Origin of the sequence: Paraburkholderia graminis (assembly GCF_003330785.1) — a bacterium.
In the GTDB taxonomy this organism is placed as follows: domain Bacteria; phylum Pseudomonadota; class Gammaproteobacteria; order Burkholderiales; family Burkholderiaceae; genus Paraburkholderia; species Paraburkholderia graminis.
In genome coordinates this window covers 3047598-3104700 of the sequence record NZ_CP024934.1, presented here as the reverse complement: position 1 = coordinate 3104700, position 57103 = coordinate 3047598, and the positions used below count along the sequence as shown (strand labels likewise).

The 57103-nt window shown below is 65.1% G+C and carries 48 protein-coding genes, 1 tRNA gene and 1 riboswitch (2 of these 50 only partly in view); of the genes, 27 read left to right on the top strand and 22 right to left on the bottom strand.

Annotated features, from left to right (window positions below; translation table 11 throughout):
- The 5 genes from CUJ91_RS13780 to pepN all read right to left on the bottom strand — a co-directional run.
- Positions 1 to 53: transfer RNA gene (locus CUJ91_RS13780), tRNA-Thr, on the bottom strand; it reaches 23 nt to the left of the window's first position.
- Between the two features lie 54 nt (positions 54 to 107).
- Positions 108 to 1124, bottom strand: coding sequence for a class 1 fructose-bisphosphatase (locus tag CUJ91_RS13775; protein WP_114156392.1), 1017 nt, complete (start codon positions 1122 to 1124; stop codon positions 108 to 110).
- A 165-nt stretch (positions 1125 to 1289) separates the two neighbouring features.
- Entirely contained in the window at positions 1290 to 1745 is a 456-nt protein-coding gene (locus CUJ91_RS13770; protein ID WP_044021311.1) for a HigA family addiction module antitoxin, read from the bottom strand.
- Positions 1746 to 1761: 16 nt separating this feature from the next.
- Positions 1762 to 2043, bottom strand: coding sequence for a type II toxin-antitoxin system RelE/ParE family toxin (locus tag CUJ91_RS13765; protein ID WP_029967972.1), 282 nt, complete (start codon positions 2041 to 2043; stop codon positions 1762 to 1764).
- 197 nt (positions 2044 to 2240) lie between these two features.
- The gene (gene pepN / locus CUJ91_RS13760; RefSeq protein WP_114156391.1) at positions 2241 to 4946 is read right to left on the bottom strand and encodes an aminopeptidase N; all 2706 of its coding nucleotides are present in this window, start codon (positions 4944 to 4946) and stop codon (positions 2241 to 2243) included.
- Positions 4947 to 5216: 270 nt separating this feature from the next.
- Here pepN and CUJ91_RS13755 point away from each other — a divergent pair, with 270 nt between their 5' ends.
- Complete coding sequence (locus tag CUJ91_RS13755) at positions 5217 to 5915, top strand: DUF4136 domain-containing protein (RefSeq protein ID WP_114156390.1); 699 nt, start codon at positions 5217 to 5219, stop codon at positions 5913 to 5915.
- Positions 5916 to 5990: 75 nt separating this feature from the next.
- Here the strand turns inward: CUJ91_RS13755 and CUJ91_RS13750 are convergent, their stop codons facing one another.
- Positions 5991 to 6563 carry a TMEM165/GDT1 family protein gene (locus CUJ91_RS13750; protein WP_006050192.1) on the bottom strand — a complete coding sequence of 191 codons (573 nt, stop codon included), beginning with the start codon at positions 6561 to 6563 and terminating at the stop codon, positions 5991 to 5993.
- 10 nt (positions 6564 to 6573) lie between these two features.
- Positions 6574 to 6792, bottom strand: a riboswitch (yybP-ykoY riboswitch).
- Between the two features lie 522 nt (positions 6793 to 7314).
- Here CUJ91_RS13750 and CUJ91_RS13745 point away from each other — a divergent pair.
- From CUJ91_RS13745 to CUJ91_RS13660, 18 genes are all read left to right on the top strand, one after another.
- A complete protein-coding gene (locus CUJ91_RS13745; protein ID WP_006050193.1) occupies positions 7315 to 8016 on the top strand; it encodes a beta-ketoacyl synthase chain length factor in 702 nt (233 codons plus the stop codon).
- Positions 8000 to 8794 (top strand): lysophospholipid acyltransferase family protein, encoded by a 795-nt coding sequence (locus tag CUJ91_RS13740; protein ID WP_114156389.1) that lies wholly within the window; start codon positions 8000 to 8002, stop codon positions 8792 to 8794. The genes CUJ91_RS13745 and CUJ91_RS13740 overlap by 17 nt, the downstream gene beginning before the upstream one ends.
- Positions 8769 to 9068: a phosphopantetheine-binding protein gene (locus CUJ91_RS13735; RefSeq protein WP_006050195.1), complete on the top strand. Its 300-nt coding sequence runs from the start codon at positions 8769 to 8771 to the stop codon at positions 9066 to 9068. The genes CUJ91_RS13740 and CUJ91_RS13735 overlap by 26 nt, the downstream gene beginning before the upstream one ends.
- Entirely contained in the window at positions 9065 to 9322 is a 258-nt protein-coding gene (locus CUJ91_RS13730; protein WP_006050196.1) for an acyl carrier protein, read from the top strand. Before CUJ91_RS13735 ends, CUJ91_RS13730 begins: the two co-directional genes overlap by 4 nt.
- Positions 9322 to 9984: a COG4648 family protein gene (locus CUJ91_RS13725; protein WP_053858623.1), complete on the top strand. Its 663-nt coding sequence runs from the start codon at positions 9322 to 9324 to the stop codon at positions 9982 to 9984. The genes CUJ91_RS13730 and CUJ91_RS13725 overlap by 1 nt, the downstream gene beginning before the upstream one ends.
- Positions 9984 to 11690, top strand: coding sequence for an ApeI family dehydratase (locus CUJ91_RS13720; protein ID WP_114156388.1), 1707 nt, complete (start codon positions 9984 to 9986; stop codon positions 11688 to 11690). The genes CUJ91_RS13725 and CUJ91_RS13720 overlap by 1 nt, the downstream gene beginning before the upstream one ends.
- Positions 11690 to 13414, top strand: coding sequence for a glycosyltransferase family 2 protein (locus CUJ91_RS13715; protein ID WP_114156387.1), 1725 nt, complete (start codon positions 11690 to 11692; stop codon positions 13412 to 13414). The genes CUJ91_RS13720 and CUJ91_RS13715 overlap by 1 nt, the downstream gene beginning before the upstream one ends.
- Positions 13401 to 15014, top strand: coding sequence for an HAL/PAL/TAL family ammonia-lyase (locus CUJ91_RS13710; protein ID WP_114156386.1), 1614 nt, complete (start codon positions 13401 to 13403; stop codon positions 15012 to 15014). The genes CUJ91_RS13715 and CUJ91_RS13710 overlap by 14 nt, the downstream gene beginning before the upstream one ends.
- Positions 15011 to 15442: an acyl-CoA thioesterase gene (locus tag CUJ91_RS13705; RefSeq protein ID WP_114156385.1), complete on the top strand. Its 432-nt coding sequence runs from the start codon at positions 15011 to 15013 to the stop codon at positions 15440 to 15442. Before CUJ91_RS13710 ends, CUJ91_RS13705 begins: the two co-directional genes overlap by 4 nt.
- Positions 15430 to 16110: a LolA family protein gene (locus tag CUJ91_RS13700; RefSeq protein ID WP_114156384.1), complete on the top strand. Its 681-nt coding sequence runs from the start codon at positions 15430 to 15432 to the stop codon at positions 16108 to 16110. Before CUJ91_RS13705 ends, CUJ91_RS13700 begins: the two co-directional genes overlap by 13 nt.
- On the top strand, positions 16110 to 18575 hold the full coding sequence (locus tag CUJ91_RS13695) for an MMPL family transporter (RefSeq protein WP_114156383.1): 2466 nt from the start codon (positions 16110 to 16112) through the stop codon (positions 18573 to 18575). The genes CUJ91_RS13700 and CUJ91_RS13695 overlap by 1 nt, the downstream gene beginning before the upstream one ends.
- Positions 18572 to 19768, top strand: coding sequence for a beta-ketoacyl-[acyl-carrier-protein] synthase family protein (locus tag CUJ91_RS13690; RefSeq protein ID WP_114156382.1), 1197 nt, complete (start codon positions 18572 to 18574; stop codon positions 19766 to 19768). Before CUJ91_RS13695 ends, CUJ91_RS13690 begins: the two co-directional genes overlap by 4 nt.
- Positions 19769 to 19773: 5 nt before the next feature.
- Positions 19774 to 20259 (top strand): hotdog family protein, encoded by a 486-nt coding sequence (locus tag CUJ91_RS13685; RefSeq protein ID WP_114156735.1) that lies wholly within the window; start codon positions 19774 to 19776, stop codon positions 20257 to 20259.
- Positions 20256 to 20981, top strand: a complete 726-nt coding sequence (locus CUJ91_RS13680; RefSeq protein ID WP_006050206.1) for a 3-ketoacyl-ACP reductase FabG2 — start codon at positions 20256 to 20258, stop codon at positions 20979 to 20981. The genes CUJ91_RS13685 and CUJ91_RS13680 overlap by 4 nt, the downstream gene beginning before the upstream one ends.
- On the top strand, positions 20981 to 22207 hold the full coding sequence (locus tag CUJ91_RS13675) for a beta-ketoacyl-ACP synthase (protein WP_114156381.1): 1227 nt from the start codon (positions 20981 to 20983) through the stop codon (positions 22205 to 22207). The genes CUJ91_RS13680 and CUJ91_RS13675 overlap by 1 nt, the downstream gene beginning before the upstream one ends.
- The gene (locus CUJ91_RS13670; RefSeq protein ID WP_114156380.1) at positions 22204 to 23457 is read left to right on the top strand and encodes a beta-ketoacyl-[acyl-carrier-protein] synthase family protein; all 1254 of its coding nucleotides are present in this window, start codon (positions 22204 to 22206) and stop codon (positions 23455 to 23457) included. Before CUJ91_RS13675 ends, CUJ91_RS13670 begins: the two co-directional genes overlap by 4 nt.
- A gap of 55 nt (positions 23458 to 23512) precedes the next feature.
- The gene (locus tag CUJ91_RS13665; protein WP_044021313.1) at positions 23513 to 23938 is read left to right on the top strand and encodes a hypothetical protein; all 426 of its coding nucleotides are present in this window, start codon (positions 23513 to 23515) and stop codon (positions 23936 to 23938) included.
- A 72-nt stretch (positions 23939 to 24010) separates the two neighbouring features.
- Positions 24011 to 24454 carry an excinuclease ABC subunit A gene (locus CUJ91_RS13660; protein WP_029967946.1) on the top strand — a complete coding sequence of 148 codons (444 nt, stop codon included), beginning with the start codon at positions 24011 to 24013 and terminating at the stop codon, positions 24452 to 24454.
- Between the two features lie 43 nt (positions 24455 to 24497).
- On the opposite strand, the gene CUJ91_RS13655 is transcribed toward CUJ91_RS13660, so the two are convergent.
- Entirely contained in the window at positions 24498 to 25226 is a 729-nt protein-coding gene (locus CUJ91_RS13655; RefSeq protein ID WP_114156379.1) for a class I SAM-dependent methyltransferase, read from the bottom strand.
- A 120-nt stretch (positions 25227 to 25346) separates the two neighbouring features.
- Here CUJ91_RS13655 and CUJ91_RS13650 point away from each other — a divergent pair, with 120 nt between their 5' ends.
- On the top strand, positions 25347 to 26579 hold the full coding sequence (locus tag CUJ91_RS13650; RefSeq protein ID WP_114156734.1) for an NAD(P)/FAD-dependent oxidoreductase: 1233 nt from the start codon (positions 25347 to 25349) through the stop codon (positions 26577 to 26579).
- Between the two features lie 36 nt (positions 26580 to 26615).
- On the opposite strand, the gene guaD is transcribed toward CUJ91_RS13650, so the two are convergent.
- From guaD to CUJ91_RS13595, 10 genes are all read right to left on the bottom strand, one after another.
- Entirely contained in the window at positions 26616 to 27983 is a 1368-nt protein-coding gene (gene guaD, locus CUJ91_RS13645) for a guanine deaminase (protein ID WP_114156378.1), read from the bottom strand.
- Between the two features lie 102 nt (positions 27984 to 28085).
- On the bottom strand, positions 28086 to 29132 hold the full coding sequence (locus CUJ91_RS13640; protein ID WP_006050214.1) for an adenosine deaminase: 1047 nt from the start codon (positions 29130 to 29132) through the stop codon (positions 28086 to 28088).
- Between the two features lie 48 nt (positions 29133 to 29180).
- Positions 29181 to 30197: a xanthine dehydrogenase accessory protein XdhC gene (gene xdhC, locus CUJ91_RS13635; protein ID WP_053858611.1), complete on the bottom strand. Its 1017-nt coding sequence runs from the start codon at positions 30195 to 30197 to the stop codon at positions 29181 to 29183.
- A 144-nt stretch (positions 30198 to 30341) separates the two neighbouring features.
- A complete protein-coding gene (xdhB, locus tag CUJ91_RS13630; RefSeq protein WP_114156377.1) occupies positions 30342 to 32801 on the bottom strand; it encodes a xanthine dehydrogenase molybdopterin binding subunit in 2460 nt (819 codons plus the stop codon).
- Positions 32801 to 34345 carry a xanthine dehydrogenase small subunit gene (gene xdhA / locus CUJ91_RS13625; RefSeq protein ID WP_208716130.1) on the bottom strand — a complete coding sequence of 515 codons (1545 nt, stop codon included), beginning with the start codon at positions 34343 to 34345 and terminating at the stop codon, positions 32801 to 32803. The genes xdhB and xdhA overlap by 1 nt, the downstream gene beginning before the upstream one ends.
- Positions 34346 to 34852: 507 nt before the next feature.
- Positions 34853 to 35362, bottom strand: coding sequence for a disulfide bond formation protein B (locus CUJ91_RS13615; protein WP_006050218.1), 510 nt, complete (start codon positions 35360 to 35362; stop codon positions 34853 to 34855).
- Between the two features lie 162 nt (positions 35363 to 35524).
- A complete protein-coding gene (locus tag CUJ91_RS13610) occupies positions 35525 to 36904 on the bottom strand; it encodes an amidase (RefSeq protein WP_114156374.1) in 1380 nt (459 codons plus the stop codon).
- An 80-nt stretch (positions 36905 to 36984) separates the two neighbouring features.
- Positions 36985 to 37665 carry a GntR family transcriptional regulator gene (locus CUJ91_RS13605; protein WP_029967938.1) on the bottom strand — a complete coding sequence of 227 codons (681 nt, stop codon included), beginning with the start codon at positions 37663 to 37665 and terminating at the stop codon, positions 36985 to 36987.
- A gap of 78 nt (positions 37666 to 37743) precedes the next feature.
- Entirely contained in the window at positions 37744 to 39105 is a 1362-nt protein-coding gene (locus CUJ91_RS13600; RefSeq protein WP_114156373.1) for an MFS transporter, read from the bottom strand.
- A gap of 7 nt (positions 39106 to 39112) precedes the next feature.
- The gene (locus CUJ91_RS13595) at positions 39113 to 39799 is read right to left on the bottom strand and encodes a DUF2848 domain-containing protein (protein ID WP_107710725.1); all 687 of its coding nucleotides are present in this window, start codon (positions 39797 to 39799) and stop codon (positions 39113 to 39115) included.
- A 181-nt stretch (positions 39800 to 39980) separates the two neighbouring features.
- Here CUJ91_RS13595 and CUJ91_RS13590 point away from each other — a divergent pair, with 181 nt between their 5' ends.
- The 3 genes from CUJ91_RS13590 (at position 39981) to CUJ91_RS13580 (ending at position 44703) form a co-directional block, all read left to right on the top strand.
- A complete protein-coding gene (locus CUJ91_RS13590; protein ID WP_114156372.1) occupies positions 39981 to 41738 on the top strand; it encodes a cation:proton antiporter in 1758 nt (585 codons plus the stop codon).
- Positions 41739 to 41866: 128 nt separating this feature from the next.
- Complete coding sequence (locus CUJ91_RS13585) at positions 41867 to 43516, top strand: gamma-glutamyl-gamma-aminobutyrate hydrolase family protein (protein WP_114156371.1); 1650 nt, start codon at positions 41867 to 41869, stop codon at positions 43514 to 43516.
- 434 nt (positions 43517 to 43950) lie between these two features.
- Entirely contained in the window at positions 43951 to 44703 is a 753-nt protein-coding gene (locus tag CUJ91_RS13580) for a DUF2968 domain-containing protein (protein WP_114156370.1), read from the top strand.
- A gap of 67 nt (positions 44704 to 44770) precedes the next feature.
- On the opposite strand, the gene CUJ91_RS34160 is transcribed toward CUJ91_RS13580, so the two are convergent.
- Both CUJ91_RS34160 and CUJ91_RS13565 read right to left on the bottom strand, forming a co-directional pair.
- Complete coding sequence (locus CUJ91_RS34160) at positions 44771 to 46456, bottom strand: hypothetical protein (protein ID WP_161966577.1); 1686 nt, start codon at positions 46454 to 46456, stop codon at positions 44771 to 44773.
- Between the two features lie 334 nt (positions 46457 to 46790).
- Entirely contained in the window at positions 46791 to 47324 is a 534-nt protein-coding gene (locus tag CUJ91_RS13565) for a GNAT family N-acetyltransferase (protein ID WP_029967924.1), read from the bottom strand.
- A 338-nt stretch (positions 47325 to 47662) separates the two neighbouring features.
- Here CUJ91_RS13565 and tcuC point away from each other — a divergent pair, with 338 nt between their 5' ends.
- Positions 47663 to 48964, top strand: coding sequence for an MFS transporter (gene tcuC, locus CUJ91_RS13560; protein ID WP_114156733.1), 1302 nt, complete (start codon positions 47663 to 47665; stop codon positions 48962 to 48964).
- Between the two features lie 197 nt (positions 48965 to 49161).
- Here the strand turns inward: tcuC and CUJ91_RS13555 are convergent, their stop codons facing one another.
- The gene (locus CUJ91_RS13555) at positions 49162 to 51009 is read right to left on the bottom strand and encodes a tetratricopeptide repeat protein (RefSeq protein ID WP_114156368.1); all 1848 of its coding nucleotides are present in this window, start codon (positions 51007 to 51009) and stop codon (positions 49162 to 49164) included.
- Between the two features lie 125 nt (positions 51010 to 51134).
- Here CUJ91_RS13555 and CUJ91_RS13550 point away from each other — a divergent pair, with 125 nt between their 5' ends.
- The 3 genes from CUJ91_RS13550 to CUJ91_RS13540 all read left to right on the top strand — a co-directional run bounded on the left by CUJ91_RS13550 (position 51135) and on the right by CUJ91_RS13540 (position 54458).
- Complete coding sequence (locus CUJ91_RS13550; protein WP_035569918.1) at positions 51135 to 51494, top strand: ArsR/SmtB family transcription factor; 360 nt, start codon at positions 51135 to 51137, stop codon at positions 51492 to 51494.
- Positions 51491 to 52543 carry a cation diffusion facilitator family transporter gene (locus tag CUJ91_RS13545; RefSeq protein ID WP_114156367.1) on the top strand — a complete coding sequence of 351 codons (1053 nt, stop codon included), beginning with the start codon at positions 51491 to 51493 and terminating at the stop codon, positions 52541 to 52543. The genes CUJ91_RS13550 and CUJ91_RS13545 overlap by 4 nt, the downstream gene beginning before the upstream one ends.
- Positions 52544 to 52730: 187 nt before the next feature.
- A complete protein-coding gene (locus tag CUJ91_RS13540) occupies positions 52731 to 54458 on the top strand; it encodes an FAD-dependent monooxygenase (RefSeq protein WP_006050234.1) in 1728 nt (575 codons plus the stop codon).
- A 32-nt stretch (positions 54459 to 54490) separates the two neighbouring features.
- Here CUJ91_RS13540 and CUJ91_RS13535 read toward each other — a convergent pair whose 3' ends face one another.
- Entirely contained in the window at positions 54491 to 54742 is a 252-nt protein-coding gene (locus CUJ91_RS13535) for a formate dehydrogenase subunit delta (RefSeq protein WP_006050235.1), read from the bottom strand.
- A 7-nt stretch (positions 54743 to 54749) separates the two neighbouring features.
- Positions 54750 to 57103, bottom strand: partial view of a formate dehydrogenase subunit alpha gene (gene fdhF / locus CUJ91_RS13530; protein ID WP_053858598.1) — the 3' portion only. It continues 625 nt past the right edge of the window; 2354 of the gene's 2979 nt are visible here — the last part of the coding sequence; its start codon lies beyond the right edge, outside the window; the stop codon is at positions 54750 to 54752.

Below are 57103 nucleotides of genomic sequence, written 5' to 3'. Positions count from 1 at the left end.
CCCCCGACCTTCGCATTACGAATGCGCTGCTCTACCGTCTGAGCTATTCCGGCATCAGGAGAAGCGAGATTATAGGGACTTCTTTATTGGCTTGGCAAGCCCCTCGGTCAATTTTTTGTTTCGAGATGGTAGCGGGTCACGCGGTCCACTTCGTTCTTCGAGCCGAGGAACACCGCGACGCGCTCATGCAGGCTCTTCGGCTGAATATCGAGAATGCGTTTCTCGCCATTGGTCGCGGCGCCGCCTGCCTGTTCGACGATAAACGCCATCGGGTTCGCTTCGTACATCAGACGCAGCTTGCCCGGCTTGTCCGGCGTGCGCTTGTCGGCCGGGTACATGAAGATGCCGCCGCGGTTCAGGATACGATGCACGTCCGCGACCATCGACGCGATCCAGCGCATATTGAAGTCGCTTTGACGCGGACCTTCCTTGCCTTGCTTCAATTCGCCGATGTACTGCTCGACGGGCGGATACCAGTGCCGCTCGTTCGACGCGTTAATCGCATATTCGCGCGTCTCGACCGGAATGCGCATGTCGCTTTGCGTAAGCACCCATGAACCGAGCTCGCGGTCGAGCGTGAAGCAGTTCACACCGTTGCCGGTGGTCAGTACCAGCACCGTTTGCGGCCCATACACCGCGTAACCCGCGGCGACCTGCTCCGTGCCCGGCTGCAGGAACGACTGCTCGGTAGGCTGCTGGCCGTCCGGGCAGCGCAGCACTGAAAAGATGGTGCCGATCGACACGTTCACGTCGATGTTCGACGAGCCGTCGAGCGGATCGAACACGAGGAGATATTCGCCCTTCGGATAGTTCGCGGGAATAGGGAAGAACTGCTCCATTTCCTCCGATGCCATGCCTGCCAGGTTGCCGCCCCATTCATTCGCTTCGAGCAGGATCTCGTTTGACAGAATATCGAGCTTCTTCTGTACTTCGCCCTGCACGTTCTCGCTGCCCGCGGTGCCGAGCGCATCGCCCAACGCGCCCTTGCTGACGTGATAGCTGATCGCCTTGCATGCCCGCGCGACAACTTCGATCAAAAGGCGCAGATCGGCCGGCAGGTTATTGGTTTCCCGCTGCTGCTCGATCAGGTACTTCGTGAGAGTGGTACGACGTTGCAAGGACATTGCTGTACTCCAGGAGGCTTGAGGAATATCCGGATTTTAACCGCTCGGTGTGTCTGCCCCGTGCTTTTGCTGTGGGCGGAGAGATGAAAAACGCGCGCGACGCGGCCAGTGAGCAGCAACGAGCATAACCGGCGGCCAAAGCACAACCCAAACCACAACCGGCGGTCAGCCTTTGCGCCGGACCTTGCCCGCCGTGGCGCTGCCGCTCACGCTCGCTGCGAGCGCCGCGGCGCGCGCATGTTCCGCGGAAACCTTGGGGAGCTTCGGGCGATCGGCCTTCGGCATGGGTTCGATCTCGCGTTCGATCTGCGCGCCCGCCGCAGCCGTGGCGACGCGCAGGTCGTAGGCGATTTGCAGATTGAGCCAGAACTGCGCGCTCGCGCCGAAGTAGCGCTCGAGCCGCAGCGCGGTGTCAGCCGAGATCGCGCGCTTGCCACGCACCACGTCGTTGATGCGCGGCGCCGGTACGCGCAACGCAAGCGCGAGCGCATTGACGGACATGCCGAGCGGTTCGAGGAATTCGCTGCGCAAAATCTCCCCCGGATGGATTTCCTCGATGCTGTCTCCGGTGTCGATGCCGGAGAAATCGGTGCTGGCCAGATCGGAGCGTTTGATGACCATGTCGGTCTCCCAATAATCAGTGATAGTCGACAATCTCAACATTCAGCGCCTCGCCGTCGATAAAGTGAAAACAGATGCGCCATTGCGCATTGATCCGGATGCTCCACTGCCCGCTGCGCTGCCCCTGCAACGCTTCGAGCCGGTTGCCGGGCGGCGCATGCAAACTATGGACGGTGTCCGCGGCGTCGATCATCAGGAGCTTGCGATACGCGAGCGCCTGGATATGACGCGGCAGCGCATGCACGAACCTGCCCTGAAAAATTCTTGCCGTAGCCTTGTCGCCAAATGTTGTGATCATGGGAATGATATAACGCATCGCGTTAAACGTAAACCGTTAATTGAATGCGTTTACTTTCCGTCAATGCGGCGCTTAAGAACAGTCGGCCAAATGGCTAACGTCGACGTGAACCTGCCACCGGGTCGTCGCAAGGCAAGGGCGAAAAAAAGCCGGCAACGCGTGCCGGCTTTCGGGGTTGAGAACCGCTCAAACGCGCATCATGCGAGCGCCTTCTCGACGATTTCCCGCACGTCGCGCGACTTCACTTGCGACGCCACTTTCTCCAGCGCCGCACGCATGCCTTCGCGCAGCGTCGGCGTGAAGCGGCGCCACAATTCGAGCGAGCGTGCGAGGCGGGCGGCCACTTGCGGATTGATTGCGTCGAGCGCGATCACCTGGTCGGCCCAGAACGCGTAGCCGGAGCCGTCTTGCGCATGGAACTGCGCCGGGTTGGCCGCGCAGAAGCTGAAGATCAGCGAGCGCGCGCGATTCGGATTTTTCAGATTGAAGGCCGGATGCGTCATCAGCTTGCGCACGATTTCGATCACGGGGCGCTGCGCACTGCCGCGCTGCGTGGCCTGCAACGCAAACCACTTGTCGATCACGAGCGGCTCTTTCTCGAAACGCCGGTAGAAGTCGTCGAGCGCATGCTGCGCCTCGGCGCTGCCGCCATTGGCCGCTGCGGCGTTGAGCAGCGCGGACAAGGCCGCGGCGCGGTCGGTCATGTTGTTCGCGGCCTCGTATTGCGCCGACGCGAGCCGCACGGCTTCCGCCGGATCGTCGAGCTCGGTCAGATACGAGAGCGCGAGATTCTTCAGAGCGCGATGTCCGGCCGCGGCCGGCGTGGCTTCGTACGGACCCGCCGTGCGATGCTTCTCGTAAATGCTCAGCCATTCGCCCTTGAGCGCATTCGCGAGACGCTTGCGCACGAACTGCCGCGCCGCATGCACGGCCGCCGGATTCGACTCCGTCATCTGCTCGGCCAGATAGGCCTCCGACGGCAGCATCAGCGCGAGTTCGCGGAACGCCGGCGACAGCGATTCGTCCGTGAGCACGCGTGCGAACGCGGCGACCACCGAGTCGTCGAGTTGCAGTTGCGCGCCGTTCGCCGCCTGTCCGGCGAGCGTCAGCAACTCGCGCGTGGCAAGGCGTTGGCCGGCTTCCCAGCGGTTGAACGGATCGCTGTCGTGCGCGAGCAGGAACGCGAGCTGTTCGGCCGGATAATCGTATTCGACGATCACCGGCGCCGAGAAATTACGCAGCAGCGACGGCAACGGCTCGTCTTCGACATTGACGAACGTGAACGTCTGCTCGGTCTGCGTCAATTCGAGCACGCGCGTGGTCGAGTCGGAAGCGCGCGCTTCGCCTTCGAGTTGCAGCGGCAGATCGTTGCCGTCCTTGCCGATCTGGCCGATGGCGAACGGAATCAGCAGTGGTCCCTTCTGCGTTTCGCGCGCGGCCGGCGCGGCGTCGCCATAACCCTGCGTGAGCGTCACGCTGTAGCGGCGCGCCGCCGCGTCGTAACGGGTGCGCACCGACACGCGCGGCGTGCCCGCCTGGCTGTACCAGCGCTCGAACTGCGCGAGGTCGCGGCCGTTCGCGTCGGCGAGCGCATGACGGAAATCGTCGCACGTCACGGCCTGGCCGTCGTGACGCTTGAAGTACAGGTCCATGCCCTTGCGAAAACCGTCGCGGCCGAACAGCGTCTGATACATCCGCACGACTTCCGAGCCTTTTTCGTAGACGGTCATCGTGTAGAAGTTGTTGATCTCGACGTAGCTTTCCGGGCGCACCGGGTGAGCCATCGGGCCGGCGTCTTCGGCGAACTGCATCTGGCGCAGCACGCGCACGTCTTCGATGCGCTTCGTCGCGCGCGCCGCTTCGTCGCCGCTGCTGGTCAGTCCGGCGGCCATGTCGGCGGAGAATTCCTGATCGCGGAACACGGTCAGCCCTTCCTTCAGGCTCAACTGGAACCAGTCGCGGCAGGTTACGCGGTTGCCGGTCCAGTTATGGAAATACTCGTGGCCGACGACCGCCTCGATGTTCGCGAAGTCCGTGTCGGTCGCCGTTTCCGGGTTCGCCAGCACGTACTTCGTGTTGAAGATATTGAGCCCCTTGTTTTCCATCGCGCCCATGTTGAAGTCGCTCACCGCGACGATCATGAAGCGGTCGAGATCGAGTTCGAGGCCGAAGCGCTGTTCGTCCCAGCGGATGGAATTGATCAGCGAATCCATCGCGTGACGGGTCTTGTCGAGATCATGCGGCTCGACCCACACCTGCAGCAGCTTTTCCTTGCCCGAGCCGGTTTTCACACGCTCTTCGAGCGCAACGAGCTTGCCGGCGACAAGCGCGAACAGATAGCTCGGCTTCCTGAACGGATCTTCCCAGCGCGCGAAATGACGGCCGTCCGGCAGATCGCCTTCCTCGAGCAGATTGCCGTTCGACAGCAGCACCGGATAATCGGCCTTGCTGGCTCGCAGCGTGACCGTGTAGGTCGACATCACGTCCGGCCGGTCGAGGAAATAGGTGATGCGCCGAAAGCCCTCGGCCTCGCACTGCGTGAAGAAGTTTCCGCTCGACACATACAGGCCCGAGAGCGTCGTATTCGCGGCCGGATTGCAGATGCTGGTGAGCGTGAGCTCGAAGCTGTCGGGCACGTTGTCGAGCACCAGCCCGTGCTCGTGCGGATGCGCGTTGGCGAACGGCTGACCGTCGAGCGTCGCGCCGACGAACTCCAGTTGTTCGCCCATCAGTTCGAGATGCGGCGCGCGCGCGGCGTCCGGGTTGCGGCGCACGCGCATCGTGTTCTTCACGACCGTGCGTTCGGGCAGCAGATCGAACTCGAGCGCGACGGTGTCGATCAGAAAAGCGGGCGGCGCATAATCGGCGCGGCGGATCACATTGGGCGTTGCGGTATCGGCCATGGCGTTCTGTAGTGATGGGACTCGAGCGGCCGGCGCACGAAGACACGCGAGCCGGGCTTGTCGAGCCATTGTACAAAGCCTCGGGCAATCGTGCGGCGCGCGCTTTTCAGATAGCCGTTCGGCCGATGCGCGCTCGGACGCCCGCACCGCTCTTGCTCACGCTCAAGCTCCTGCGGCGTGGGAGCGGAAGGGCGCGGAACGGCGCGGCGCGATCGACGGTCATACGTACAATGAAAGACGAACGAACAGAAACGCTTCACGAGGTAGACCATGACAACGAATATCTGGACGCGCCGCGCCATGTTGCTGCTCGCGGCACTGAGCGTGCTGCTGTCCGGCTGCACGACCTACGTGACCACGCAGGTCACCGCGTTCTCCGACTGGAGCGGCAGCGACGCGGCCCGCACCTACGCGTTCACACGCGAGCCCGACCAGCGGAACAATCTCGAGCTGACGACCTATGAGCGCATCGTCGCCAACGAACTCGCCACGCATGCGTTCCGTCAGGTCGACCCTAACGACGCGCGCTATCTCGTCGGGCTCTCGTATGGAATCCGCTCGGACATGGTGACGGTGGCCGAGCCGGTCTACTACAACCCGTGGCCGGCGCCTTACTGGGGCTGGGGCCGTCCGTACGATCCGTGGGGCCCGTGGGGTCCGTTTCCCGCCGGCTACGTGAACCAGAGCTATCCGATCTTCACGCATCTGCTCGGCGTGCGGATCACCGAGCGCGCGACGGGCAAGGAGGTCTACAACGTGACCGCGCGCAACTCGGGCGGCGAGTCGTCGCTGGTGAGAGCCATGCCGTATCTGGCGCGCAGTGCGCTTGCCGACTTCCCGCTCGGCAACGGCGTCGTGCGCACCGTCAAGATTCCGCTCGGCAACAGCGCCGGTGCTTCCAACGAAACGACGGCGCCGGCTGCCGCCGCGTCGCCGGCTGCAGCGTCGGGCGCGAAAGCCGTGCAATGACCGCGACGCAACCGCAAGCGCGATAAAAGCGTGACAAGAGCGCGATCCGGCAAATGCCGGCATCGCGCACCTTCGTCAGAGCCCGCCGCCGAACAGCGCCATCGTTCCGAGAACCACGAACAGCACGGCGGCGATGCCGTGCACGATGCCGGTCGGCAGACGGTGCGCGAAGCGGTCGCCGAGCAGGATCGCCGGGACGTTGGCGATCATCATGCCGAGCGTGGTGCCCGCCACCACGCCGAAGAAGTCGTGAAAGCGCGCGGCGAGCGCAACCGTCGCGATCTGCGTCTTGTCGCCCATTTCCGCGAGGAAGAAGGCCACGACAGTCGCGCCGAACACGCCAAGATGCGTGCGGTTCGTGTTGGCTTCTTCGTCGTCGAGCTTGTCGGGCACGAGAATCCACAAACCCATGCCGATGAATGAAATGGCCAGCGCCCAGCGCATGATGGCCGGCGTGAGCAGCGAGCCGAGCCACGCGCCGAGCGCGCCCGCGCCCGCGTGATTGACGAGCGTCGCGACCAGCACGCCGAGGATGATCGGCATCGGCTTGCGATAACGCGCGGCGAGCACGAGCGACAGCAGCTGCGTCTTGTCGCCGATTTCGGCGAGCGCGACCGCTCCGGTGGAAATGAGGAAAGCGTGGAACACGTGGGTTGGAATCCGCGGGCCGGGAAATGAACGAGCGACGACCCACGACACGCCGGGCCCAATTGCGGCGGGGTGTGGGTCATCGGTCTCGCCAGGCCAGAGGCTGCGGCTGCCATGGCCATGACGGCCAAGTCTGTTGACAGGCGCCCCCGCGAGCGCACGTTGTTGCGAGCCCGGCTAGATGCCGGGCGAACGTGGCGCGGGGCGGCTACTCCCCAATGAGGGACGGATTATAGCAGGCGTCGCCGCGCGGCCGTTCTGCCGGGAGCAGAATTCGCGTGAAATCGGATCGCATGTATTCGACTGCAACAGTCGTCGCAGAAAGTTAATTGAAAGCATTCGCGGGATTCTCTTTGCGAACGCGACCGTCTGACAGTCGAATTCCCAAAAACCTACAGATGTAGGGATATTCCCAGGCCCAGATGGGAAATTTCTGCAAATCGCCATAGCACTCAAATTAGCGTCGTAAACGCGAGACGGATACAGATGGATACGTCTTTTGTGGCTGATTTAATTCAGAATATTCAGTATGATTCCGGCGACTAAGGAAGCCTGAGCCAAACTACACGGCCAATCGTCAATGGCCTAAATAATCGGGCCAAAGTGCCGTTAATTCGCTGAACCCTACAAAAGAAGTCTGGATTGTCCCCCGGCTGGAAATTGCCGGTCCGCGCGGCGCGCATACGCTGTGACGGCTGCGTATTCCGTCAGGCGCTTCAGCCTCTCCTTGCTTCAACGCGCGAACACCGATATGCCCGATCCGCACTGGACCATTCCGGTCGCTCGCTGGTCTAGCTGGCCTGCTGCCACCACCGCCGCACCCGACATCGGTTTTATCGAACCGATCGTGCGGCGGCGTCTCAGCACGCTCTCGAAAGCCGCGCTGAAGGTGGCGCACGATTGCGTCGGGGCCGACGAGGCGCGCGTCGTCTTCGCGTCGCGGCACGGCGAACTGCGCCGCACCACGGAGATTCTGCGCGCCATCAGTTCCGGCGAGCCGGTGTCGCCGACGGCCTTTAGCCTCTCGGTGCTCAATGCGATGACGGGCGTGTTCGGCATCGCGCGCGGCGACCGCTCGGCGGCGAGCGCCATTTCGGCGGGCCCGGAAACGCTCGGTTATGCGCTGCTCGAGGCGTATGCGCAACACGCAACGCAATTGGCGTCACCGGTCCTGCTGGTCTACGCCGACGAACCGGCCGACCCCGCATACGGAACGATCGACGATGAAGTGCAGGGCGGCGCGATCGCGCTGCTCTTGAGTAACGAAACGGCGCTCGGCCATCTGGTCTGTACACAGTCCGCGTCGCCGCGCCTGCACGATTCGGAGCCCGCAGCAACCCGCTTCGCCACGCAAAGCCAGGCGCTGCTGCATTGTCTTGAAACCGGCGAGCCCGCGGCCTGGCAAGGCGCCGGCGTCCTTTGGCAGTGGGAGTGGCATGACCGCGCGGCTTGACTACACGTGGCGATTCTTCGCCACGGGCATGGCTTTCGTCGTGTTCGGCATCTGCGGCGTGCTGTTTTCGGTGCTGGTGTTTCCGCTCGCGTGGCTGTGGCCGCATCGTGCGTCGCGGCAGTTCGCGGTGACGAGCATCATCCACTGGTTTTTCCGCGCGCTCGTCGGCGCGTTGCAGCTGATCGGCGTGATGAAGCTCGAAGTGTCGGGCGGCGAGGCGCTGCGCGCGCGCGGTCCGTCGATCGTGGTGGCCAACCACCCGACCTACCTCGACGTGATGGTGCTGCTTTCGCTCACGCCGCACGCATGCTGCGTCGTGAAAAACGCGCATTGGAGCAACCCGTGTTTCTGGGGCATCGTGCGTTCGGCGGAATACGTGAGCAACGCCGATCCCGCGGAGCTCGTCGAAGCAGGCGCAAGGCAGCTCGCGGCAGGCTATACGATGATCATTTTTCCCGAAGGCACGCGCAGTCCCGCGCGCAACCGGCTGCATGCGTTTTCGCGCGGCTTCGCGCACATGGCGCTGAAGGTGGACGCGCCGATCGTGCCGGTGCTGATGGATTGCGATCCGCCCGCGTTCACGAAACAGATGCGCTGGTACGACGTGCCGGCGCGAGCGTTCCGCATGCGCGTGAACGTGCTGGAGCCGCTCGGCGTCGAGCGGCTCGCGGCAGACGACACAACACCGGCTCTCGCTGCGCGCAGCGTGACGAGCGCCGTCGAAGCACACATTACCCGGCACCTGCTCGATTATGGATTCTTTAAAACTGGAAATTAAGCAGCTTCTGATCGAGGCACTCGATCTGGAAGACCTGAGCCCCGCCGATATCGACGACGACGCACCGTTGTTCGATACCGACGGTATCGGTCTCGATTCGATCGACGCACTGGAAATCGGCATCGTGCTGCGCAAACAATATCAATTGACCATTGCGGCAAACGACGACCGCACGCGCGAGCACTTTCGCTCCATCAGCACGCTGGCCGCGCTGGTGGCAAGTCAGCGCGAAGCGGCGCACGCCGCGAACGAAACCAACAGCAAAGGGGAATGACCGTGTCCGAGGCAGAGATTCTTGAACGCATCCGCGCCATCTTTAAAGAGAACTTCGCAATCGAGCCCGAGCGCGTGACGCCCGACGCGCATCTGTTCGAAGACCTCGATCTGGACAGCATCGACGCGGTCGATCTCGCTATCAAGCTCCAGGAGATGACCGGGCGCCGCATCAAGCCGGAAGAGTTCAAATCGGTGCGCACGGTCGGCGACGTGATCGGCGCGGTCGAATCGCTGCTGGCGGCTCAAGGCTGATGCCGGCAGTGCGTTCGCGCACACGGGCGGCCGATCAGCCCGCCGCAAGCGCTTCGTCCGCGGCTGAACGCCATTGGCTGAAGGCGGTCGTGCAAGTGCTGGTGAAGCTCGCGTATCCCGCGTTGATTCTGTGCGCATGGCGTTGGGACACGCCGCGTTACGTCGGCTGCATGCTGTTTGCGATTCTGTGGCTGCAGCGCTGGGCAGGCAGCGGTCCGGTCGCGACTTCGCTGCGGCGTCTTTCCGCCATCGACTGGACCGTGGTCGGCTTGCTGAGCTGCGCGTCGGCGGCCATCGTGCTCACCAACAGCGAGCTGCTGTTGCGCCTCTATCCGTCGCTCGTCAATCTCGGGCTCCTGATCGCGTTCGGCGCGACGCTCGTGCGCGGTCCGTCGATGATCGAAAAATTCGCGCGCCTCGGCAAACCGGATTTGCCGCCGGGCGCAGTGCGCCACACGCGGCGCGTCACTCAGGTGTGGTGTGTGTTCTTTCTACTGAACGGTGCTTTTTCCGCGTATACCGCGCTCTACTGGAGCCGCGCAAGCTGGTCGCTGTATAACGGCGCGATTGCTTATCTGCTGATCGGTGTGCTGCTGATCGCCGAGGTCGTGTGGCGCTATCTCGTCGTGCTGCCGCGAGCCGCGCGTTCGGAGGCGGCGTGATGATCGCGTTGCACGACCTGTTGTCCGTTCCGCTCGATGCCGCCGCTTCACGCGTTGCCGTTTGCCGCGATCGCACGGCGCTGCTCGATCGCGCCGCGTTTCGCGCGCGCGTCGCGGCGCTCGTTGCGCTGATGCAATCGCAAGCGGCGCAACGCTATGCACTGTGTATCGACGATCCGTTCGATTTCGCGTGCGCGTTGTTCGCGCTCTTCGCGTGCGGCAAGGAGCCGGTGATTCCGGCGAACGCGACGCCCGGCTATCTTGCCGATCTCGCCGACGCGTACGACGTCGTGCTGACCGACGCGACGCTGCAGTTGCATGTGCAAGCCGATGCGCAAGCCGAGGCAGCCGCGTCCGCGCTCGACAAAAACATCGACCCCCAAGCGCCGCTCACGCTCTACACCTCGGGCAGCAGCGGCCGTCCGAAGCCGATCCGCAAAACGCTCGCGCAGTTCAACGCCGAAGTGCACACGCTCGAGAAGCAGTGGGGCGCGCTCGTCGGCGACGCAACCATGCTCGCGAGCGTGCCGCATCACCATATCTACGGTCTGCTGTTTCGCGTGATGTGGCCGCTTGCCGCCGGCCGCGCATTCGATCGCGAGATCAGCATCGAACCGCTGCATCTGCAAACGCAGATCGCGCAATGCGGCGCGGCCGTGATCGTATCGACGCCCGCGCAGTTGTCGCGCTGGCCCGCGCTGCCAGGCTTCGCCGCATTGACGCCCGCGCCGCGCGCGGTTTTTTCGTCGGGCGGTCCGCTCGCGCTCGAAGCCGCGCAGCAATATGCGGCGGCTTACGGCGCCGCGCCGCTCGAAATCTACGGCAGCACGGAAACGGGCGGCATTGCATGGCGTCGTCAGGACGAGACCGATGCATGGCAAGCGACGACCGGCATCGAAGTGCGTTGCGACGAAGACGGTGCGCTCAACGTGCGCTCGCCGCATCTCGACCATAGCGGCTGGCATCGCACCGACGACAAGATCACGTTCGACGCGCAAGGCCGTTTCCGTTTGCAGGGCCGTCTCGATCGCGTGCTGAAGCTCGACGGCAAGCGTGTGTCGCTGCCGGAACTCGAAGCGCGTCTCGCGCTGCATCCGTATGTGATGCAAGCGGCAATTGCGCCGCTCGAAGGCGGCGCGCGTGAGCGCGTCGGCGCGGTCGTCGCGTTGACGGGAGCGGGCAACGACGCGTTGCGCGACGAAGGCCGCGTGGTCCTCGCGCAAAACCTGCGCCGCCATCTCGCCGATTACTTCGACGCGGTCGTGTTGCCGCGCCATTGGCGCTTTCGTCTCGCGTTGCCGTTCGACGCACGCGGCAAGCTGCCGGTGTCCGCGGTTGCTGCGGCGTTCGAGCCGCGCGCCGAAGGTTTCGAGCTGCTTGCCGAAGCGCGCGCCGGCGACACGCTGCACTACGAACTGCGCGTGCCGCCCACGCTGATTCATTTCGCCGGCCATTTTCCCGGACTGCCGATTCTGCCGGGCGTCGTGCAAGTCGATTGGGCGGTGCGTCTGGCCGCCGAACAACTGCCGTGCGCGCACAGCGTCGCGTCCGTCGACCGGTTGAAGTTCATGGCGCCGGTGTCGCCGGGCTCGGTGTTGAAGCTGACGCTCGCGCACGATAGCGCGCGTCAGCGCGTGCAGTTTGCGTACCGCGTGAACGAGCGCGATTGCGCATCGGGCGTGATCGTTTATCGGGAGAGCGCGTGATGAATTTCGCTCCCTGCATCGTGATCCCGATCTACAACCACAAGGACGCGATCGGCGCGACCGTCGCGCATCTCGCGGTGCACGGCTTGCCGATTTTCATCGTCGACGACGGTAGCGACGAAGCCACTCAACAGGTGCTCGCCGAGCTTGCGCAGCAATACGTGCAGCAAGTCTCGCTGCTGCGTCTGCCGGTCAACGGCGGCAAAGGCGCGGCGGTGATGGCGGGCCTGGGCGCCGCGCGCGACGCGAAGTACACGCACGCGTTGCAGATCGACGCGGACGGCCAGCACGACGCCAATGACGTGCCGCGTTTCATCGAAGCCGCGCGCGCCGAACCCGGCGCAGTCATTCTGGGCCGTCCGGTGTATGACGAGAGCGTGCCGAAAGCGCGACTCTACGGCCGTTATCTGACGCATGTGTGGGTGTGGATCGAAACGCTGTCGCTCACCATCCGCGATTCGATGTGCGGCTTTCGCCTCTATCCGCTTGCGCTCGCGTGCGAGTTGATCGACAGCGTGCAGTTACCCACGCGGATGGACTTCGACATCGAGATTCTGGTGCGCCTGTATTGGCGGCGCGCCGCGTTTCGCGCGATTCCCACGCGCGTCACGTATGCGAGCGACGGCGTCTCGCATTTCGACGTGCTGTGGGACAACGTGCGCATCAGCCGCAGTCATACGCGGCTCGTGTGCGGCATGCTGCTGCGTCTGCCGATGCTCGTCGCGCACAAGTTCATGCCGCGCCGCGCCGTGCTCGCGGACGTGCAAAGCGAGGCGAACGCGCAGGACTGGTGGCGTATCGCCGAGCGCGGCAGTCATCTCGGCATGTCGTTGCTCGCGCTTAGTTGCAAACTGTTCGGCCGACGTTTCACCGCGCTATGGCTGCATCCGATCGTCGCGTATTTTCTGCTGACGGGACGTGCCGCGCGCGAGGCCTCGGCCAATTACTTCACGCGTTTGCGTGAGGCCGCGCCGCATGGCGAGACGCCGCGACCCGGCTGGCTGTCCGCGTATCGACACATGCTGGCGTTCGCGCAATCGGGCTTCGACAAGCTCGCCGCGTGGTCCGGCCGCGTCAACAATGCCGACGTCAAGTTCGAAGATCCTTCGGCTTTCGAAGCATTGGTCGCGAGCGGCAAGGGCGCGCTCGTGATCGGCGCGCATCTCGGCAATCTGGAGATGACGCGTGCGCTCGCCGCGCAGGGCGCCTACGCGAAAGTCACGGCCGTCGTCTACACGGAACATGCGCGGCGCTTCAATAGCGTGCTCGCGTCGGCGAACAGCGAGTTCGCGCGTCATCTGCTCGAAGTCGCGGACTTCGGGCCTGAAACGGCGATGCTGATGCAGCAGCGTGTCGACGCCGGCGAACTGCTCGTGATCGTCGGCGACCGCGTGCCCGCGCACGAAGCGGGCCGCACCACCCAGGCGCGCTTTCTCGGCGCCGATGCGCCCTTCGCGCAGGGCCCCTACGTGCTCGCGCATGCGCTCGGCTGTCCCGTGTATCTCTTCTTCTGCCTGAAAGAGCAGGGCGGTTATCGTCTTTACTTCGAGCCGTTCGCGGAGCGCATCGAGTTGCCGCGGCGCGAACGCACGCAGCATCTCGCGGCGTGGGCGCAGCGTTATGCCGCGCGTCTCGAACACTATTGCCGCAAGGCACCTTATCAATGGTTCAACTTCTTCGATTTCTGGGCCAGCCCCAAGCGAGGCGCGAATGGCCGAACATGATCTGATCGACGCGCCGGATGCCGGCGTGCAAGCGGTTTCAAATCGCGGCGGCAACGCGGCTCCGGTGGTGATCGGCGCACGCAAGCTGACTATTGAGGACGTCGTCGCGATCGCGCAGCATCGCGCGCCGGTCGCATTGAATACGGACCCCGAGTGGCGCGCGCGCATTCAACGCGGCGCGGATTTCTTGCGCCGCCATCTCGCGGCGGGCGCGACGGTGTACGGCGTCAACACCGGTTACGGCGACGCCTGCGTGGTCGATGTGCCGATGGAACTCGTCGAAGCGTTGCCGCTGCAACTCACGCGTTATCACGGCTGCGGCATGGGCCGGTATCTCGACGACGGCGAGACGCTTGCCGTCATCGCCGCGCGTCTGAACTCGCTCGCGTATGGTTTTTCGGGCGTGCGCCCCGTGCTGCTCGAACGTCTCGCGGACCTCGTCAATCATCGCGTGTTGCCGCGCATTCCGGCTGAAGGCTCGGTTGGCGCGAGCGGCGATCTCACGCCGCTTTCGTATGTCGCCGCCGCACTCGCGGGCGAACGCGAAGTCATGTTCGAAGGACGCCTGCGCGACGTGCGCGAAGTGTGGAGCGAACTCGGACACACGCCGCTCACGCTCGCGCCCAAAGAGGGCCTCGCGCTGATGAACGGCACGGCGGTGATGACCGGACTCGCGTGCCTCGCGTTCGCGCGCGCCGACCATCTGACGCGGCTCGCCGCGCGCCTGACCGCGCTGTGCACCGTCGCGCTCGACGGCCGCGCCGCGCATTTCGACGCGACGCTCTTCGAAGTGAAGCCGCATGCGGGCCAGGCCGAAGCCGCCGCCTGGATTCGCGCCGATCTCGAAGGACGCGACGATACGCCGGGTCACCGCTTGCAGGACCGCTATTCGATTCGCTGCGCGCCGCACGTGATCGGCGTCGCGCGCGATGCGCTGAGCTGGGTGCGCCGCGACATCGAAAACGAATTGAACAGCGCGAACGACAACCCGCTGATCGACCCCGACAACGAACGTGTTTTGCATGGCGGAAACTTTTACGGCGGCCATATTGCGTTCGCGATGGACTCGCTAAAAGTGGCGGTCGCCAATCTCGCCGACCTGATGGACCGGCAACTGGCACTGCTCGTCGACGTGAACTTCAACAACGGTTTGCCGCGTAACCTGAGCGGCGCCACGCCCGCGCGTGCGGCCATCAATCACGGCTTCAAGGCCGTGCAGATTTCGTCGTCCGCGTGGACGGCCGAGGCGCTGAAGAACACGATGCCCGCCAGCGTGTTTTCGCGTTCGACCGAAGCTCACAATCAGGACAAGGTCAGCATGGGCACGATCGCCGCGCGCGACTGCCTGCGTGTGCTCGAATTGACCGAGCAGGTCGCGGCCGCGCATACGCTTGCCACCGTGCAGGCGGCGCGTTTGCGCCTGCGAATCGACAGCGCGACGCCGGTGCCCGTGCCGTTGCAAACGTTCGTGGAAAACGTCGGCGCACAATCGCCTTTCGTCGACGATGACCGCGCGCTCGAATCCGATCTGCGCGCACTGACCGCGCGCATCGCCGCCTGCGCGTTGCTGCACGACTATCGCGGAGGCTCAGAAGCATGAGCGCGGCCCGCAAGGTATTGAGCGCGAGCGCGGCGGTCGAAGTGCCGTTCCACGACGTCGACGCGATGAACGTGTGCTGGCACGGCCATTATCTGAAGTACTTCGAGATCGGCCGTGCGGCGCTGTTGCGCGCGTTCGATTACGACTACCGCGAAATGCAGGCGTCGGGTTATCTGTGGCCGATTGTCGAAGCGCACTTGAAGTACGTGCGTCCGGCAACCTACGGCCAGAAACTCGACGTGCGCACGCAACTGCTCGAACACGAAAACCGCCTGAAAATAGGCTATGAAATCGTCGATTGCGCGTCGGGCACGCGGCTCACGAAGGGCTACACGATTCAGGTGGCTGTCGATGCCGCGACGCAGGAATTGCAATTCGTGTCGCCGCCCGTCGTCTTCGAAAAACTGGAGCGCGTATGGGCAGCATGAATTGCTACGGGCGACTAAGCAAAGCGCTATGCAACGCGCTATGCGCTCTCGCGCTTTCGGGCGCGTTGAGCGTGGCCGTATCGCCGGCTTCGGCAGCATCCGCGGACGGCAACCCCGCACTCGTCTCGCAGATCGCATCGCACCTTGCCGCGGCCAAGGGCGTGCGCGCGCAGTTCACGCAAACGCAGACGCTCGCCGCGATGAAGCAGCCGCTCGTCAGCACCGGCTCGCTGCTGTTCGTGCGCGAGGGCGGCGTGATCTGGCAGATCGCGACGCCGTACAAAGCCACGTATGTGATTACCGATGCAGGCGTCGCCGAAGTCAACGCCAACGGTCAGCGTGTCACCACGCACAGCGCGCAGGGCACGCGCGGCGTCGCGCAAGTCTCGAAGATGATGCGCGCGATGCTCGGCGGCGATCTGTCCGCGCTGTATTCGCAATTCGACGTAGAGGCCGAAGGCAGCGCCGCGCACTGGCGCATGCAGCTCACGCCGAACCAGCCGCAAATCGCGCAGTCCATCAAAGGCTTGCAGATGAGCGGCGGCGATTATCTGCAGAGCTTGCGCATCGCGCTCGCCAACGGCGATACGACGCAACTCGAGTTCAGTAAAAGCGAGGCGGTGAGCGAACTCGCGCCGACCGAACGCAGCCTGTTCGGGACGCCGTAATGGATTTGCTGCGACACCGGTCCGCGAGACAGACATGGGGCGTGCGCGCCGCGTGGCTCGCGCTCGCGCTCGTCGCGGCGCTGTATTGCGGCTGGCGGTTCGCGGGACCGTCGCCGCTGCAGACCAATTTGCTCGCGCTGTTGCCCGCGACCGAAGCGGACCCCGTCGCGGAAAAAGCCGTCGATATGCTCGCGAGCGCGCTCGGCGACCGCACCGTTTTTCTCGTCACGAGCCACGACGACGCGCACGCGAAAGCGGCGGCGAAACAGCTCGGCGCATCGCTGCGGGCAAGCGGCGCGTTCGCTTCGGTGACGGCGGAATTGCCGCCGTTCGATCTGTCGCAAATCGCGGCGCTGTATATGCCGTATCGCTTCGGCTTGCTGACGCCTGCCGATCGTGCGGCAATTGCCGGCGCGAACGCAGCGGATTCGACGCTGCGCGATGCGCTGGCTCAGCGCATCTACAGTCCGCTGCGCGGCGGGCTCACCACCTCGCTATCGGACGATCCGTTCGGCTGGCTCGAACATTGGCTCGGCAATCTGCCGCTTGCCACGTCGAACCTCGAACTCGAGGACGGGCTGCTCGTCTCGCATCGAGACAATGCGACAAGCGTGCTGATCGTCGCGACGCTGCCCGGCTCGGCCTATGAAACGAAGACGCAGCACGCGGTGCTCGGCGCGTTGGCGCAAGGCGAAAGCGCGCTGAAGCACGCGTTCCCCGACGTGTCGGTGGCGCGCACCGGCGCCGTGTTCTACGCCGAATCGGCGCGCAGCGCATCGGAGCGCGAAGTGCACGCGATCGGCATTGCGTCGCTCGTCGGCATTGCGTTGCTGATGATGTGGGTCTTCCGCTCGCCGCGCCTGCTGCTGCTCGGTTTCGTCTCGACCGCGCTCGGCATTGTCTGCGCGCTTGCGGTCACGTTGCTCGTATTCGGCAAGCTGCATCTGCTGACGCTCGTGTTCGGCGCGAGCCTGATCGGCGAAGCCGTCGATTATTCGATTCAGTATTTCGTCGTCTATCTCGGCGCGGGGCGAGACTGGGATGCGCGGCGCGGCGCACGCGCGGTGCGTCCCGCGTTGAGCGTCGCGCTGGCCACAAGCCTGCTCGGCTACGCGATCCTGACATGGGTGCCGTTTCCCGCGCTCAAGCAGATCGCGTGCTTTGCAATGGCGGGCATCGTGACGGCGTTCGCTTCGGTGATGTGGCTGTTGCCGGCGTTGCTGCCGCACGCGCCGAAGCGCAGCCCGCGGCGTCTGTTCGAACGCGCCGCGCGCCTGCTCGGCGTGTGGCATCGCATGATCGGCGGCAAGCGCGCGTGGTTCGTCGCCGCGCTGCTGCTGATTGCCGCAATTCCTGGCTGGCTGCGCCTCACGAGCGACGACGACATCCATCTGCTGATCCAGCGCGATGCGTCGCTGGTCGCGCAGGAAGACAAGGTGCGCGAAGCGGTCGGCGTGGATAACAGCGCGCAGTTTTTCGTCGTGCGCGGCGAGACGGCGGACGTCGTGTTGCAGCGGGCCGAAGCGCTCGGCGCGAAACTCGACGCGTTGAACGGCACGGCGGACAAGACGGGCGGTTATCAGTCGGTTGCGCAATTCGTGCCGTCCGCGCGTCGGCAGAATGAAGACCGTGCGTTGCTCGCGCAACATCTGTTCAACGACCCGGCCGCATTGCGCGCGACGCTGCTGCAAGCAGGCTTCAAAGACGAAGTCGCCGATGCGTGGATCGCCGCTCAAGCGAAGCCGCAAGCGCTGTTGAGTATCGACTCATGGCTCGCCGCGCCGTGGTCGCAACCGTATCGGCATTTGTGGCTCGGTCAGGTCGACGCGGCGAGCCATGCGTATGCGGCCGTCGTGATTCCGCAAGGCGTGACGCCGCGCAACGAGCCCGCGTTGATCGCCATCGCGCAGGCGCTGCCGGGTGTCGCGTTCGTCGACAAAGCCGCGAGCGTGTCGAAGCTGTTCGGCGCGTATCGCGTGGATAGCGGCTGGTGGCTCGGCGGCGCGCTGACGCTCGTTCTGGTTCTGCTGATCGTGCGTTACGCTGCGCGGCGCGCTGTGTCACCGAATGCAGGCGGCGCAGTCTCTCTGCTTGAGCGCGTGCGCGGCGGCGTCGCGGTGACGTTGCCGGTGCTGCTCGCTGTCGGCGTCACGCTCGCCGCATTCGGTTATGCGCGGGTGCCGCTGAATCTGTTCAACTGGCTTGCGCTGATGCTCGTGCTCGGCGTGGGCGCAAACTACGCGGTGTTTCTGCGCGAAGGATGCCTGCGCGCGGACGCCGATCTCGGCGCGGTGTGGACCGGCGTGCTGTTGTCGGCGGCGACCACGCTGCTGTCGTTCGGCATGCTCGGCATGAGCGCGATGCCCGCGTTGAAGAGCTTCGGCGCGACGCTCGCGCTCGGCATCGCGGTATCGGTGCTGCTTGCGCCGATCGGCATGCCATCGGAAACAAGGAGGGCCGCATGAAAGCGCCATCAGTTTATTTGCACGCGCTCGGCATGATCAACGCGCTCGGCGGCGACCTCGACAGCATCGTGCCGGCGCTCGCGGCTTGCGACGCGCGCGGCATGGCAAGCATGCACACCGGTATCGGCGACGCGTTTGTCGGCAGCGTCGTGACGCCGCTCGAACTCGCGCCGTCCGCGGATCTTGCGCGCTACGACTGCCGTAACAACCGCTTGCTGCTCGCGGCGCTTGCGCAGATCGCGCCTGCCGTCGACGCAGCGCGCGAGCGCTATGGCGCGCATCGAATCGGCGTGGTGCTCGGCACGAGCACGTCGGGCATCGAAGCGGCCGAAGCCGCGTTCGTCTATCAGGCACAAGCGGGCGCGCTGCCGTCGAGCTTCAATTACCGGCAGATGGAGATCGGCACGGCCGCGCCGTTCGCGGCCGCGGCGCTCGGGGTGAAAGGGCCGGCGTATACGATCTCGACCGCCTGCACGTCGAGCGCGAAGGCGTTCGCATCGGCGCGGCGCTTGTTGCAGTTGCAACTATGCGACGCGGTCGTGGTGGGCGGCGTCGATTCGTTATGCGAGCTCACGGTGCAAGGCTTTGCGTCGCTCGAATCGACGAGCAGCGCGCGCAGCAATCCGATGAGCCGCAATCGCTGCGGCATCAATGTCGGCGAAGGCGCAGCCGTGTTCCTGATGAGCCGCGACGAAGCGGCGGTGCGTCTTGCGGGCGTCGGCGAATCGAGCGACGCGCATCACATTTCGTCGCCCGATCCGCAAGGCGTGGGCGGCGAACTCGCGTTGCGCGAGGCGCTGGCCGATGCGGGCATTGCGCCGTCGTCTATCGGCTATGTGAATCTGCACGCCACGGCGACGCGCAAGAACGACGAGATGGAAGCGAGCCTGATGTCGCGCGTCTTTCCCGAAGGTGTCGCGACGAGCGGCACAAAGCCGCTGACCGGTCATCAACTGGGCGCCGCGGGCGCGACGGAGCTTGGCTTCGTGTGGCTCACGCTCGCGCGTCAGGACGTTGCGCTGCCGCGCCATCTGTGGGACGGCGAGGCCGACCCGGCCCTGCCCGCGCTCGACCTCGTGGAAACCGAACGTTTCTTGCCGCGCGAGGCGGCCACGCAGGGAGCCACCCGATACGCGATGAGCAACTCGTTTGCATTCGGCGGCAGCAACGTCAGCCTGATTCTTGCAGGATGAGCGCGATGAACGACACGCGAACTATCGACGAACTGCTGCAGCAACCGATCGAAGCGATCATCCCGCATCGCGGCACCATGCTGCTGATCAACGGCGTGGACGCGTTCAGCGAAGAGACGCTGACCGCGCGCGCGACCGTTCACGCCGACGCATGGTACGCCGACGCGCAAGGCGCGATGCCCGCGTGGATCGGCATCGAACTGATGGCGCAGACCATTGCCGCGCATGTCGCGCTGCTGGCCATGCGCGGCGGCGGCCGTGCGCGGCCCGGCGTGCTGCTCGGTTCACGCAGCTACAAGGCGTTGCAGCCGAGCTTCGCAGGCGGCGCACAACTGCTGGTTCACGCAACGGAACTGCTGCGCAGCGAGGAAGGCCACGGTGCGTACGAATGCACGATTCAAGACGGCGACGTGTGCTGCGCCGAAGCCGTGATCAAGGTGTTTCAGCCAGCCGATTTTCAGTCATTCATTGAGGGGAGTTTCAGTTCATGAGCCGGCGTGTTCTCGTTACCGGCGCAAGCCGCGGCATTGGCCGCGCGATTGCGTACCAGTTGGCCGCCGACGGCTTCGCGGTGTCCGTGCATTGCCGGACCGGACGCACCGAGGCCGAAGCGGTCGCGACGGGCATCGCCGCGCAGGGCGGCACCGCGCGCGTGCTGCAGTTCGACGTGCGCGAGCGCGCGGTATGCCGCGAAGTGCTCGAAGCCGATGTCGCGGCGCATGGCCCGTACTACGGCATCGTATGCAGCGCCGGCGTGACGCGCGACGCCGCGTTTCCCGCGCTCAGCGACGAAGACTGGGACATCGTGATCGAAACCGGCCTCGACTCGTTCTACAACGTCGTGCATCCGTTGACGATGCCGATGGTCCGCGCGCGCAAGGGCGGTCGCATCGTGACGATCGCGTCGGTGTCGGGCGTGATGGGCAATCGCGGCCAGGTGAACTACAGCGCGGCGAAGGCGGGTCTGATCGGCGCGACCAAGGCGCTCGCGGTCGAACTGGCGACGCGCAACATCACTGTCAATTGCGTGGCGCCCGGTCTGATCGAAACCGGCATGCTCGAAGAGATGCAGCTCGAACACGCGCTGAAGACGGTGCCGATGAACCGCGTCGGGCAGCCTGCGGAAGTCGCGTCGGTGGTCAGCTTCCTGATGTCGGATGCGGCCTCGTATGTCACGCGCCAGGTGATCGGCGTCAACGGCGGGATGATCTGATGAAGCGAGTCGTCATTACCGGCATGGGCGGCGTCACCGCGCTCGGCGATAGTTGGGACGCCATCGAAGCGCGCCTGGAAAGCGGCGTGAATGCCGTGCGGCGCATGCCCGAGTGGGACTACTTCGAATCGCTGCATACGCGGCTCGCGTGTCCGTTGCCGGGCTTCGTCGCGCCCGCGCATTATCCGCGCAAGAAAACGCGTTCGATGGGCCCTGTGTCGCTGTATTCGGTGCGCGCAAGCGAACTCGCGCTCGCCGATGCGGGCCTCGCCGACGACGCCAGCATCAAGGACGGCCGCATGGGCGTCGCCTACGGTTCGTCGTCGGGTTCGGTGCAGCCGATCCGCGCGTTCGGCACGATGCTTGAAACCGGCTCGATGGGCGACGTCACATCGAACAGCTACGTGCAGATGATGCCGCACACCACGGCCGTCAACGTGAGCCTGTTCTGGGACCTCAAGGGGCGCATCATTCCGACTTCATGCGCGTGCGCGTCGGGCAGCCAGGCGATCGGCTACGCATATGAAGCGATTCAGACGGGCAAGCAGACGCTGATGCTCGCAGGCGGCGCCGAAGAATTGTCGGGGCCCGCCGTCGCCGTGTTCGACACCTTGTACGCAACGAGCACGCGCAACGACGAGCCGCATCTCACGCCGCGTCCGTTCGATGCCGCACGCGACGGCCTCGTGGTCGGCGAAGGCGCGGCCACGCTCGTGCTGGAGGAATACGAACACGCGGTGGCGCGCGGCGCGCGGATTCACGCCGAGATTGTCGGCTTCGGCTGCAATTCGGACGGCGCACACATGACGCAGCCGACCGCCGAAACGATGGCGCTCGCAATGCAGCTCGCGCTGAACGACGCGCAGCTTCCGCCCGACGCAATCGGGTATGTGAACGCGCACGGCACGTCGACGGATCGCGGCGATATCGCCGAAAGCCACGCGACTGCGCAGACCTTCGGCGAGCGCATGCCGATCAGTTCGCTCAAGAGCTATGTCGGGCATACGCTCGGCGCGTGCGGCGCGCTCGAGGCGTGGTGGACCATCGAGATGATGAAGCGCAACTGGTACGCGCCCACGCTGAACCTGAACAATGTCGATCCGGCTTGCGCGCCGCTCGACTACATCGTTGGCACGGGCCGCGAGATCGACGCCGAACTCGTGATGAGCAACAACTTCGCGTTCGGCGGCATCAATACGTCGCTGATCTTCAGGCGCGTTCGATGAGCGTGAAGCTGCAACGCGTCGTGGTCACGGGCATGGGCATCGTGTCGTGCCTCGGCAATACGCTCGACGAAGTGTCGGCCGCGTTGCGTGCGGGCACGTCGCGCATCGAGCGGATCGACGCATGGCGCGAGCGTGGTTTCGGCTCGCAGGTCGCGGGCGTTGCATCGGTCGATAGCGAGCCGCCGTTCGAGCGCAAGCTCGAGCGCTTCATGGGGGATACCGCGCGTTTCGCGTGTCACGCCGCGAAGAAAGCGATTCACGATGCCGGCGTAGACGCCGCGATGTTGCGCTCGCCGCACGCGGGCACGGTGATCGGCTCGGGCGTCGGCACCATGTCGAGTTACGACGCGGCGATGGCCGTTGCGAACACGCGCGGCGTCGAGAAAGTGCCGCCGTATACGGTGCCGCATGCAATGAGCAGCACCGCGTCGGCGAATGTCGCACAGGTGTTCGGGCTCGAAGGCGTCAGCTATTCGCCGTCGTCGGCGTGCACGACGTCCGCGCTCGCGATCGGCCAGGCGATGCAACTGATCCAGACCGGCCGCCAGCAGATCGTGCTCGCAGGCGGCAGCGAGTCGTTGCACGACAACATGACGCTGATGTTCGACGCGATGGGCGCGCTGTCGCGCCGCTTCAACGACACGCCGCAGCGTGCATCGCGTCCTTACGACGGCGAGCGCGACGGCTTCGTGATCGCGTCGGGCGGCGGCGTGCTCGTGCTGGAGGCGCTGGATCACGCGTTGGCGCGCGGCGCACGCATCTACGCGGAGCTAACGGGATTCGGCGATTGCACCGACGCCGGCATGGTCACGCCGCGCGCGGCGGGCATCGCGAGGGCGATGCGCGGCGCGCTGAACGAAGCGGGCAAGGCACCGGACTACATCAACACGCACGCGCCATCTACGCCGCTTGGCGACGTCGAGGAACTGCGCGCGTTGACGCAAGTGTTCGGCGCGGCTTCGGAGCGCGGCATACCCGCGTTTTCATCGACGAAGGGCATGACCGGGCATCCGCTTGGCGCTTGCGGCGCGCACGAGGCGATCTACACGCTGCTGATGATGCGCGACGGTTTCATCGCGGGGACAACGGGGATCGAAAGCGCGGGGATTGAAAGCGCGGAGCCGGCAATCGACGGCATGCCGCTCGTGCGCGAGACGCGCGACGCGCGCATCGATACGGCGATGTCGGTCTCGTTCGGATTTGGCGGCAGTTGCGCGAGCTTGATGTTCGAGGCGTGGCGGGGCGGCTGAAACGGCCGCGATTTTAAAAACGAGGGTAATAAGAATGACAAAAGCAACGAAGAGAATGGTGAAAGCAGCACTCATGCTGGGCACATTGACGATGGCAGCCGCAGCGCTGACGGGCTGCGCGACGCAAGTCAAATCGCTGCCGCTCGCGGCTGCGGGCGGCGAATCGCGCGGCGCCGTGCCGGTGTATTTCGGCGAGCAGAATCATCCGGCGGTGAAGCGCGACCTCGGCGACGTTTCGTACTCGGTGCGCATCGCGCGCAAGGTCGCCGATGCCGACGACGCATGCCGCGACGCGCTTACCGAAGCCATCGGCAAGCTGCGCGCGGCGGCACGCGAACGCAGCGCGAATGCGGTGATCGACATCAAGACGCGCTTTCACAGCAGCGAGAGCAATTCGTCGCGCGAGTTCACCTGCGGCGTGAGTCAGAGCGCCGCGGCGATTGCAGTGAGCGGCAGGCTCGTCGTGCTCGAGGCGAACTAAGGCCAGCGCGCTCGTGAGGCAATAGTAGATACGTCAATCGTAAAACTGATAACAACCAGCAAAGGAGTATCAATGAAACGCCATCTGATGTCTGTCACACTCGCCGCTTCGTTCGCCATGCTGAGCGCTGCACCCGCCTTCGCACGCGACACGGTGGAAAACTATCCGATCGAACCGGCGTTGCACAGCGAGCCGGGCAAGGTCAGCGACGACATCGCATTGTATTTCGCGGGCCAGCGGCATCCGGCCGTCGCGAAGAAGATCGGCGAGTTCGCCACCAACAAGAAGACCAACGCGTTCGGCAAGAGCGATACCGACGCGTGCCAGCATGTGTTCCTGTCGGCGGTGATCGAGTTGCAGGACCGCGCGCGCAAGGAAGGCGGCAACGCGGTCATCAACATCAAGAGCAACTACAAGAACGAAGTGCGCGAGAGCGCAACCGAGTTCACCTGCGGCGCGGGCGCCGTGATTGCCGGCGTCGCGCTGAAGGGCGATGTCGTCACGCTGCGTAAATAAGCAGGCTAAGTAAGCCAAATAAGCGGGCTGCGGAGCACCTGATTCAATCGGCCTTGACCGCCGCGACATTGACGAGCGTCTCGCGACGCTTGCCGGGTTGCGGGCGGTAAAGGCCGAGCCGTTCCAGCAGACCGAAGTCTTTGGCGCGGCTCCACCAGAGGTAGGGCAGCGAGAGGTTGCGTTCGGTAAAGCTGAAGCCGCCGCGACGGATCATGTCGAGATAGCCATCCGCGCTTTTTTGCACCTGCATAGGATGGCGAAACAATAGCCGGATCACCCACGATCTGATGTACGCGTCGGTGGATTCGGCGAACAGCAGTACGCCGCCGGGCTTCAGCACGCGGCGGAACTCGGCGAGCGCGCGGTCCTGCTCGACGAGATGATGGAAAGTCTGATGGCAGAACACGATGTCGGCGCTTGCATCGGGCAGCGGCAATTCGGCGCAGTCGCCGTGCAGCAGCTCGATGTCGGCGACTTTATCGCGGCAGGCTTGAGCCGCATTCGCGGCGAGCGCGAGAGACGGCTCGTGATAGTCGATGCCGACAATGCGGCGCGGCTTGAACGCATCCGCAAGCAGACGAAACGAAATGCCTTGTCCGCAGCCCACGTCGACGATGACGGGCGCCGCGGGCAACGGTGTGTCGATCAGACGCTTGAGGTCGTTGATCGCGACACGCAGCACGTGGTGTTCCCACGTATGCGTGCGCAGGAACCAGATTCCGAATGCGGTTTCCGGCACGAAGGGCACGGTGGATGGATGAGACGGCGGCACGCTGGGCTCCCCGGAAAAACGGTTCTTTCTGTTAGAGATGCAATGTAACAAGGCGTAAGGATGCAGCGTAATGCTGCGTCGAGCAAGCAAACGATTGAGGCAAACTTGAGTACACATGTCATGAAGCATACGGCGGCCGATGTCGTCATCATCGGCGCGGGGCCGGCCGGGGCAGTTGCCGCGGCGTTGCTGCGCAAGGCGGGCCGCTCGGTGCTCGTGCTGGAGCGTCAGCACTTCCCGCGCTTTTCGATTGGAGAGAGCCTGTTGCCGCAAAGCATGGCTTATCTCGAGGAAGCAGGGATGCTGCAAGCGGTGGTCGAGGCGGGATTCCAGTACAAGAACGGCGCACAGTTCGTGTATCGCGACCGGTCGTCGTCGTTCGATTTCCGCGACAAGCATTCGGTGGGATGGGGCACGACGTATCAGGTCGAGCGCGCGGCGTTCGACGACATCCTGATTCGCTGCGCGGCCGCGCAGGGCGCCGACGTGCGCTTCGGCCACACGGTGCAGGCGGTTCATACGGACAGCGTTGCGCCGCGCGTCGACGTGACCGACGAGGCCGGTCATGCGTATCAGATCGAAGCGCGCTTCGTGTTCGACGCCAGCGGCTTTGGCCGCGTGCTGCCGCGTCTACTCAATCTCGAAGCGCCCACGCGCATGCCGACGCGCGCGGCGCTGTTCTCGCATGTGTACGACGGTCTGCCGGCCGGCGCGCATGATCGCAACAAGATCTGCGTGGCCACGCACCCCGAGCGTCGCGACGTGTGGTTCTGGATGATTCCGCTCGCGGGCGGACGGTCGTCGGTGGGCTGCGTCGCGGAGTCGAGTTTTCTCGATGTGCCGGAAAACGAACGCGAGGCGATGCTGCGCGCGCTGATTCAGAAGGAGCCGACGTTCAACCGGCTGATCGGCGATGCGCCGTTCCTGATGCCGGTGCGTCACATCGGCGGCTACTCGGCGAATGTCGAGCGCTTGCACGGCCCCGGCTATGCGCTGCTCGGCAACGCGGGCGAGTTTCTCGATCCGGTGTTTTCATCCGGCGTGACGATCGCGCTGCGCTCGGCACATCTCGCGGTGCAGACCTTGAACCGTCAACTGGACGGCGAGCAGGTCGACTGGTCCGCGCAATACGATGTGCCTTTGCGCAAGGGCATCGACACGTTCCGCGCGTTTGTCGAGCGCTGGTATACGGGCGAATTGCAGGACATCATTTTCTATCCGGACCAGACGCCGTCGATTCGCCGCATGATCAGCTCGGTGCTCGCAGGCTACGCATGGGACGAATCGAACCCGTATGTCGCCGATCCGGTGCGCAGGCTCAACGCGTTGCACGAGGTGTGCACGCAGCGTTGATTGGGCGTTAGCTTTTACTGTAGCTGTCGCGCTTCGTCAGGCCACAACCGGTGCCATGTGCGCCACGCGAGGCGCATGCTCGCGCGCATCGTCGCGGCGATGCACGCGCTTGCCCGCCGCATACGTCTCATAGACAGCGCGGTCGTCGCCGAGCAGCGCGAACGCGAACAGCAACTCTTCGAGCGATTCGGTGCGCGCCGTGCGGCGCGCAAGCAGCGGCGTCGCTTGCGGATCGAGCACGACGAAGTCCGCTTCGGACTTCGGCTTCAACGTGCCGACTTTATCCGCGAGATCGAGCGCTTGTGCGGCGCCCGCGGTCGCGAGATAAAACATCCGCGTGGCCGTCAGATGATGTCCGGTCAAGCGTGCAACCTTGTGCGCTTCGTTCATCGTTTGGAGCATGGAAAACGACGTGCCGCCGCCGACGTCCGTTGCGAGCGCAACGGGCATGCCGGCTTCGTCGGCCTTGTCGAAATCGAATAGACCGCTGCCGAGAAAGAGGTTCGACGTCGGGCAATGCGACGCGACCGTGCCGGTTTGCGCCATGCGTTTGCGGTCTTCCGCGTCGAAGTGAATGCAATGGCCGTACACCGCGCGGCGGCGCAGCAGACCGTAGTGATCGTAGATGTCCAGATAGCTGCGGTGGCCCGGAAAGAGGCTATTGACCCACTTCACTTCATCCAGATTTTCCGCGACGTGGCTCTGCACGAACACATCCGCATGTTCGCGCGCGAGCACGCCGCACGCTTCGAGTTGCGCTTCCGTCGAAGTCGGCGCGAAACGCGGCGTGAGCGCATACATCTGGCGCCCGCGATTGTGCCAGCGGCCGATCAGTTCGGCGCTGTCGTCGTAACCGGATTGCGCGGTGTCGCGCAGAAACTCCGGACAGTTGCGATCCATCAGCACCTTGCCCGCGACCATGCGCAGATTGCGCGCCTCGCTTTCGGCGAACAACGCGTCGGCGGATTGCTTATGCACCGTGCAATACACGAGCGCGGTCGTCGTGCCGCAAGCCAGCAGTTCCTCGAGGAAGAAGGCCGCGGTGTCGCGTGCGTAGGCTTCGTCGGTGAAACGGCGCTCGGTCGGAAACGTGTACGTGTCGAGCCACGGCAACAAACCCGACGCGGGCGACGCGATCATGTCGGTCTGCGGATAGTGAATGTGCGTGTCGATGAAGCCCGGCACGATGAGTTTGTCGCGCATGTCCTGCACGGACGCGCCCGGCGCGAGTTGCGACGCGAGCGCGGCATACGCGCCCGCCGCGACGACATGGCCGTCTTCGACGATCAGCAGGCCGTCCTCATGGAAGACCGCCGCATCGGGCGAGCGCGACGGATCGCCGTTAAAGGTCAGCAATTGCGCGCGAAATGCCGATTGCGCCGGCGCCTGTGCAGAATGAGTCATGGGAAAACCGTCTCCGAAATGAAAAGCTAAGCAGCGTGTGCGGCGCTTGATTGACGCCGCGCGCGCTGCGATACATCGGCCTTTATCGGCTTTTTAGTGCCTTTAATGCGGGCCGTTTTGATTCCAGTACGCGTCGAGCTTCGCGATCAGTTCGGCGCGTTCGTCGGGCGTCACGAACGACGCCTCGAAGCCGTTGCGGATAATCGTGTAGACGTGGCTGTCGTCGAGCTTCAACGCGTCGATGGTGGCCGCGTAGTTCGCGTTCACGTAGCCGCCGAAATACGCGGGATCGTCCGAATTCACCGTGACCGCAACGCCGCGATCGAGCAAATCCTTCAGCGTATGTTTGGTGAGATCGTCGAACACGCAGAGCTTGAGATTCGACAGCGGACACACCGTCAACGCGACGCGTGTGTCGGCAAGACGCGCGACGAGCGCCGGGTCTTCGATGCTGCGCACGCCGTGATCGACACGGTCGACCTTGAGCACGTCGAGCGCTTCATAGATGTACGACGGCGGTCCTTCCTCGCCCGCATGCGCGACGAGCTTGAGCCCAAGTTCACGCGCCTTCGCGAACACACGCTCGAACTTCGACGGCGGATGGCCGCGCTCCGACGAATCGAGTCCCACGCCGATCAGGCGATGCTTGTACTGTTCGAACAAAGGCCGCGCCTCTTCGAACGTGGCGAGCGCGTCTTCCTCGGATAGATGCCGCAGGAAGCACAGAATCAGCTTGCTCGTCATGCCGCGCTGTTGCGCGTCGGCGAGCGCGCGTTCGATGCCGGCCACGACCGTCGCGATCGGCACGCCGCGCTCGGTATGCGTCTGCGGATCGAAAAAGATCTCGCTGTGAATCACGTTGTCGGCGAGGCAGCGCTCGACGTACGCCATCGTCATGTCGTAAAAGTCCTGCTCGTGCAGCAGCACGCTCGCGCCGGCGTAATAGATGTCGAGGAACGATTGCAGGTCGGTGAACGCATACGCCGCGCGCAGCGCTTCGATCGAGTCGTACGCGAGCTTCACGCCGTTGCGCTTCGCGAGCGCGAAAATCAGTTCGGGTTCGAGCGAGCCTTCAATGTGGATATGCAACTCGGCCTTCGGCGCGAGCAGGGTTTTTTCAACGAGAGTGGCAGGGCTTGTTCTATTCATGGTCGGTCAGAATGTGTGTGTGTTGTTGCTCGCCGTCGGTCGAAACAGTCAAACCGTTTGCGCCGTGCGATGCAGGCTCGCGTTGGCTTCAACGGCTTGAAGCAACTGCGCGGCCGCGGAAATCGCAATGATTTCCGGCGATTTGTCGACGATGCCGTCCACCCCGAGCGGGCACTTCATCCGCGCAATCCATGCGGGATCGATGCCGCGCGCGGCGAGCCGGTGCTCGAACTGCTTGCGCTTGCTATGCGAGCCGATCATGCCGAAAAACGCGAAGTCGCGGCGCCGCAGAATGCGCTCGGCCAGTTCGAGATCGCGCGTATGGTTGTGCGTCATCACGATGAAGTACGTATTCGGCGCGGCCTCGTCGACGGCTTCGTCGGGCGCGTCGTTCGCGTCGATCTTCACGTTGTGCGCGTGCAGCGATTCGACGGGCGGAAACTGCGCGTCGCGTTCGTCGACCCAGCGCACCGTGCAAGGCAGCGTGGCCAGCACGCGAACCAGCGCGGCGCCCACGTGGCCCGCGCCGAACAGCACGACCGGGAAGTCGCCTGGCGCGATGGTTTCGGTGAGCAGCGCGCCGCTGTCGTCGAAACCGGCGCCGTCCCACAGCAGGCAGTCGGCGGCATCCACGCCCGGCTCGGGATCGGACAGCATCACCGCGTCCGGCGCGGGGCCGAATGATACGCTACGCACGGTCGATTGACCGGCTGCGAGGCGCTTCGCAATCGACGTGATCCAGCCGAGGTCGCCCACGTCGAGCCGCTCGAATGCGAGCACTACCGCGCCGCCGCAGCATTGACCGAGGCTCGGGCCGAGCGCGAAACGCTCGAGCCGGCGCATATGCGGCGAGCGCATGCCGTCGCGCAACACCTGGCGCGCGGTCTCGATCGCTTTCCATTCGAGGTGGCCGCCGCCGATCGTATGCTTTGCCGAGTCGCGCGTGACGATCATCTTCGTGCCGGCTTCGCGCGGCGCCGAACCTTCGACGCGCGCGACCGTCACCAGCACGGCCGCGTCGCCGTGTGCGAGCAGATGTTGCAGGTCAGGTAGCCAGGCTTGCATCCGGCGATTCTCCGTGGAGTGCCGCGCGCGGTGTCCGCGCGGCCGGTTGAGCGTGGCGCGATGCGTTGGGGTCGCGTCGGGCTGTGGCGTTGTTCATTGCGTTACTCATTGTTTTGTTCAGTGCTTTGTTGAGTGCGGTTCGGCTCAAGCCGTGGTGTCCGTGATCGTCGCATGATTCGCAGTGCGTTGCGCCGATGCGGGCTCGTTCGCTTCGTCGACACTCAACGCACTCAACGCATCCAGCGCATCGAGAATCGCTTCGGGCGTGGCCGGCGCACGCAATGACGGCGCGCATCGCGCGTTCGGCACAGCGGCCGCAATGGCATCGCGGATCGCGAGAAACACCGAGAACGGCAGCAACAGCGGCGGCTCGCCGACCGCCTTCGAGCGGAACACCGTCGGCTCCGCGTTCTGATTGTCGTAGAGCCGCACATTGAATGCGGCGGGCGTGTCGCTCACCGCGGGAATCTTGTAGGTGGACGGCGCGTGCGTCATCAGTCGGCCGTCGCGATTCCACCAGAGTTCCTCGGTGGTGAGCCAGCCCATGCCCTGAATGAAGCCGCCTTCGATCTGGCCGAGATCGATCGCCGGATTGATCGACTGACCGGCGTCGTGCAGCACGTCGGCGCGCAGCAGTTTCCATTCGCCGGTCAATGTATCGATCGCGACTTCGGACACGGCCGCGCCGTACGCGAAGTAATAAAACGGATGACCGGTGAGCGTCTTCGCATCCCAATGCACTTTCGGCGTCGCGTAGAAACCGTCCGACCACAACTGCACGCGCGCGAGATATGCGGCGCCGACCAGTTGCTCGAAGGGCATCGCGCCGCCGTTGACCGACACCTCGCCGCTCGCGAACCGCACGTCGTCGGCATGACCGCCTAACTGCTTCGCCGCGAGTTCCGCGAGCCTCGCGCGGATCGTGCGCGCCGCGGCTTCGGCGGCTTTGCCGTTCAGATCGCTGCCGGTGGAAGCCGCGGTCGCCGATGTGTTCGCGATCTTCGACGTATCCGTTGCGCTCACACGCACGCGCGAGAGCGGCAAGCCGAATTCGCCGGCGACGACTTGCGCGACCTTCGTGTTGAGCCCCTGGCCCATCTCGGTGCCGCCATGATTGACGAGCACCGAGCCATCCTTGTAGACATGCACGAGCGCGCCTGCCTGATTCAGAAACGGCACGTTGAACGATATGCCGAACTTGACCGGCGAGAACGCGAGGCCGCGCTTGAGCACCGGACTCGTCGCGTTGAACGCGGCGATCGCTTCGCGGCGCGCGCGATAGTCGCTCGAGTCGAGTAGCTCGTCGGTCAAAGGCGCGAGGATGTTGTCTTCGACGCGCTGTCCGTAGGGCGTCGTATCGCGTTCGCCGATGCCGTAGTAGTTGGCCGCGCGCACGTCGAGCGGATCGCGGTTCAATTGACGCGCGATGCTGTCGAGCATCACCTCCATCACTAGCGCGCCTTGCGGTCCGCCAAAGCCGCGAAACGCGGTGTTCGACTGCGTGTTGGTCTTGCAGCAGAGCGCGACGATGTCGACATCGGACAGGTAGTACGCGTTGTCGAAGTGACAGACGGCCCGTGTCGCGACGGCGCCTGACAGGTCCGCGGAATAGCCCGCGCGCAACGCGATTTCCACGCGTGCGCCGAGAATGCGGCCGCTGTCGTCGAAGCCCGCTTCGTATTCGTAGATTGCGTCGTGACGCTTGCCGGTGATCATGAAGTCGTCGTCGCGATCGGCGCGCAGCTTCACCGGACGGCGCAGCAGCTTCGCCGCGAGCGCGGCCACGCACGCGAACAGCGCCGACTGCGATTCCTTGCCGCCGAAGCCGCCACCCATGCGCCGGCATTCGCACACCACGTTGTGCGCGGGCCAGCCGAGCATATGCGCGACGACCTGCTGCATTTCGCTCGGATGCTGCGTCGAACTGTAGACGAGCATGCCGTCCATCTCTTTCGGCACCGCATACGCGACCTGGCCTTCCAGATAAAACTGTTCCTGGCCGCCGACTTCGAACGTGCCGCTGATCCTGTGCGGCGCGGCCGCGATCTTTGCATCGGGATCGCCGCGCTTCAGATGCAGCGGCGGCAGCACGAACTGCTTCGCGGCCTTCGCGTCAGCCGGCGTGAGGATCGCTTCGAGCGGTTCATAGCGGATCACGTCATCGCTTTTCGCAAGCGCGGCCGCGCGGCGCGCGAGTTCGTGGCTTTCCGCGATCACGGCGAACACCGGCTGGCCGAGATACAGCACTTCATTCACGGCGAGAATCGGATCGTCGTGCAGCACCGGGCCGCAATTGTTTTCACCGGGGATGTCGTCGGCGCTCAGCACGGCGATCACGCCGGGCGCTGTTCTGACCGCGTCGAGATCCATCGACACGATGCGCGCATGCGCGTGGCGCGAGAGGCCGAGCGCCGCGTGCAAGGTGCCGTGCAGTTCGACGATGTCGTCGGTATACGTCGCTTCGCCGCTTACGTGCAGCGCGGCCGATTCATGCGGCAGCGCGACGCCGATTGCGGCTTCGCTTTCGCGCGCGGCGGCCTCGCGTTCAGCCGGATGCGCTCCGGCGTCCGCGGCGCGTTCGACAAAAGCATCGGTGCGGTTCATCACGACGGCTCCTTCGCAATCGCGTCCGGCGTGCCGGCTTCGAACGCGAACACATTGACGTCGAAGAGCGCGAGCGGCGCGTCGTCGCGCGTTTCCAGATAGCAGCGCCACAGCAGATTGCGCGCGACCTTCAACCGATACGCGCTCGACGCGCGCATGTCGGTGAGCGGCTGGTAGTCGGCGGCGAGCGCGTTCATGGCCTGCCGCGCGGCGGCTTCGTCCCACGTCGCGCCGGTTAGCGCGCCCTCGGTTTGCGCGGCGCGCTTAGGCGTGGCCGCCATGCCGCCGAATGCGACGCGCGCCTCGCGGATCGTGCCGCTATCGTCGATATGCAGCGCGAATGCCGCGCACACCGCGGAGATGTCCTGATCGTAGCGCTTCGACACTTTGTACGTGCGAAAGCGCAGCGTGCCGCCAGGCCGCGGCACGCGCAGCGCGGCGACGAATTCGCCCGCGGCGAGCGCCGTCTTCTGATAGCCGAGATAGAACGCGTCGAGCGGCAGCGTGCGCGTTTTCGCGCCGTGACGCAGCACGACTTCGGCGCCGAGCGTGAGCAGCGCGGGCATCGAATCGCCGATCGGCGAGCCGTTCGCGACGTTGCCGCCGAGCGTGCCGGCGTTGCGGATCGGCAGCGACGCGAAGCGCGTCCACAGTTCGGCGAGTTCGGGGTAGTCGGCGGCGAGGGCCGCGTACGCGTCTTCGAGCGTGACGGCGGCGCCGATGGTCAGCGTTTGCGCGTCGTGCTCGACCGTCTTCAGTTCGCGCACGTTGCCGATATACAGGATGTCGCCGAGATCGCGGAACTGCTTCGTGACCCACAGGCCGACATCGGTGCTGCCCGCGACGAGCCGCGCTTCCGGATGCTCGGCGCGAAGCTGCGCGAACGCGTCGAGTGCGACGGGCGCGTAAAACGCCGGCGAGCCGAACGCAGCGCCACGTGAATCGGCGGCGCGGTATTCGAAGGTGTCGTTGCGTTGCAGTTCGCGCAGTGCTGTTTCAATTGCCTCGCGGTCGAGCGTCGTACGCGGATATTGCGCGTAGTCGAACATTTTCTGCGCGGCGTCGACGATCGGCCGGTAGCCCGTGCAGCGGCAGAGGTTGCCGGACAGCGCGGTGTTGATTTCGTCGCGCGTCGGCAGGCCGGCCGCGGCCGGCTGGTTTTCGTACAGCGCCCACATCGACATGACGAAGCCGGGCGTGCAGAAGCCGCACTGCGAACCGTGGCAGTCGACCATCGCCTGTTGTACGGGATGCAGCGTGCCATTGGCGGCGCGCAGGTCTTCGACGGTGAAGAGCGCCTTGCCGTCGAGCGTCGGCAGAAACTGGATGCAGGCGTTGACCGCTTTCAGCGCGAGCGCGCCGCGCGCGTCGAGTTCGCCGATGACCACGGTGCAGGCGCCGCAGTCGCCTTCAGCGCAGCCTTCCTTGGTGCCGGTGCAATGCAGGTCTTCGCGCAGATGCTGGAGCACCGTGCGCGAGGCGGGCACGCCCGCGACCTCTTGGACGGACCCCTGGCGATAAAAGCGGATGGTTTGCGTTGTCATGGCGAATCCAGAAGACAGTGCGGACCGGGCGCGCGTTACGCATGGGGTCGCGCCAAAGCCGGCCTCGCGCACGTAGATCGCCATCCAGAACCGAAGATAGCACTCCCGCGCCCCAAAAATATTTCCGATGCCGCATGAAGCTTATGCGGAACAAGCAATGAGATAAGTCCGATTTGTGTCGGATTCGTGAGGGGCGGGGAAGTTGCGGTGGGGCCGCGGTGTTGCCCGCCAGGCGGTGGGCGGCGCTGCGGTGGCTGTGGCGCTCGCGGTGCGTGTGCCCGGCTTCGAAAGCGCCGGTGTTTTCGCACTTGCTGACGGCGGCGCCGCGGTTCTGGCGGTGGCGGCACGCGACGCGGTGGGGAGCGGCGGTGGGCCGTGCCGGACGGCGCGCTACGGCGGCGTCGCCGCTCGGTAGGGCAGTGTGCGGTGCGGTAGCACTAGCGGGCTGCCTGGGCGAGGCCGGAGTCCAGCGGAAGCCCCAACCCCGCCCCAACCCGCGAATCCCGCCTACGCGATCCGTCGACGATTGCGTACCAGACTCAGCGCCAGCGGCACAAACGCCAGCACAAAGCCGACGAGCGCCCACATCGGCAGCGTGAGCCCGAGGATAGGCGGATAAGCGGTTTCGCACAGCCCCGCGACCTTGAACACGCCCGGCAGCCAGTGCGCGGGCGGCAGGCTGTCGACGATCGGCTGGAGCGCGTCGAAGCCGCAGCTAAAGCCCGGATTCGCCTGCACATACACGTGGCGGACGGCGGTCACGATGCCGGCCAGCGCCGACAGCGCAGCCATGACTTCCAGCAGACGCACGCCGCGCCAACTGTTAAAACGCGCGCCGAGGAACGCGAAGATCGCGATCAGCAGGAAGAAATACCGCTGGATGATGCACAGCGGGCACGGGTCCTCGTGCTTGAAGTACTGCAGATACAAGGCGCCGGCCACGAGGCCGACGCAGATCAGGCCTAGCAGGACCAGCAGGGAGCGCTCGCGGCGCAGCATCGCGTTGTCGTTGTTCATGGATCGTGTGGCTGTGTGCGTGTGTTGTGCGGCTGTTGTGGGCTGTCAGGCGGTCGTTATGGTCGTCTGTCAGCGAAAAGGGCAGGTGCCCGCGATTCTAGCGCGAACCCCCGCCCCCACGGCGCCACGCACTCAGGCGCGCTTCGATGCCGCAGGCGCGCGTCAGCGAATCGCGTTGAGCACTGCCTCGGCGCCGCGGCCGATGGCGAGCAGCGCGTCGTCGGCGTGGGGCGCGCCGGCCAGCATCAGGCCGACCGGTGCGTCGCCGCGCAGGTGGCACGGCAGCGACAGCGCACACGCGTCGAGAAAATTAAACACGCCGGGGTTACGCAGGATCAGCGCGTTGGTGCGGCCGAACAGGTCGTCGTCGGAAACCAGTTCAGCGACGCGCGGCGGCACCACCGGCACCGTCGGCGCGACCACCGCGTCGAAGCGCTGCCACAGCGTGCGGGCGGCTTCGGCGAGCATTGCGTCGCGCTCGGCGAGCAGGTCGAGATAGTCGGCGGCGCTCGCGGGCTGGCCCTTCAGAATGCGCACCAGCACGCGCGGATCGTATTGTTCGCGATGCTTTTCCAGCAACGGACGATGCCACGCATACGCCTCGATCGGCGAAAAGCCGAAGCGGTTGATCTCCGGCAGACGGTCGAGCGGCGCAAAGCGCACTTCGCTGACAATCGCGCCGGCCGCTTCGAGATGCTTGAGCGCCGTGTCGATGGCGGCGGCGACCACGGGCTCGACGCCGTCGGTGACGTAGTTCGTCAGCACGCCGAGGCGCACGCCTTCGAGCGGGCGCGCGGCCGGCACGCGCGGCTCGAGGCCGGCCAGCATGCGGTCCACCAGCGCGCAACACGCCACGGAAACGCCGATCGGCCCGAACGAATCGAGCGTCGACGAAAGCGGCACGCCGCCTTGCTTCGGAATGCGCGTCGACGTCGGCTTGAAGCCGGTCAGGCCGCACAGCGCGGACGGAATGCGGATCGAGCCGCCGGTGTCGGTGCCGAGCGCGACGGCCGCCATGCCGTCCGCAACGGACGCCGCCGCACCCGACGACGAGCCGCCCGAAATCCGCTCGTCGCCTTTCACGTCGCGGCGGTACGGCGACAGCGGGTTGCCGTAGTGCGGATTGAGGCCGAGCCCGGAGAACGCGAACTCGCTCATATTGGTGCGTCCGACGATCACCGCGCCCGCGCGTTTGAGGCGCGCGACGGCCACCGCGTCCTGCTTGGCGGCGGGCGCGTCGGCCAGCACCGTCGAGCCGGCGCGCGTCGGCTGGCCTTCTATGTCGAACAGATCCTTCACCGATACCGGAATGCCCGCGAGCGGCGACAGAACCGTACCGGCGGCGCGCAGACGGTCGTGCGCGTCGGCGGCCTGGCGCGCGCCGCCGGCGTCGACGTGCATGAATGCGACCGCGCCCTGGCCGGCCGGATCGGCGATCCGTTCGAGCGCGGTTTCGACGAGCGCGCGGCTCGTGGTCCGTCCCGCGGCGAGATCGGCGGCGAGTTGGGCAAGCGGCGGGAAGGGCGTGAATTCGGTGGCCATGATGTCGTTCGATCCGGTTGGACTGTATGAAGCCGCTTCGCTACCGTGACTTGCAAGCGGCTGGGTCAAATGCGTGTCGATCAGATGCGGTTGAAAAGCGTCGCGCGGAATGCCTCGATATGTTTTTGCACCGAGCGGCGCGCGCCTTCGGCGTCGCGCTCGCGCAGCAGGCGGAACAGTTCGAGATGTTCGTCATGCACGTCTTCGAGATGATGCGGCTCGGACAGCGAAATGAACCAGAAGCGCAGCGAGCGCTCGTGCAGTCCGCGCAGAATGTCGGCCAGCACGGCATTGCGCGAGGCGGCCGAAATGGCCAGATGGAATTCGCGGTCGATGTCCATCATGCCTTCGATGTCGTGCGCGGCGACGCACACGGCCGAGCGTTCGAGCAGCGCCTGCATCGCGTCGTAGTCGTGCTGCTGCGCATGGCGCGCGGCCAGCTCGACGCAATAGCTTTCGTTGACGAGGCGCACGTCGATGATCGACAGCACGTCGTCGAGCGAAACCGGACGAACCATGATGCCCTTGCGCGGCATGATGGTCAGCATCCCTTCGTGCACGAGCCGGTGCAGCGCCTGGTGCACCGGCGTTCTGCCGATCCCGGTCAGCGCCATCAGCTCCGCCTCGTTGAGCACCTCGCTCGGCCGCAAACGCATCGTGATGATCTCGCGCTTGACGAACGCATACGCCTGTTCGGCGAGGCTCGCGTTGGCGGTCGCTCGGGTGGGTCGCGGAGGGCGGGCGGTCTGCAAAAGCGTCATGTGAAAGAGTGCGGACTAGGTCGTCCGGGCATTGTAGAGCAAGGTTTTATGCGCCCGGGCGGGTTGGCCCGTGCGCTATCACGCGCGTCCCGGCACCGCCGCTGCGGCGTGCTCGACTTTCACGCGCGGCATCATCAGCGTGACGAGGCCGCCTACGATCAGCGCGCCTGCGATCAGCACGAGCCCGAACGTCACGCTATGCGTCGCATCCTTCACGATGCCGAGCACATACGGGCTCACATAGCCGGCGAGGTTCGCGATCGAGTTGATCACCGCAATGCCCGCGACCGCGGCCGTGCCTTGCAGGAAGCTCGTCGACATCGACCAGAAAATGCCGAAGCCCGCCAGAATGCCGATATACGCAATCGACAAACCCGTGACCGCAAGCGGAATCGAATTCGTGACCGACGCGCTGCCGAGCAGCCCCGCCGCGCCGATGAAGCAGCACACGGCGTAATGCCAGCGGCGCTCGCCCGTCACATCCGACGAGCGGCCAATCAGAATCATGCCGATGCCCGCGGCCAGATACGGAATCGCGGTGACGAAGCCATTGCTGACGAGGTTCGTCACGCCGAGGTCCTTGACGATCTGCGGCAGCCAGAACGAGAAGCCCGCATTGCCGGTGACGAGGCAGAAGTAGATCAGCGTGAGCAGCCAGAAGCGGCCCGAGCGCAACGCGACCGCGAGGCTATGCTCGGCGCCTTGCGCGGCGGCCGCGGCGTTTTCGCGCGAGAGGCGGGCGAGGATCACGCGCTTTTCATCGTCGGTGAGCCAGGCGGCTTCGGAGGGCGTGTTGCGCAAGACCGCGAGCGCCCAGAAGCCGGCGAGAATCGACGGAATGCCTTCGATCAGGAACATCCACTGCCAGCCGCGCAAGCCGTGTGCTTCGTGCAGCGCCGACATCAGGAAGCCCGACAGCGGCGCGCCGATGATGCCCGCCACCGGAATCGCGGCCATGAACACGGCGACCATCCGCGCGCGCCGGTCCGACGGAAACCAGAACGTCAGATAGAGCACCACGCCCGGCACGAGCCCGGCTTCGGCGACGCCAAGGAAAAAGCGCAGCACGTAGAACATGGTTTCGCTGCGCACGAACATCATCAGGCACGACAGCAGTCCCCACAGCATCGTGATGCGCGCGATCGTGGCGCGAGCGCCGAACTTCTTCAGCAGCAGATTGCTCGGCACTTCGAACACGAAATAGCCGAAGAAGAAAATCCCCGCGCCGAGTCCGTACGCCGCGTTGGAGAGGCCGAGGTCGCCGGTGAACTGCAGCTTCGCATAACCGATGTTGACGCGATCCAGATACGACAGCACATAGACGAGAAACAGGAACGGCATGATGCGCCACGTGATCTTGCGGATGGCGGCGGCTTCGAGCGAGGCGTCGGTGGACGGGTCGGCGGACGGGTGCGCGGCGGACGGCGAGGGGTTGCTCATGAGTGCCTCATTCGACGATGGACAACGCGCGCACGCGATAGGCGTGGCGCAGCGTGCGGTTCAGGACGGGGTCGTGCAATTCGAGTTCGAGCGCGTCGCCGTCCGCCATGCCGACGATGCCGCCTTGCACCGCGAGCGTCCCGCAGAACATGGCCGCGCCTTCGCTAAGCGGGGCGCGCGCGAGCAGATCGGCGGCGGACAGCAGCGACGCGACGCTGCCTTGCTGATAGACGCGCCGCTCGCCGTTCGCGAGCGCAAAGGCGCGCAATTCGAGTTGGTCCCAATGGTCGCGGACATCGTCGAAACGCCATGCATCGCGCGCGATGGGTTTCGGGCACACCTGCTTCGAGACCGTCACGCCATAGGCTTCCACTTCGCGGTCCGTGTGGTCTGAGCCGACGGTGACGAGTAACCCTTCGTCCGATTGCACCAGCACGCATTCCGCTTCGCCGCTCGACTTCGTGCCGACCACGTCGATCTGTTCGGCTTGCGTGAGCAGTTCGGAGCCGAGTCGATAGAAACAGGGCGTAGTGGACGGGCGCTTCACGCCGAGTTCGGCCAATTCGGCAATGTGATGCTCGATCGCGGCCTGGTCGCGGCCGGCCCAACCGGCAATCGTCAGACGGTCCACTTTGATCGACGCGGTGCGCGCGGCGCCCGAACGATCTAGAACTTGAAAAGACACCTGCTGCATCACTTGGCTCCAAAGAAATATGCGGCAAATATTATGGTGATATTTCACAGGCGTCCAGCGTGTCAAAAACATTTGCAACTCGGACGAGCGAGGTGTCGCGCTTTATTTGGCGCGGGTTCGACGATGAGCGCGCGTTTGTTACACTCTTCGTTGACATTACTTTTTGTAAGGAATTGGACGCATGCATGAAGGCATCGGCTTCATTCAGGATCTGGCGGTCGTGATGGCGCTCGCCGGCGTCGTCACGGTGCTGTTCCATCGCCTGAAGCAGCCGGTGGTGCTCGGCTATATCGCGGCGGGCGTGATCATCGGGCCGTACACGCCGCCGTTTCAGTTGATCCACGACGAACAGACCATCAAGACGCTCGGCGAACTCGGTGTCGTTTTCCTGATGTTTTCGCTCGGTCTCGAATTCAGTCTGCGCAAGCTGTTCAAGGTCGGCGCGACTGCGATCGTTGCGGCGCTTTCCGAAATCGTGCTGATGTTGTGGCTCGGCTATGAGATCGGCAGCGCGTTCGGCTGGAGCCCGATGGATTCGCTGTTCCTCGGCGCGATACTCGCGATTTCGTCGACGACGATCATCGTCAAGGCGCTATCCGAACTCGGCCTGAAGCGCGAGAGTTTTGCGCAGCTCGTGTTCGGCATTCTGATCGTCGAGGACATTCTCGCCATCGCGATGCTGGTGCTGCTCTCCGGCATCGCGCAGACGGGGGAGTTGAGCGCGGGCGTCGCCGTCGTCACGCTCGGCAAGCTGCTGCTGTTCATGACGGTGTCGCTGGTGGTCGGCATTCTCGTCGTGCCGCGGGCGCTCAACTACGTGGCGCGCGCCCGCAGCGACGAGATGCTGCTCGTCGCCGTGCTCGGCTTCTGCTTCGGCTTCTGTCTGCTCGTCGTCAAGCTCGATTACAGCATTGCGCTGGGCGCGTTTCTGATCGGCGCGATCATGGCCGAGTCGCGGCATCTGCATCGCATCGAGCATCTGATCGCGCCGCTGCGCGATGCGTTTTCCGCGATCTTCTTCGTGACCATCGGCCTGATGCTGAACCCGGCCGTGCTCGTCGATTATGCGTGGCCGATCGCGGTGATCACGGTCGCGGTGATCGTCGGCAAGATCGTGTCGTGCGGGCTCGGCACTTTTCTCGCGGGCAAGGACGGACGCACGGCGATGCGCGTCGGCATGACCGTTTCGCAGATCGGCGAGTTCTCGTTCATCATCGCGTCGCTTGGTTTGACGCTCAAGGTGACGAGCGCGTTTCTGTATCCGATCGCGGTCGCTGTCTCGGCGCTCACCACGTTATTCACGCCGTATCTGATTCGCGCCGCCGATCCGCTGACGCGCCGTTTGGCTCACGCTATGCCGCGCACGCTGGTCAACGTGTTCGGCATGTATAGCCAGTGGCTCGGCAGCCTGAGCACCGGAAGCGGGGAGCCGACGCTTTTCAGCATGACGCGGCGAATCATCCTGCAGATCGCGGTGAATCTCGCACTCGTCGCCGCGATCTTCCTGATGGTGTCCTACGGCGCGCCTTACATCAGCAGCTTGCTGACGCACTGGATCAGCGCCGAGCCGATGCAGCGTGTGGTGCTGTGGAGCGCCGCCTTGCTTGTGTCGATGCCGTTTCTCGTGGCGGTTTATCGCAAGACCAAGTCGCTCGCGTTGCTGCTTGCGGAAGTGAGCGTGCAGCCGGCGACGGCGGGGCGCTTCACGAGCGCGCTGCGCTATGCGATCTCCGATCTGGTGCCGGTGGTGTGCATGGTCGGCGTGTTTCTGCTCGTGGCCGCGCTGTCGGGCGGGATTCTGCCGCCGACCGGTCTGCTCGTCGCCGTGCTGATCTGCGCGGCGCTGCTGCTCGCGCTTGTCTGGCGCTGGTGCGTGAAGATTCACGCAGCTATGCAAATCGCGCTGCGCGAAACTTTCGACGAACAGCCCGATCCTTAAGTTTGACGGTAGTGGGCCGCGCGACCGGACAATGTGAGCAATTGTGTGCGCGTTTGCCCGGTCCGGCACGCTGGCGGATAATCAGGGCATATTCATTCGTTCGCGTGGAAGGCGCCCCTCCGACAGTCATGAGCGAAAACAAACCTGAAAACGCCGGTCAAGCCGGTGGGACTTCGACGTCTTCGGTGACGGCGGGGATGGCGGGAACACCTGGAACGTCGGGGACTTCGGCAACGTCGGGAACGCCCGCGACGTCCGCAACGCCTGGCACCACAACAACGCCTGGTCAAGCGCCCGCCGAACCGGCGGCTTCCTTGCCCCTCTCGCATGAAGATGCCATTCAGTCGCCGGTGAAAGACCCTGTGACTTCGACCGGGGTGCTATCTTCGTCGTCATCGACGGCGGGGCGCGCGGCGGCTCTTTCGTCCGGGGGCGGTGCGTCGGTGTCATCGCCGGTTTCCACGCCTCCAGGCTCGTTGGAAGCCGCGGCGAGGTCGTCGACGGACGCTCCCGAAAGCGCGTCCACCGTGACGCCCGTCGACAGGCGCACGGCCCAGCAACGCGACGCCGCCGAAGCGCGCAGCGCCGCCGCGGCGTCCGTCGCGAAGCAGGAAGCGGCCGTCCACGAACGGGATGCGCGCACGACCCGCGGCCGCGACGCCGCGTCGTCCATTCCTCCCGCGCCGCCCACGCAGTCTTCACAGCCTCGCGGCGCGGCGCCGCTCACGAGCGAACCGATCGAAGGCGAACTGATCACCTCGACCGACGAAGTCCTCGACGCCGAGGCCACCACGGCGTCCACCGCGCGTCCCGCCGGCTCGCCGCCGCCGGGCTTCGGCGCGGCGCCCGACTTCAGCGCGACCAATCCGCCGCCGCCGAATGCATTGCCGCCTTCGCCGCCGCGCTATCTGAAGCAGACGGATTCGGCGTGGTCGGTGTTCGGCCGCATCATCGCGGCGCGCGCGCGGCAGCTATTCGACCGTGCCGGCCAGCGGATCACGCAGCGCACGCTGCGCATCGGCGTATCGGCGCGCATCTTTCACCCCGAGCCCGGCGCGAAAGGGCTGCGCGGCAAGACGCTGCAATACCTCGAGGAATCGATTGCGCATTGGGTGATGTCGCGCGACGTGCTGGTATTCATGATTCCGACGGTCGGGCACCAGGGCATGCTGCATCCGAGCAATATCCGTTTGCGCGATTACGCGAAGCATCTCGACGGGCTGCTGCTGCAAGGCGGCGCGGACGTGTCGCCGCAGTCGTATGCGGAAGCGGCGACACGTCCCGAATGGCCCGGCGACCGCGTGCGCGACATGTACGAGCTGGAACTGCTGCATGAATTCATCGAGTCGGGCAAGCCGGTGCTCGGCGTGTGCCGCGGCTGCCAGCTCATCAACGTGGCGTTCGGCGGCACGCTGTATCAGGACATTGCGACCGATGTGCCGACGGCGGGCGCGCACGTCAACGAAGATTACGATCAGCACCGCCATGCGATCCATTTCCCGGACGGGTCGACGCTCGCGAACATGTTCCCGGCGCGGCGCGATGTGATTGTCAATTCGATTCACCATCAGGCGGTCAAGACGCTCGGCCGCGATCTGAATATCGAGGCGGTGTCGGCGTCCGACGGCATCATCGAAGCCGTGCGCTATCGGCGCGCGCCTTTCGTGATGGGCGTGCAGTGGCATCCGGAGTTTCATCGCGCGGGCGGGCCGGAGCTGCTGGATTGCACGCCGCTGCTCGATACTTTCTTGCGGGTGGCGCGGGAAACGCGGTTTTAGGCGAGTGCGCCGTAGCTGCATCCAGCCTGCGCGTCCGCGCTCGTCGCCACTTACGCGGCACGCCCGGCGCGCCGACGGACATCCTGGGCGCTTCGCCCGCGCGGCTATGCGACGTAACCTGACCGGACCGCGGCCCGGCCGCTAGAAAATCTGATTCGTTTCGAGGCGCTACTGTCCAGGTGGCGCCTCGTTTTTTATGCCGTTGACGGTTATTTACACATCTTGCTTTTGGCCGCCCCGAGTCGGGCGATTAGCGCTTTTCTCACATCCGGCTCTCTTCAGATTTCGCGATAAGCGTCTTTGTCGCCTAATTCGGACACCATAGTTTTATCTCGATTTAAAGTCCAATTTTGCGACGCTTCAATGCTTCGCTTAAGCACAAATCCGCGCGATAATTCAAGGCTGTTTTTTGGATCCGCATGGAGCATGCAGATATGAAGCACCCCTTATTGGTACGGCGCGCCCTGCTGCTCGCGGCGTCGTGTCTGCTGTTGCAGCATGGCGGGTCTGTGCTTGCCGCGCAGGGCGAAGAGGCCGCGCCGATCGTCGGCACACGGCCGGCCCTCAATACGCTGACGCCGCAGCCTGTCGCCGACGCGCTGCGCGATGCGGCGTCGGGTTCGTCGGCTTCATCCGCGTCGTCGGCTTCGGTTTCGGGTTCGTCGTCGGCGGTGGAAGTGCAAGGCAATGTCGCCGAGTTGATGCAGATGATTCAGGACACGAAGCTGAGCGAACTGCGCACCACTTACAACGGCAGCTATGGCGCGAGCCTGTTTTTCTATCCACGCGAGTTGACGTACTACGTCGCGTTGTTTCAGAACAAGCATTTCTGGCGAGTGATCAAGTCGGCGGATGCGGGCCGGGCCGAGGCGATTTACGCGGGCTTCGCGCAGCAAACCGCGCAGCTTGCCGAGGTCGAGATTCGCCGCACGCAGTTGCAGGCGCAGAAGCTGTACATCGAAGACGTTATTGCGTTGTCAGAAGACCGGGCGAAGCGCCTGCAAGCCGATCTGGAAGTCGCGCGCACACAGCAGGCGAAGGTCAACGACTACCAGCGCCAGACGCAGGACGAAGCGGCCGCGTTGCGTGAAGAGAAGGAACGCGCACAGGCGCAACTGCGGCAGGTGCAGGGGCAGGTCATGCTACTGCAACGGCAGATGGAAATGGGTCTGCCAGGCCAGAAGTAAAGGCGCGGTTGGAGTGCGAAAAAACCCGGCTTGGATAGCCGGGTTTTTTATGGCGCGCGTTGCAGGGCTATCGAGTGAATTGGTCGGGGACTTCGGTCACGCGGCGCTGCGAGAGTCGGTTTATCCATTGCGGGTTGGTGTTCGGCGATGGATTCGCGGATGAGGGTGGTTGGGGTTGTTGCGCTTGTTGCGCCGGTTTCGCTTGTTGCGCAGGTTGCGCCGGTTTGGGCTCCTGCGCTTGCTGGATCGGTTTCGCCTGCTGCGCTTGTTGTATGTGTTGTGCGTCTTGGGCCTCTCGCGGGTGCTGAGCGTCTTGGGCCTGTTGGGCGTCCTGCGCCGGCTTCGCCTGTTGCGCAGGTTGCACTGGTTTGGCCTGCTGCGTTTGTTGCGCCAGTTTCCCCCGTTGCGCTTGTTCTATGGGTTGCGCGTCTTGAGCGTCTCGGCGGCGTTCGGCGTCTCGGGCCTGTTGGACTTCTTCCGCTACTTGCGACCATTGCGCCGACTGCGCCATTTGCGCCGCTTGCGCGCGACCGCTGCTACCGACGCCCGCGCTCATGTCCATCGACGCGTAATCGTGCGTGCCCAACTGCGCCGGCCGAAGCGGTGAGTATGCACCCGCAACGGACGGCTTGACGATCGTTCGCGGCGCGGTCGCTTGCGCTGCGATGCTCGACGCGTCGACGGCTGCATACCGCCGATGGCTCACCGCGGCGCCATCTGCAAGATGCCGTTGCATGTCCACATGACGACCGTCTTTCCTTGCAGCAAGCTGGTCGCGTGCGCGTGTGATCGACCTGTCTGCTGACATGCGCCGCTCGATAGGTTTTGCTGTTTCCGGGCGTCCAGCGGTCGCGCCGACGACAATGCCTCGGCCCGCTTCCGGCACCGACGCGGCGTGCGCAAGCTGCGTCGCGGAAGCTGCACTCGCGGGCTTCGCGCGCACGGCTTCGTGGGTCTTGTTGGAACTGTCGGCGCCGCGGCGCAACGGAGTTTGCGCAGCCATCGTGTTGGGGACGGCAACGGCTCCTTCCGCGGATTTCATGTCGTGACCGTTGCGCGGATGCGAGGCGCCGTCATGGGTGGCCATCCACGTAAGCAGTGCCGCGCCGCTCACAGCGCAGACGCCGCCCGCGAGCGCCCACCGCGGCGGGAATAGCGCGCGAGGCGCGCGCTGTGCGGCTTCTGAAGGATGTGTTGTCTCGGTTGCGCAAGCATCCGGCGAAACGGCAGCTTGTGCGAAAGGCAATGCGTCGGCGAGCACCGGCGCATCCGTCCAAGCTGGACCCACCGGCGGCACCAAATCCACCGAGCGCGCAGAAGCCACCGAAGCCACCGAAGCCACCGAAGCCGCAGAACCCGCAGAACCCGCAGAACCCGCAGAACCCGCAGAACCCGCAGAACCCGCAGAACCCGCAGAAGCCACCCCCCACGGAACCTCCAACGCCTCTGCCTCCACCCCTTCGCCAATCCGCGACGCCCCCTCGCCACCCACCGACCCCACACCCATCGCAGCCACCGCATCCCCACGCCGACCCTCCGGCGCCACCCATCGACAAAACGAGCGAATCGGCTGCTGGCTCAAATCAAACGTTTCGAGGACCGCGCGGTATAGCCCGTGTAGCCCCCTGTCCAGCGAATAGCATGGCGCGAGCAAGGTCCAGCCGCGGCCAAATGGCGCCGGCACATCATTGAACGGGCGCGAGCGCGGCAACGCCATCGCGCCTTCGACTACGGTTAACGGTGTGGTGGACATCGCTCTCTTGCAGCGCCTCGGGGAGGGACGCCGCCTGGGCATCCGTGGGTCGGTGACGAGGGGCTCGGCGCGCTACGCAAAAACGCTACGCAAAAACATCACGCGAAAGCGCCTCGCGCGTGCATGCGAGGGCAACAGCGCAGAGGCGTAGCAACCCACCAACACGCGCTCGCACGCATGCGGAAGGACGCATCGGCGCCGTGCGTGGAAAGCCATCGTCGGGAAGAGAAGATGATGCGCTGGAATGAAACGCCGTAACGCTCGGAAGCTTCGCAAAGTACCTGCGGATACTTCCTGGATCCGCGCTAACCGACAGACGCCGATCAAACGCAGATCAAACGCCAGCCCCGTCCAACCGATAAACATAACGCAGCGCAGTGATGTCCACGCCGCCCATGCGGTCCGGTTCCGCGCCGGCGAACTGCCAGCCTTGCCGCTCATAAAAGCCGATCGCGGGCATATTGCCTTCGAGCACATACAGATGCAGTTGCGTCTCACCTTGCGTACGAGCCCAGTCTTTGGCTGCGCGCATCAACAGCTTCCCGACGCCGATTCCCTGGTAGCCCGGCAGTGCGTGAAGGTTGTCGAGCAGCACGCCCCACGCGGACTCCGGCTGACGCTCGACACAGACGAAGCCGATCGGCTTATCGTCCAGCACCGCGATCAGCACGATGCGGCGCTCGCCGCCCGGCGCGCGCATGCGCGCCTGCCACCAGTCGGCGCGTTCCTGCGCGACCTCGCCGTCGAGAAAAGCGTCGGGCAGCAGGCCACGGTAAGTGGCGCGCCAACTCGTGGTGTGAATCGACGCGATGAGCGCGGTGTCGGCGACGGTGGCGGTGCGCAGCGACAAGGCAGGGGCGGTCTGCATGAGAGGCATGGGAAGCGTGGGAAGGGTGGGAACGGCATCGACGGAAATGGCTGAATCGCAATTTTAGCGGCCGCCCGCCGCCGGGCCGGCTGTAATGAAAATGTAGGGAATACGCAACAGTGCCATCGACGGTAACATGTGGCGGCGCGGCTCCCGGCGGTTCACAACGTTTACCCTGATACCGCTCCAGCGCCTTCGCTTGCAAAATGCTGCGCCCCTCGGCGCGGCGCTATCCGCAGCGGCCGTTTGCCTGTGGCATCCGCCAGTTCGACCAGGCGGCCCGTTTCAACTGCCAGATCGCCGTCGTTCGCGCGGCGTGGGCTTATCAGAGAACGTCAATGTCAACAGCGTCCCACGCTATTTCTTCGTCGGAAGAATCCAAGGTCAAGACAGTGTTCCGCGTGGTCAGCGGCAACTTTCTTGAGATGTACGACTTCATGGTCTATGGCTACTACGCGTCCGCGATCGCCAAGACCTACTTTCCGAGCGGCAGCGAATTTGCGTCGCTGATGCTCTCGCTGTCCGTGTTCGGCGCGGGCTTCCTGATGCGGCCGCTCGGCGCGATCGTCCTCGGCGCGTACATCGATCATCATGGCCGGCGCAAGGGGCTCATCCTCACGCTCGGGCTGATGGCGCTCGGCACGCTCACGGTGGCGTCCATTCCAGGCTACGCGACGATCGGCGTGCTCGCACCGGTGCTCGTGCTGTTCGGCCGGCTGCTGCAAGGCTTTTCCGCGGGCGTCGAACTCGGCGGCGTGTCGGTGTATCTGTCGGAAATTGCCACCAAGGGGAACAAGGGCTTCTATTGCGCGTGGCAGTCGGGCAGCCAGCAGGTCGCCGTGGTGTTCGCCGCGCTGATCGGCGTGATGCTCAACAAGACGCTGCCCGCCGACCAGATGGGCGCATGGGGCTGGCGCGTGCCGTTCCTGATCGGCTGCCTGATCGTGCCGTTCCTGTTCATAATCCGCCGTTCGCTGAAGGAAACCGCGGAATTCTCCGCGCGCAAGCATCGTCCGGGCATGGGCGAGATCATGAAGAGCATGGCCGCGAACTGGGTCACGGTGCTGGGCGGCATGGGCATGGTCATCATGACGACGGTGTCGTTCTACATGATCACCGCTTACACGCCGACGTTCGGCAAGGAAGTGCTGAAGCTGTCGGCGATCGACACGCTCGTCGTCACCGTGTGTATCGGCCTGTCGAATCTGATCTGGTTGCCGCTCGCGGGCGCGCTGTCGGATCGCATCGGCCGTCGTCCGGTGCTGCTGGCTTTTACCGCGCTGACCATTGTGAGCGCTTATCCGGCGCTGCAATGGCTCGTCGCCGAGCCGTCGTTCGCGCGTCTGCTCACGGTCGAGCTGTGGCTGTCGTTCCTGTACGGCAGCTATAACGGCGCAATGGTCGTCGCGCTGACCGAAGTCATGCCGGTCGAAGTGCGCACTGCGGGCTTTTCGCTGGCTTACAGTCTCGCGACGACGATCGGCGGCTTCACGCCGGCCATTTCGACGTTACTGATTCATTCCACCGAAAACAAGGCGGCGCCGGGTCTCTTCCTCGGCGTGGCGGCGATCTGCGGACTGATCGCGACGCTCGTGTTGTACCGCACGCCTGAATCGCGCAATCAATACAAGGGCGCGTGAGGCGTGGCGCGCGCTGACGTCTGCTGCGGCGTCGGCGCATAAAAGGAAACCCCGCGCTCGACGGAACGCGGGGTCGCATTGAGATGGTCATTAAAACCCTGCACGCGAGCTTCACTGCAGGGTTTTTGTTTGTTGGCTTGACTCGCGATTTCCGCGCGGATTCAACGCTTGTTCAGCGCTTTGTTCAACGCGCGACGCTAGCCGCGGCGCAGTTCTTCCGCGACGGCTTCCACCACTTCCCGCCAGGCACCCGGCCGCGGCTGGCGCACCAGCTTCGCGCTGGCGTACCACGGGCTGCGCGCGTCGTCGTGACACCAGCGCCAGTCGGGCGCGAACGGCAGCATCAGCCACAGCGGCTTGCGCAGCGCGCCGGCGAGATGCGCAATCGACGTATCGATCGACACCACCGCATCGAGCCGTTCGATGATCGCCGCCGTATCCGCGAAGTCGCCGATCCGCTCGTCGAACCGATGAATCGAGCCGCCGCGCGGATGCCCGTCGAGCGCCGCGCGCTCGTCGGCCGTGAGCTCCGGTTGCAGCACAATCCAGTCGATGCCTTCGAGCGCGAAAAGCGGCTCGAGCGCGGCGAGCGGCATCGAACGCGTTTCGTTTTGCTGGATGCGCCCGGACCACGCGAGCCCGATCTTGCGCTTCGCCTGGCCGCCGATCGAACCGCGCCATTTGCGCCGATACGCGGGCGGCGCGCTCAAATAAGGCGTGCGCTCGGGAATCGTGGCGAGCGTCGTGCCGAGCGCGAGCGGCAAGCTGAGCAACGGGCATTGGACGTCGGCGGCGGGGCGCGGTGCGCCTCGCGCGATGAGCGTCACGCGCCACGCTTCCGCGACCGGCGCGAGCAGCGGCAGCAACGGCGGCTGCACTTCGAGCACGACGCGCGCGGCACGCAGCGCGGCCAGCGGGACAAAGCGCACGAACTGCAGCGTATCGCCGAAACCCTGTTCCGCATGGATCAGCAGCGTGCGCTGCGCGGCCGGCTCGCCGTGCCAGCGCGGCAAGGTCTCGATCGCCGGTTCGGCGACGGTTTGCAGACGCCATTCGTATTCCGGCAGGCCGCGCGCGAAATCGCCCAACGCGAGCCACGCGAGCGCGCGGTTCATATGCGCGGACGCGAGATCGGGCTGCAAGCGCAACGCCTGATCGAATGCACGAAGCGCGGTGGCGTGCGCGCCCAGCGCCTGGTGCGCGGTGCCGAGACTCAGCCAGGCGAGCGCGAATTGCGGATCGAGCCCGACCGAGCGTTCGAGATACGGTATCGCCTCCGTGTGGCGCCCGAGCGCGGCCAGCGCATTGCCCATGCCGTAGATGGCGGGCGGCAGGTTCGGCTGCAACGCGAGCGCCGCTTCGAACGACGCAACGGCTTGCGCGTGCCGGCCGGTGGCGTCGAACGTATTGGCGAGGTTGAAATGCGCGGCGACGAAGCGCGGCTCGGCGGCCAACGCGGCCTTGAAGCAGGGAATCGCTTCGTCCGCGCGGCCGAGCGCATTGAGCGACATGCCCATGTTGTTCAGCGCGCCCGCGTGTCCGGGGCGCAGCTCGAGCGTGCGCCGGAACGACGCGATGGCTTCCTCGTGACGCCCGAGCGCGTGCAGCGCGTTGCCGAGATTGTTGTGCGAGGAGGCGTCGTCCGGTTGCAGGTGCAACGAACGGCGGAACGCGTCCGCGGCGTCCTCGTGACGGCCCGTTGCCGCATACGCGTTGCCGAGGTTGTAGTGCGCCATCGGGAACGACGGCGCGAGCGTCAGCGCGTTGCGGAACTGGTCGATGGCCTCGTCGATCTGGCCGAGCGCCTTCAGCGCGTTGCCGAGGTTCAGCTGCAGCGCGGCGTCTTGCGGGCGCAGGTTGACCGCGCGCCGCACCAGCTCGGCGGCTTCGGCGTGCTGGCCCTGCTGATGGCGCAGCACGCCCAGCAGATGCAACGCGTCGACGTGCGCGGGATTGCCGTCGAGCGTCGCGCGGTAGCCGCGTTCGGCGTCGTCGAGGCGGCCGTCACGATGCGCCGCGAAAGCGCGGTCAAATACAGGTTGCATGACGGGGGATGGTAGTCGGGTGAGGCAGAGGCCGCATTTTCCCACACTCGCGGAGGCTCGCTCCGGTTTGACCCGTTGCGCGGCTTTCGCGTAACCTGTGAATACCTGTTCATATGTACGCTGCCATGATTCCTGCTACGGTCTCTGCGCCATCGCCTGCGGGCTTCGAGCCGCACGCGGCAAAAAGCGTCGCGCCGCTCGCCGATCTGTTTCGCCTGCTCGGCGATCCGACGCGGCTGCGCATCGTGCTCGCCTGCGTCGACGGCCGGCGCGCGGTCGGTGCGATTGCCGACGAGCTCGGTTTGTCGCCGTCGCTCGTGAGTCATCATTTGCGGCTGTTGCGCGCGGCGCGGATCGTGCGGGCGCAGCGGCAGGGCAAACAGGTTTTCTATTTCGCCGCCGATCGCCACATCAGCGCGATGCTGGCCGGCATGCTTGAACACGTCGCCGAGCCTACCAGTGACGACGCATTGGATCTGCCATGAAGACAATCGAAGAAAGAGAAGACGGGCAACAGGACACGCATAGTCACGGTCACGGTCACGGTCACGGCAAACACCACCACGACGACCACGGCCACAACCACGGCACACACCACTCGCACTCACACAGCCACGACCACGGCCACGGCCATCATCACCACCACGCGCCCGTAGCCGGCCACGGCTTCGCGTTCGCGCTGGCCGTCGCGCTGAACGTCGCGATCGTCGTGATTCAGGCCGTGTACGGCGTGCTCGCGCATTCGACCGCGCTGCTCGCCGACGCTGGCCACAATCTCTCCGACGTGCTCGGCCTGCTGCTCGCATGGGGCGCCGCCTGGCTCGCGACACGCCGTCCTTCCGCGCGCTACACGTTCGGCTACGGCAGTTCGTCGATTCTCGCGTCGCTGGCGAATGCGGCGTTGTTGCTGTTCGCGTGCGGCGTGATCGTCGCGGAGGCCATCGACCGGCTGATGAACCCGGCGCCCGTCGCGGGCCTCGCGGTGTTCGTCGTCGCGGCGGTGGGCATGGTCGTCAACGGACTGTCCGCGTGTCTGTTCATGCGCGGGCAGAAGGAAGACCTGAACATCCGCGGCGCCTTTCTGCACATGGCCGCCGACGCCGGCGTGTCCGCGGCGGTCGCGATCAGCGGCCTCGTGATTCTCTACACCAACTGGACGTGGCTCGACCCGCTGATGAGCCTGCTCGTGGTCGCGGTTGTCGTCTACGGTACGTGGGGTCTGTTGCGCGACTCGGTGCGCCTCGCGCTCAATGCGGTGCCCTCGGGCGTCGATGTCGAGCGCATCCGCGACTATCTCGCCGATCAGCCCGGTGTCGAGGACGTGCACGATCTGCACATCTGGGCGCTGTCCACCACCGGCAACGCGCTCAGCGCGCATCTCGTGATGCCGGCAGGCCATCCCGGCGACGAGCGGCTCGACGGCATCGTGCTCGCGTTGCGCGAACGTTTTTCGATGCAGCACGCGACGCTGCAAGTGGACCTCGGCACGACCGATCATCGTTGCGCGATGGAGCATCCGCACACTGCGCGCTGAAGCACGCGACGAAAGCGCGCATTCATGCATAACGCGTCGCCGACGTACATCGCGGAACACGCAAGCGCGGACGGCCGCCGCGAGCCCGACCGCTATGCGCGATACGCCTCGCATCCGATGCAGCCCGCAGTCCGGCGCGCGGGCGCGGGTTGTACACTAGAGCGCACTGTGGTCTGCGGAGTTTCGCATGAACGCTGCTGCTAATAATGCGTCGCCGGTGCTGATCGTCGGGGCGGGGCCGACCGGGCTCGCCGCCGCCATGAGTCTCGCGCGCGCTCACATCCCCGTGCGTCTCATCGACCGCGCGATGCAGCCGAACCCGTATTCGCGGGCCATCGGCATTCAGGCGCGCACGCTTGAACTGCTGGAGCAGCATCGGCTGGCCGAACGGTTTCTCGAACTCGGCCATCGCGCGCGCGTCGCCAATCTGTTTTCGAACGGCATGCGCCTCGCGCAGCTCGACTTCGATCCGCTGCACACGCGCTATCCGTATCTGCTGTTTCTCGATCAGTCGGTGACCGAGCGTTTGCTCACCGAGCATCTCGCGACGCTCGGCGTGACGATCGAGCGCGGCGTCGAACTCACGATGTTCTCGCAAGGCTCGGTCGGCGTTCAGGCGACGCTGCGGCGCGCCGACGGTCACACGGAAACGCTGCGTCCGTCCTACATGATCGCCGCCGATGGCGCGCACAGCGCGATCCGCCACGGGCTCGGGTTGAACTTCGTGGGCAAGACGTCGGAGCAGACGTTCCTGCTCGCCGATGTTCACGCGGAAACCGATTGGCCCGACGACGAATTTCACATCTTCGCTTCAGGCGAAGGTCTCGTTGCACTGTTTCCGATGGGACACGGCCGGCATCGTCTGATCGCGGATCACGCCGTCGAGCCGACGCCGGCCGCTGCCGCGCCGCTCTCGCCGGTGGTGCTCGGCGAGCCGCCGCTCGCACGCGTGCGAGCGCCGTCGCTCGACGAATGCAAGGCGCTCGTTGCGAGGCGCGTGCATGAACGCGTCGACGTATCCGAGCTTGCGTGGTCCTCGTACTTCCATGTGAACAGCCGGATGGTGGAGCGCCTGCGCGTCGGGCGCGTGTTCCTTGCCGGCGACGCCGCGCATGTGCACAGCCCGGCCGGCGCGCAAGGCATGAACACGGGCATCCAGGAAGCGTTCAATCTCGGCTGGAAGCTCGCGCGCGTATTGAAGGGCGCGGCGCCCGATCGTCTGCTCGACACCTACCATATCGAGCGGCATCCGATCGAGCGCGACGTGCTGCGGCAAACCGGCTTTATCACGCAGATGGCCGAGGCGGATCACGGTCCGCTCAAGCTGCTGCGCGAGCGGGTGATGCCGGTTCTTGCCGCGCTCGGTCCGTTGCGCGACGCGGCGCGGCTCACGATCAGCGAGTTGTCGATCCAGTACCGGCGCAGTCCGCTGACGCTCGAGCGCGTGCTCGACGGTGGGCCGCGCGCGGGCGAACGCGCGCCGGATGCGGTCGTGCATGTGGTCGACGGTCCGCTTGGGCGAGCGCCCGGCATCGGCTGTATTTACGATCTGCACGACCCGGCATTTTTCTCGCTGTTTCTGCTGGTGCCGCCGTTGCCCGCCGACGACAAACCGCTCGATCCCGACGCAAAGCACGCACCGCCCGCCGACGCCGAACTCGAGCGGCTGACGGCCGACATGGAGAAGCTATTGGAAGGGGCGGTGCGCATCTGGCGCGTGACGGATACGAGCGGCGACGGCGGGCCGTCGTTGGCCGAATCGTATGGACGCACGCGGCCGTCGTTTTATCTGCTGCGGCCCGACGGCTACATCAGCGCGCGCGGACGCACAGGCTCCGATCTGAACGGCCTGCTGCGGCACTGTGAAGCGTGGTTCACCGTCGATGGACAGATACCGGAGCAGACGGCCGTGTGAGACGGCCGTCATGCACCCGTCCTGTGCACTCATCACGCGATGGAAGGCTCAGCGGGCGTCAGACGCTCGCGGTTCTTCACGAGCGCTTCCTTCACGATTGCCGACATCTCGATGCCGCCCGCCTGCGGCGCATCGAGCGCTGCGAGCAGCGCGCGCCGCATGCGCGGCTCCCAGAAGCGGCGGATATGGTCGGCGACACCGGTGATGGCTTCTTCGCGATCCGGCATCGAATCGAAAAAATCGCCGATGCGGTTCGCCATGTCGATCAGATTCTGAGTGTCCATCGTCGCCTCACTTACCCGACGTCGCGTTGGCCAGCTCGCGCTGCTTGAGCAACTCGAGTTGCTCCGCGTTGAAGCGCGAATACTCTTTCTGCCACTCGGACGGCTGTTCGACCGGCATCACCTGCACGGCGGTCACCTTGTATTCCGGACAGTTGGTCGCCCAGTCCGAACTCTCGGTGGTGATCACGTTCGCGCCCGATTCGGGGAAGTGGAACGTCGTATAAACGACGCCCGGCTGCATCCGCTCGGTCACTTTCGCGCGCAGCACGGTTTGTCCCGCGCGCGATTCGATGCCGACCCAGTCGCCCGTCTTGATGCCGCGTTCTTCCGCGTCGTGCGGATGCAGTTCGAGCCGGTCCTCGTCGTGCCAGCGCGAGTTCTCCGTGCGCCGCGTTTGCGCGCCCACGTTGTACTGCGACAGGATGCGCCCCGTCGTCAGCAGCAGCGGGAACTTGCGCGTGACTTTTTCCGGCGACGCGATGAACTTGGTAATCACGAACTTGCCCTTGCCGCGCACGAACGTGTCGACGTGCATGGTCGGCGTGCCGTCCGGCGCCTCTTCGTTGCACGGCCACTGGATGCTGCCCAGCTCGTCGATCTTCTTGTATGACACGCCGTGGAAGGTCGGCGTGAGACGCGCGATCTCGTCCATGATTTCGGACGGATGCGTGTAGTCCATTTCGTAGCCGAGCGCGCGCGAGAGCAGCAGCGTGACTTCCCAGTCGGCGTAACCCGGCACCGGCGGCATGACCTTGCGCACGCGCGAGATGCGGCGCTCCGCGTTCGTGAAGGTGCCGTCCTTTTCGAGGAAGGTCGAGCCGGGCAGCAGCACATGCGCGTACTTCGCGGTCTCGTTCAGGAAAATGTCCTGCACGACGATGCATTCCATCGCCGACAACGCCGCCGCCACATGATGCGTGTTCGGGTCCGACTGCACGATGTCCTCGCCCTGGCAGTACAGGCCCATGAAGCTGCCGTCGAGCGCGGCTTCGAACATGTTCGGAATGCGCAGACCCGGCTCGGTTTGCAGTGAGACATTCCACGCGTCTTCGAACTGCGAGCGCACGATCGTGTCGCTGATGTGGCGATAGCCCGGCAACTCATGCGGGAACGAGCCCATGTCGCACGAACCCTGCACGTTGTTCTGGCCGCGCAGCGGATTCACACCGACGCCTTCGCGGCCGATGTTGCCCGTCGCCATCGCAAGGTTCGCGATGCCCATCACCATCGTCGAGCCTTGCGCGTGTTCGGTGACGCCCAAGCCGTAGTAGATCGCCGCGTTGCCGCCCGTCGCGTAGATGCGCGCGGCTTCACGCACGTCCTTGGCCGGCACGCCGGTCACGGCTTCCGTTGCTTCGGGCGCATTCTCCGGCAGCGCGACGAAATCACGCCATTGCTCGAACGCGCGGCCTTCGCAGCGTTCGGCGATGAACGCTTCGTTCAGCAGCCCTTCGGTGACGATCACATGAGCGAGCGCGTTGACCACCGCGACGTTGGTGCCGGGGCGCAATTGCAGATGATGCGATGCCTTCACGTGCGGCGTATCGACGATGTCGATGCGGCGCGGATCGACCACGATCAGCTTCGCGCCTTCGCGCACGCGGCGCTTCAGACGCGAGGCGAACACCGGATGGCCGTCGGTCGGATTCGCGCCGATCACCATGATGACGTCGGCTTTATCGACCGAGGCGAAGGTCTGCGTGCCCGCCGATTCGCCGAGCGTCGTCTTCAGACCGTAGCCGGTCGGCGAGTGGCAAACGCGTGCGCAGGTGTCGACGTTGTTGTTGCCGAACGCGGCGCGCACGAGCTTCTGCACCAGATAGGTTTCTTCGTTCGTGCAACGCGACGACGTAATGCCGCCGATCGAATCGCGCCCGTGCTTCGCCTGAATGCGGCGGAATTCCGAGGCCGCGTAATTGATCGCTTCTTCCCAGCTCACTTCGCGCCACGGGTCGGTGATCTTCGCGCGGATCATCGGCTTCGTGATGCGATCCTTGTGTGTTGCGTAGCCCCATGCGAAGCGGCCCTTCACGCACGCGTGTCCTTCGTTCGCCTGGCCGTTCTTGAACGGCACCATGCGCACGACCTGGTTGCCCTTCATCTCCGCCTTGAACGAGCAGCCGACGCCGCAATACGCGCAGGTGGTGACGGCCGAATGCTCGGCCTGGCCCAGCATGATCACGGTCTTTTCCTGCAACGTCGCGGTCGGGCAAGCGGCCACGCACGCGCCGCACGACACGCACTCCGAATCCATGAACGGCTGGTTTTCGCTCGCGGCCACGCGCGATTCGAAACCGCGCCCGGCGATGGTCAGCGCGAACGTGCCTTGCGTTTCCTCGCACGCGCGCACGCAGCGATTGC

Bases quoted from the DNA above. Each gene is read 5' to 3' on its own strand.
- CUJ91_RS13555 (WP_114156368.1), bottom strand. From the start codon at position 51,009: ATGCAACCTGTATTTGACCGCGCTTTCGCGGCGCATCGTGACGGCCGC.
- CUJ91_RS13660 (WP_029967946.1), top strand. From the start codon at position 24,011: ATGAAACGCCATCTGATGTCTGTCACACTCGCCGCTTCGTTCGCCATG.
- CUJ91_RS13730 (WP_006050196.1), top strand. From the start codon at position 9,065: ATGACCGTGTCCGAGGCAGAGATTCTTGAACGCATCCGCGCCATCTTT.
- CUJ91_RS13775 (WP_114156392.1), bottom strand. From the start codon at position 1,124: ATGTCCTTGCAACGTCGTACCACTCTCACGAAGTACCTGATCGAGCAG.
- CUJ91_RS13735 (WP_006050195.1), top strand. From the start codon at position 8,769: ATGGATTCTTTAAAACTGGAAATTAAGCAGCTTCTGATCGAGGCACTC.
- pepN (WP_114156391.1), bottom strand. From the start codon at position 4,946: ATGGCCGATACCGCAACGCCCAATGTGATCCGCCGCGCCGATTATGCG.
- CUJ91_RS13770 (WP_044021311.1), bottom strand. From the start codon at position 1,745: ATGGTCATCAAACGCTCCGATCTGGCCAGCACCGATTTCTCCGGCATC.
- CUJ91_RS13710 (WP_114156386.1), top strand. From the start codon at position 13,401: ATGGCCGAACATGATCTGATCGACGCGCCGGATGCCGGCGTGCAAGCG.
- CUJ91_RS13745 (WP_006050193.1), top strand. From the start codon at position 7,315: ATGCCCGATCCGCACTGGACCATTCCGGTCGCTCGCTGGTCTAGCTGG.
- CUJ91_RS13700 (WP_114156384.1), top strand. From the start codon at position 15,430: ATGGGCAGCATGAATTGCTACGGGCGACTAAGCAAAGCGCTATGCAAC.
- CUJ91_RS13690 (WP_114156382.1), top strand. From the start codon at position 18,572: ATGAAAGCGCCATCAGTTTATTTGCACGCGCTCGGCATGATCAACGCG.
- CUJ91_RS13755 (WP_114156390.1), top strand. From the start codon at position 5,217: ATGACAACGAATATCTGGACGCGCCGCGCCATGTTGCTGCTCGCGGCA.
- CUJ91_RS13580 (WP_114156370.1), top strand. From the start codon at position 43,951: ATGAAGCACCCCTTATTGGTACGGCGCGCCCTGCTGCTCGCGGCGTCG.
- CUJ91_RS13705 (WP_114156385.1), top strand. From the start codon at position 15,011: ATGAGCGCGGCCCGCAAGGTATTGAGCGCGAGCGCGGCGGTCGAAGTG.
- CUJ91_RS13605 (WP_029967938.1), bottom strand. From the start codon at position 37,665: ATGACGCTTTTGCAGACCGCCCGCCCTCCGCGACCCACCCGAGCGACC.
- CUJ91_RS13725 (WP_053858623.1), top strand. From the start codon at position 9,322: ATGCCGGCAGTGCGTTCGCGCACACGGGCGGCCGATCAGCCCGCCGCA.
- CUJ91_RS13600 (WP_114156373.1), bottom strand. From the start codon at position 39,105: ATGAGCAACCCCTCGCCGTCCGCCGCGCACCCGTCCGCCGACCCGTCC.
- CUJ91_RS13650 (WP_114156734.1), top strand. From the start codon at position 25,347: ATGAAGCATACGGCGGCCGATGTCGTCATCATCGGCGCGGGGCCGGCC.
- CUJ91_RS13670 (WP_114156380.1), top strand. From the start codon at position 22,204: ATGAGCGTGAAGCTGCAACGCGTCGTGGTCACGGGCATGGGCATCGTG.
- CUJ91_RS13715 (WP_114156387.1), top strand. From the start codon at position 11,690: ATGAATTTCGCTCCCTGCATCGTGATCCCGATCTACAACCACAAGGAC.
- CUJ91_RS13535 (WP_006050235.1), bottom strand. From the start codon at position 54,742: ATGGACACTCAGAATCTGATCGACATGGCGAACCGCATCGGCGATTTT.
- tcuC (WP_114156733.1), top strand. From the start codon at position 47,663: ATGTCAACAGCGTCCCACGCTATTTCTTCGTCGGAAGAATCCAAGGTC.
- CUJ91_RS13615 (WP_006050218.1), bottom strand. From the start codon at position 35,362: ATGAACAACGACAACGCGATGCTGCGCCGCGAGCGCTCCCTGCTGGTC.
- CUJ91_RS13610 (WP_114156374.1), bottom strand. From the start codon at position 36,904: ATGGCCACCGAATTCACGCCCTTCCCGCCGCTTGCCCAACTCGCCGCC.
- CUJ91_RS13675 (WP_114156381.1), top strand. From the start codon at position 20,981: ATGAAGCGAGTCGTCATTACCGGCATGGGCGGCGTCACCGCGCTCGGC.
- CUJ91_RS13680 (WP_006050206.1), top strand. From the start codon at position 20,256: ATGAGCCGGCGTGTTCTCGTTACCGGCGCAAGCCGCGGCATTGGCCGC.
- CUJ91_RS13545 (WP_114156367.1), top strand. From the start codon at position 51,491: ATGAAGACAATCGAAGAAAGAGAAGACGGGCAACAGGACACGCATAGT.
- xdhB (WP_114156377.1), bottom strand. From the start codon at position 32,801: ATGAACCGCACCGATGCTTTTGTCGAACGCGCCGCGGACGCCGGAGCG.
- xdhC (WP_053858611.1), bottom strand. From the start codon at position 30,197: ATGCAAGCCTGGCTACCTGACCTGCAACATCTGCTCGCACACGGCGAC.
- CUJ91_RS13720 (WP_114156388.1), top strand. From the start codon at position 9,984: ATGATCGCGTTGCACGACCTGTTGTCCGTTCCGCTCGATGCCGCCGCT.
- CUJ91_RS13665 (WP_044021313.1), top strand. From the start codon at position 23,513: ATGGTGAAAGCAGCACTCATGCTGGGCACATTGACGATGGCAGCCGCA.
- CUJ91_RS13585 (WP_114156371.1), top strand. From the start codon at position 41,867: ATGAGCGAAAACAAACCTGAAAACGCCGGTCAAGCCGGTGGGACTTCG.
- CUJ91_RS13540 (WP_006050234.1), top strand. From the start codon at position 52,731: ATGAACGCTGCTGCTAATAATGCGTCGCCGGTGCTGATCGTCGGGGCG.
- CUJ91_RS13695 (WP_114156383.1), top strand. From the start codon at position 16,110: ATGGATTTGCTGCGACACCGGTCCGCGAGACAGACATGGGGCGTGCGC.
- CUJ91_RS13765 (WP_029967972.1), bottom strand. From the start codon at position 2,043: ATGATCACAACATTTGGCGACAAGGCTACGGCAAGAATTTTTCAGGGC.
- CUJ91_RS13740 (WP_114156389.1), top strand. From the start codon at position 8,000: ATGACCGCGCGGCTTGACTACACGTGGCGATTCTTCGCCACGGGCATG.
- CUJ91_RS13640 (WP_006050214.1), bottom strand. From the start codon at position 29,132: ATGAATAGAACAAGCCCTGCCACTCTCGTTGAAAAAACCCTGCTCGCG.
- guaD (WP_114156378.1), bottom strand. From the start codon at position 27,983: ATGACTCATTCTGCACAGGCGCCGGCGCAATCGGCATTTCGCGCGCAA.
- CUJ91_RS13590 (WP_114156372.1), top strand. From the start codon at position 39,981: ATGCATGAAGGCATCGGCTTCATTCAGGATCTGGCGGTCGTGATGGCG.
- CUJ91_RS13595 (WP_107710725.1), bottom strand. From the start codon at position 39,799: ATGCAGCAGGTGTCTTTTCAAGTTCTAGATCGTTCGGGCGCCGCGCGC.
- CUJ91_RS13565 (WP_029967924.1), bottom strand. From the start codon at position 47,324: ATGCAGACCGCCCCTGCCTTGTCGCTGCGCACCGCCACCGTCGCCGAC.
- xdhA (WP_208716130.1), bottom strand. From the start codon at position 34,345: ATGACAACGCAAACCATCCGCTTTTATCGCCAGGGGTCCGTCCAAGAG.
- CUJ91_RS34160 (WP_161966577.1), bottom strand. From the start codon at position 46,456: ATGTCCACCACACCGTTAACCGTAGTCGAAGGCGCGATGGCGTTGCCG.
- CUJ91_RS13685 (WP_114156735.1), top strand. From the start codon at position 19,774: ATGAACGACACGCGAACTATCGACGAACTGCTGCAGCAACCGATCGAA.
- CUJ91_RS13550 (WP_035569918.1), top strand. From the start codon at position 51,135: ATGATTCCTGCTACGGTCTCTGCGCCATCGCCTGCGGGCTTCGAGCCG.